The following is a 57,671-nucleotide window of genomic DNA, read 5'->3' as shown; positions in this document are numbered from 1 at the left end:
AACTTTTTCTGTTGGCATGATTTCACCTCTTTTTTAAATTTTTCATCTCCATAAATTATAGCATAATTCCAGCCATTCTTTTATAGAAAAGAATAAAAAACTAGAGTTAACCTCTAGTCAATGTTCAAACAAGCACCGATTCCGATTGCATTAGGTCCTGTATGACATGCAATTGATAACGACAGTGGAGCATAAGTAATAACATTATTTGGAAAATATTCTTTTAAATATTCAACCATATCTCTAGCGATTTGTTCATCTTTAGTATATGCGACATAGATATTACAATTCGCACCTTTTCCTTTGGGATCTAATTTTTCATTAATATCTTTTACTAGGGCTTCTGCCATAATTTTATGTGCTTTTGCCATTGTACGTGTCTTTTCAAAAGCATCAAGCTTTTCTCCTTGAATCGTTAAAATAGGTTTTAGTTTCAACAGACCGCCTAAAGCTGCCGCTAACGGTGTTAAACGTCCGCCACGTTTTAAATATTCCAAGGTTGGAACCGTAATATAAATGGTTGAATTAAATTTATTGACTTCTAATATATCTTTTATATATTGAGCGTCTTTTCCCTGATCAATCAGCTTTAATGCTTCTAATACATCATGTTTCAAAGTAATCGAAATACGCTGATTATTCACAACGAATACTTTTCCTTTATATTCCTCTGCTAATAGCATTGCTGTTTGACAAGAACCACTTAATCCACTTGACATTGGCATATGTAAGATCTCGTCATATTCTTCTAAAAGTTCGTCCCATAAAGCCGTAATGTTTCCAGCAGAGGGCTGTGAAGTAAATACTTTATTTCCACTTTCCAGCAACTCAAAAAATTCATCTGAACTTAAGTTAATATCTTCAAAATATTCTTTCCCATTGATAGTAAAAGGCATTGGAATAATAGAAATTCCCAGCTCTTTTCCTTCTTTTTGAGAAATGCTTGAATTACTGTCGGTTACGATTGCGATTTTTTTCATAGAAGATTCCTCCTAACTTAATCATCATATCAAAAATAACATGTTTACACAACGTTTTTTATTTTTATCAAAATTATTATTTTAGTGGAAACACAGTAATTTTATGATATAATATGGTGTAAATGGCAGGAGGGAATAGAATTGAATACAAAAGAAATAAAGGAACAGGCCAATTTCTTATATCAAAAAAGTTCACATTATATATCAGGAACATTTTTAGCGGTTGGTGCAATATTAGGAATTCTTGGGGGATTTTCTTACTTTATTCCATTTATGATCTTATCTGTACTGATGGAGACATTGGAATTAGGAACGATTCGTGCATCATTAAAAGCTTACGATAGAAAAGCAAAAGAAGTAACTACATTAAATTATACATTGATGGGACTTAAAGAATATCCGAGTGCATTTTCTGTGTTTGTTGGGAAAAGACTGATCATCGTGATCATTCAGATCTTAATTATTTTAGGTTCGATGGTTGCTTTTTCCGGAGATGTTGAACATGTCTTTGCATGTATCAGAGCGTTGTTAACCGGAAGTATTGATTTTATTAAAACAACGGATTCTAATAATTTAATTCAATGGCTGATTCCTGCAGGGATGCTGATTGGTTTTGCGATTGCAATGGCGGTTGGATTATTCTTGGAAATTAAATTTGCATTAACTTATTATTATGCCGTAGATAAAGACTATTCATTGTTTGAATCACTTTCAGCATCTTGGAAAGGGATGAAGGGAAGAACATGGGCGTATATTACACTTCTTCTTCGTTTCGCTATTCCTTATCTTGGGGCATTGATCGCAATTACTTTGGCTAATATAGCCTTAACAAATGGGTTTACACAATTGATTGGGATGCTGCCATCATTAAGTTTTATCTTAGCTTGTGTGATGACGATTCTGATTGCATTAGCCTCTATCACATTTGCGGTGATGATCTATAAAGTTAAATTACAATTAGCGATCACGGTCTTTTATAAGCAAGTTGTTAAAGAGAGTGAAGCTGTAGCTAAATAAGCGATTTATCGCTTATTTTTAGTCTAGGAGGGAACATGGAACAAGTTATCGACTTTTTAATCACAAAAGGATTAGAATTAGGTGAGAAGTGTTTTTCAGCCGTTTTAGTATTGGTCATTGGACTTTATCTGTCACAGTTTGTCACAAAATTTATTGTGAAGGCAATGAACCGTGCTAAGATTGAGCTGACATTGATTTCATTTGTACGTTCAGTCATCAACAGCGGTTTAAAAGTAGTGGTCATTATTAGTGCAATCGGTGCATTAGGATTTCCGACAGCCTCATTATTTGCAATCTTCGGAACAGCTGGAGCCGCTTTAGCTCTGGGATTCAAAGATAATCTAAGCAACTTTGTAAGTGGGATTATTATTTTATTTACAAAGCCGTTTATGGCAGGAGATTATATTGAGGTAAATCAGTTTGCCGGAACGGTCAAAGAAATTCAAGTGATGTTTACGGTACTTAACACAATCGACAATAAACGGATTGTTGTGCCTAATTCACAAATGACTCAAAACATCATCGTTAACAGTACGCAGGAAGAGCATCGTCGTTTAGAATTAACGTTTGATGTAGCTTATGATGCCGATATTGAAAAAGTAAAAGCAGTTATTCGTGATGTTATTTTGTCTCATCCAAAAGCACTCAAAAATCCCGAACCCCTTATCCGAGTATCCGGATATAAAGACAGTAGTGTACAAGTACTATTAAGAGCGTGGTGTGAAAATGATGATTTTGTTGATTTCCGCTTTGATATGTTGGAACAAGTAAAAGCCGCTTTTGATAAAGAAGGTATTCAAATTCCATTTAATCAGTTAGATGTTACTCTTAAAGCAAATTAATTGATTAAATTCAGATACTTTGGCATAATATGTATAGAGGTGATAAAGATGAAAATCGTAAATTCAAATGAATTCGATCAAGAAATTTCAACAGGAGCAGTGTTAGTAGATTTCTTTGCTACATGGTGCGGACCATGTAAGATGATTGCTCCGGTATTAGAGAAATTATCTGGTGAGTATACAAATGTGAAAATTATCAAAGTAGATGTTGACCAATCTCCTGATGTTGCAGGACGTTATGGCGTTCAATCTATTCCAACTTTAGTGATGTTTAAAGATGGACAACCTGTTGAAACTCAAGTTGGTTTTACCGGTGAACCGCAATTAAGAAATCTGTTATCAAAATATTAAAAGAGTGGGTTTTCCCACTTTTTTATTTAGAGGTTGAAAATAGACAAAAACGAAAATGAACGAAGATTAAATTTACTTCATATAAAAAGTGAACCTCCTTGTTTAGGTGTCCAAACTTTGGGGTTCACTTCAAAATTAAGTTACTTTTTTGTTTTTCTAGTTTTTGGTGTGATGATCTTGATAGCCTGAGGAGCGACAGATATATCAATTGGCAGTTCATTTGCCTGTTCTCCGTCGATATCCAACGTAATCGATTTAGAAGAAGACAGTTGAATATGCTTGGCTTGGCGATAAATAATAAACGGACTTTCTAAATGCTTGTTTAAAAGAATATCTTTGGATAAAGCAATTAAATCGGTAATTTCACATTTTTTAACGACCAATAAATCAAGGAGTCCATCACATAAGTCCGCTTGTGAAGCTAACAGAAACCCACCGACTAAGCGGGAATTCGTCACTAAAAACATGTAAGCTTCTTCATCCATGACTTCTCCGTCAATTTCAATATGAAGATCCATTGTACTGTTAAGCTGATTAGGAAGATCTAAAATCGCATTTAGGTAGTAAGCAAAAGGACCTAAGATCGCCTTTTTCTTTTTATCCACTTTAAACCCGATATCGGTAAACATCCCACCGGCTAAAACATTGGCGAAATAGACATGATTTGCTTTACCAACATCCATTTTGATCTGGTGAAACTTCGCAATGGTTTTCACTACATCATCATGTTTTTCCGGAATTTTCAAAGCTCGCGAAAGATCATTCACTGTTCCGGCAGCTAGAATGTATAGTGGAATATCACATTTGCCGTCGATAATTCCATTGATGACTTCGCTTTGGGTTCCATCTCCGCCAACAGAAATAATCAAATCATATTGATGAGGGGCAAGCGTTAATAAAAGCTGATAGGCATCACGATGACCTTGTGTATAGAATACTTCAAAAGATGTAATGACCTTTTTTAAGACCAATTTTCCAACCAGCTCATGCAGTGTTGCCTGAATATTTTTACGTCCGGATGTCGGATTTACGATCAGCAGACATTTCATTCGCTTCACCCCCTTTTATTTATCATACCATATATTTTGTCGAATGTTCTAAGAATATGCCATTATTTTGTTCCTTAAATAGTATGATTTTACAAAGAGAATCATGCTTAAAATACAAAAATCTTATTTTAAGATATGGTTTTTCTGAATTTCAATAATTATTACAATGATGTTGTTATTTTACATAAAAGAATTGACAAAGCAAATAAATCGTATTAATATTATTGCATAATCTATCGATAAAATACTGTGAAAAGAAATAGTAGGTATTGGCCATTTGCAAAGAGAGTCCTAGGTTGGTGAGATAGGATCAAATGAAAAATAGTGAATTCATCTTGGAGTTGAGTACTGAAAATAGTAGGTATATCCGGTTACATGCCGTTATCATGTTAGAGTATGAACTAAGTAATTTAGCGTACTTGATAAGGTAAATATTGTGAGATATTTACAAACTGAGGTGGTAACACGAAGCATAGCTCTCGTCCTCTAAGCAATTAGAGAATGAGAGCTTTTTATATTTTATCCAGGGATTATAGAAAGAAGAGGAGAGAAATATTATGATTATCGTATTAAAACCAAAAACAAAGAAAGAAGATATTGAAAGAATTGAAGGCATGGTCAAAGAAAGAGGGGGACAGCCGCAAGTTGTAGTAGGATCTGAAATGACGGTTATTGGCATCATTGGTGATACTACCAAAATTGATCCAAGAAGCTTAGAAGTGGATGAAGTCGTAGAAAGAGTCATGAAGGTTTCCGAACCTTATAAGAAAGCAAACCGTGCATTCCATCCAGATGATTCTATCATTGATGTCTCAGGTGTCAAAGTCGGAGGGGACCATTTAGCGGTTATTGCCGGTCCTTGTTCAATTGAATCCGAGGAACAAGTGATTGAAATTGCCAGAGCCGCCAAAGCCGCCGGTGCCAATATGCTTCGTGGCGGTGCTTTTAAACCTCGTACCAGCCCTTATGCGTTCCAAGGGATGGGATCCAGCGGATTGGATATCTTATATAAAGCCGGAAAAGAAGTCGGCATGCCGATTGTATCGGAATTAATGTCCGCTGATCATTTAGAGGAATTCGATGAAAAAGTAGACTTGATCCAAATCGGAGCAAGAAACATGCAGAACTTTGATTTATTGAAGCAGTTAGGAAAGACCAAAAGACCGATCTTATTAAAGAGAGGGTTATCGGCAACATTTGAAGAATGGATCATGTCCGCAGAATATATTATGGCAGCAGGGAATCCGAATGTCATTTTATGTGAACGAGGAATCCGAACCTTTGAATCCTATACAAGAAATACGTTAGACTTACAAGCGATACCGGTCGTAAAGAAATTGACTCATTTACCGATCATTATCGATCCAAGTCATGCCGGAGGAAAATGGTGGCTAGTCGAACCGATGGCAAGAGCGGCAGTGGCAGCGGGAGCCGATGGATTAATGATAGAGGTTCACAATAATCCGGAGAAAGCCCTGTGTGACGGACCACAATCATTAAAGCCGGAGAAATTTGAAGCGGTTATCAAACAAGTGCGTGATATCGCTAAAGTAATAGGAAAAGAAATTTAGGAGGATGTTTTATGGAGATGCTGGTAAATTTAAAAGAAAAGAGTTATCCCATTTATATTGAAAAGGGGTTACTTGAACATGTCGGTGAAAAAATAGGGGCAGTCTATCAGGGGAAAAAGATTGCGATTATTACAGATGATCAGGTGAATCATTATTATGGGGAAACTGTTAAATCACAGTTAGAAAAAGATTATGCTGTCACTATTGTAGAAATGCCACATGGTGAAAAAAGTAAAAGCTTTGATGTTTTACCAGCACTCTACAAACGCTTATTAGATTTTAATTTAACACGCAGTGACCTGATCGTGGCTTTAGGCGGTGGTGTTATCGGTGATCTTGCGGGATTTGTGGCGGCTACCTATATGAGAGGTATTCCTTTTGTCCAGATTCCAACCTCGCTGTTAGCGCAGGTGGACTCAAGTGTCGGCGGGAAAGTAGCAGTCGATTTACCGGATGGAAAAAATCTTGTCGGAGCCTTTCACCATCCAAAAATGGTACTGATTGATCCATTGGTTTTAAAAACGTTAGAACCACGATTTATTCATGATGGAATGGGAGAAGTCATCAAATACGGATGCATTAAAGACGCTTCTTTATTTGATCAACTCGCGTCTTATCAAGATTTTAACGATCTTTATAAAGATATTGATGAAATTATCTATCGCTGTATTGACATTAAAAGGATAGTAGTAGAAAATGATGAAAAAGACTTTGGTGATCGTCTCGTATTGAATTTCGGACATACCTTGGCACATACGATCGAACAGTATTATCACTATGAAAAATACTCCCATGGAGAAGCGGTGGCGATTGGAATGTATCAGCTGACCAAGCTTGCTCAAGAGCGTGGACTGACCCCTGCATATACGGCTGATAAAATAAAAGCGGTATTAGAACGCTATGAACTTCCGACAGCCTGTCATTTAGAAATGGATGTTCTTAAACAAACGATTAAATTAGATAAAAAGAATATTAACAGTAAATTATCATTGATCCTTTTAAAGAATTTAGGAGAAGCCTTCGTTTATCCGACGAATCTTTCATTCTTTGATGGGGTAGAAAGGGTTTAACATGAGTCAAATCAAACTTATACCAACACATTTAAATGGGACAGTTGCGATTCCCCCATCAAAAAGCATGGCACATCGAGCAATTATCTGTGCCGCTTTGGCAAAAGGGAAAAGCCGCATTGATCATATCGAGTATTCACAGGATATTTTAGCGACAATGGAGGCGATGAAGGCATTAGGAGCTCACATTGAAGCATATGAAGATTATTTATTAATTGACGGAACATCAACGGGTACTTCACGACAATGTGAGATCGATTGTAAGGAATCCGGGTCCACCTTGCGCTTTATGGTGCCGGTATCGTTGATTCATGAAAACCATGTACGTTTTATCGGTGAAGGAAATTTAGGGAAACGTCCTTTAAATGTTTTTTATGATATCTTTGATGAACAAGGTATCACTTATCAATATCAGAAAGAAACGTTAGATTTAAAGATTCGGGGACAATTAAAAGCCGGGGAATTCAAAGTGCCGGGGAATGTCAGTTCCCAGTTTATTAGTGGTTTATTATTTGCCTTGCCATTACTAGAGGGGGATTCAAAAATTATTATCACATCTTCATTAGAATCAATTGGCTATATTGATCTTACTTTGCAGATGCTGGAGACATTTGGGATTAGGGTTGTGAATCATCATTACCAAGAATTCCACATTGCCGGACGACAACGCTATCAGGCACATGATTATTATGTTGAAGCGGATTATTCTCAAGCAGCCTTTTATTTAGTAGCAGGAGCACTGGGAAATTCGGTTGCTTTAAAGGGACTCAACTTAGATTCTTTGCAGGGAGATAAAGAAGCCCTTGATATCCTTGAAAGAATGGGAGCGAAAGTGACTCAGGCAAATGACCTCATCATGGTAGAAGCAAAGTCATTAAAAGCAACGACGATTGATGGCAGTCAGTGTCCGGATGTTATTCCGGTATTAGCTTTAGCTGCCAGTCTTGCGGAAGGAACTACTAAAATTGAACATGCCGAACGCTTGCGTATTAAAGAATGTGATCGATTAGCGGCAGTAGCCAGTGAACTTTCAAAATTAGGGGCAAAGATGACTGAAACTAAAGATGGATTAATTATTGAAGGGGTTTCGCAGCTGCAAGGGGGACAGGTAAGTGCTTGGGCAGATCATCGTATTGCAATGACTTTGGCCATCGCTTCGACTTGTGCACAAACAGACATCATTATTGATAATAAGGAATGCGTGAAGAAATCTTATCCCAGCTTCTGGCAGGATTTCAAACAATTAGGGGGAATGACAAATGAGTGCTAATTGGGGAAAAAATATAGAGTTGTCTATTTTCGGTGAAAGTCATGGAAAAGCGATAGGCATTAATATTGGGAAACTGCCAGCCGGATTGAAAATAGATATGGCACTGGTAGAAAAGGAAATGCTGCGCCGAGCTCCCGGAAATAATAAATTATCGACGGCTCGTAAAGAAAAAGATCAAGTGGAAATCATGAGCGGCATTCAAGATGGCATAACAACAGGAGCGCCATTATGTGCTGTGATTTATAATTCCGATCAGCATTCAAAAGACTATTCGTTATTAGAAACACATATGCGTCCGGGACATAGCGACTTTGCGGCTTATGTAAAATATCATGGGTATAATGATGTTCGTGGGGGAGGTCATTTTTCCGGAAGAATTACTGCACCGATCGTGTTTGCCGGAGCCGTCATAAAACAGATTTTAGCTCAGCAGGGAATTTATATTGGTGCCCATATAAAAAGTATTCAGTCTGTTCAAGATCGTTCATTTGATGAAACTTTAGACAAAACCGTACTTAATCAATTAAGCACACAGCTTTATCCGGTTTTGGATAGTACTGTATTTCCTTTAATGGAAGCCATTGTGGGTCAGGCACGTTCTCAATGTGATTCTGTAGGCGGACAAATTGAATGTGGCGTCATCGGTTTGCCTGCCGGTATTGGAGAACCTTTCTTTGATTCATTAGAAAGTACGATTGCTCATTTGATGTTCTCTATTCCTGCAGTCAAAGGCTTAGCGTTCGGAGATGGGTTTGACTTATGTCGAATGTTGGGCAGTCAAGCAAATGATGCATATTACTATGAAGAGGGCAAAGTCAAAACAAAGACCAATCACAATGGCGGAATAGTAGGCGGTATCAGCAATGGAATGCCCATCACCTTTACCGTAGGGATTAAACCAACGCCATCCATTGCCCAAAAGCAAGCAACCATCAATGTAGAATCAAAGGAAAATACGGAGATTGAAATTAAAGGGAGACATGATCCGTGTATCGTATTTCGTGCGGTTGCCGTTGTAGAAGCAATGTGTGCGATTGCCATTTATGAAGCTATGGGGGGAAATCAATGAAAACATTAGAAGAATGTCGTCAGGAAATTGATGAAATCGATACCAAACTATTGAGTTTATTTGAAGCTCGTATGCAAGTATCCAAAGACGTAATTTTATATAAACTTGCACATGATATGGAAATCTTTCAGCCCGAAAGAGAAAAGTTAGTGATTGAAAAAAGCAAGCAGAAGATTCAACAGGAAAATCTCAAAGAGTATGGGGCTCAGCTTATTCAATCGATCATGGATCTGTCTAAAGATTATCAGGCGGAATTCATACCTGAGAAATTTGAGATTGAAGCACATACACCGTTATCTAAAAATGAAATGCTGAAAGTGGGATATCAAGGCGTAGAAGGAGCTTTCGGACAGGAAGCTTTAGAGATGTATTTCTCATCTAAAGTAGATGTCATGCATTATGACCAGTTTGAAGATGTATTCAAAGCCTTGGATCAGCATGAGATTCAATATGGTGTTGTTCCTATTGAAAATTCATCGACAGGAGCCATCAATGATGTCTATGATCTTATTCGCAATTATGGTTTCTATATTGTCGGAGAACAAAGCATCTCGATTGCACAGCATTTACTCGCATTGCCGGGAGCGGAATTATCCGATATTCAAGAAGTATATTCGCATCCACAAGGATTAGCACAATCCATTCAATTTTTAGATACTTGTCCGAATATTCGCCGTTTTCCATATCCCAATACGGCAATGGCGGCGAAAATGGTCATGGAGACAAATGATAAAACCAAAGCTGCAATCGCCTCTAAAAAAGCGGCTGATCTTTACGGACTAAATATTTTAAAAGAAAATATCCATACAGATAAAACCAATCATACACGTTTTATTATTATTGGTAAGCAGCTGGAATCCAATGAAGCCTATAATCGTATCAGCATCATGTGTTCATTAAAACATGAGGTAGGAGCATTAGCGACTATTTTAAATATAATTCGCAATCATCATTTGAATATGGTCAGAATTGAATCAAGACCAATTCATTCAAAACCTTGGCAATATTATTTCTATATTGATTTTGAGGGAAATATTAAAGATCCTAACGTCATTAAAGCTTTGACGAAAATGCAGTATAATACGGAATTATTAAGAGTGTTAGGCACATATCAGCAATCCTAGGGGGAAATATGAAAAATATAGTATTGATTGGCATGCCGGGGAGTGGGAAGACCACGATCTCACAGCAGTTGTCTAAAAAGCTGAATTATCCATTGATTGATATTGATGATTATTTGGTGGAGAAGTTTAAACAATCGATTGATGATATGTTTTCAATCAGTGAAGCTTATTTTAGAGAAAGAGAGACACTCTGTTGTCAAGAAGTCGCTCAGTTATCCGGACACATCCTATCGACCGGTGGTGGGGTAATTAAAAATCAAGAAAATATCACAGCACTAAAAAAGAACGGAATTATTTTCTTATTGGATCGTGACGTTGAAAATATTATTTTGGATATTGAAACCAGCACCCGCCCATTATTAAAAGAAGGAAAAGAACGTTTATACACGCTCTATCAAGAAAGAAATGCATTGTATCATCAAAGTGCTGATGTCATTATTGATAATAATCATGATATCGAGTATACTTTAAAACAGATCACAGACTATGTGGAGTCAATGTAAATTGTCTCCTTTTTTATGGAGAAAGCATATGGAAAAATTAAATTATCAAGACGTTGTATTAACATTAAATGAATTTGTCGAAGATATCGAAGGGTGGCCGCCTTACTATATTTTTGATATTTATGTAGGAGCTGCTGAAGAATCGATCGGACGTATCGTATTTCGTTGTGGCAGTGATAATGAACATGAATTTGCGGGGCACATCGGATACAGTATTGATGAGCCTTACCGAGGTCATTATTATGCTTATCAAGCCTGTCTTGCCCTAAAACAATTCATTCTTTCTTTGGGCTATGATCATGTTTTAATTACCTGTTCTCCCGATAATATCGCTTCTAAAAAAACGATAGAAAAATTAGGAGCTGAATTCGTTGAAACAAAAGCGATTCCCAATGATTTAAGAAAAGAATTTACGGTCAGCGAAACTCATAAGCGAATCTATTATTGGCAATTGCAAAAAGAGACAAAATAGTTTATAATTTTGTAAGTTTTGCGTGGGAGGAATAAAATGAACGACATTGAATTATTAAATAGTGTAGGCATCAATAAAATACTCATGGCGAAAGATGATCCGATGCGCTATTTCATGCGCTCAATCATGGCAGGGTTATATTTAGGAGGAGCGGTGATCTTATCTTATTCAGCAGGGGCATTGCTTTCAACGAACTATCCTGAATTTTCAAAAATTGCAGTTGCGGTCACGTTTGGAATCGGCCTGGTTGCCATCTGTTTCTTAGGGGCGGAGTTGTTTACCGGAAATTGTTTAACGACGATTATCCCGGTTTATGATAAAAAGATGCATTTTTTAGATATTATTCCAGCATGGTGGATCTGTTTTGTCGGAAATATTTTAGGTTTATTTGCAGTTGGATCACTTTTTATATTAAGTGGTTCTTTTAATACGATTTTTCCAACCTATTTACAATCATTAATGGACGCTAAACTGACATTTGAACCTATGCAGTTATTGATTAAAGGCATCTTATGTAACTTTCTTGTATGTATTGCCGGTTATGCCGGAATCAAGGTGAAAGATGACATGGTTCGTTTAGTCATGATCATGTTTTTTGTAGCGGCGTTTGTTTTGCCGGGATTTGAACACTGCATTGCAAACAGCGGGTTCTTTGCGATGTGTGTAACCCAGTTTGGAATCGGTAATTCTCCCTTTGCTTTGATGGGCATTCACATGCTGATTGCAACTATAGGAAATATCATAGGCGGTTCGATCGTTGCCGGTATTCCTGTCTATTTAATGTTTAAAACAAAATACTAAAAAAGACACCTATTTCTAGGTGTCATTGGAAGCGATGCTTCCATTTTTTATTTTCCGGTAATGTACTGGAGATAAATCCTGCTTTTCTGTCTTCAAACATATTTCTGCCCCCATATCCGGACCATACCATATATCCTTCAAAGCCGGCATTGTTAATACCGGTTATTTGATCAACCATTTCAGGACTGCCATAATCTCTTGGCGGATTCCCCGGTGTTCCTTTGCATACATGTCCCATGCAGGCATATCCTTGAATCCAAGTACGATAGATGGCAGGGGAGGAAATACTGTTTAACGCTTCTCCCATGATTTCACTGTAATTTTGCAACGTCATCTCCGGATTTTGCCAAGGTTGATCAGATCCCATATTGCCGGGACCAAAGTGATCCGGATAAGGCATAGGGGAAATGACATCGGCGATATTAGCTAAAGCGGGGATGAACTGACCGATATTCTGATCATCTTGGGCTACGGCCGGCCAAGCAAAGACATCTGCGGCTACGTAGGCTTCTAAAGGAGATAATTCCTCATAGGCGTACATTAAAAAACGCTGAAGTGCCTGAGTTTTATATTCATCATAAGTGTTATGTAAATTAATTTCACCGCTCATTTCTCCGTCAATCAATCCATCAGGGAAACGGACATAATCAAATTGAATTTCATTAAATCCCATTTGTGCTACTTCTTTTGCAATCGCCACATTGTACATCCAAGATTTCCGAGAATAAGCAGATGGCCAGTTTTCTCCATTATGTATAAGTAATGTCCCCTCTTTAGAAAGGATGCTTTCTTCACTGTTTTGCTGTGCAAAGATTTGATCTTTAAAAGTGACGATACGAGCTATCAAGTAAACGCCCTCTTGATGACAACGTTCGATTAATGATTGCAACTCACTTTTTGATACCACTGCATTTTCAATCGCTCGTTTAGGTTCGGTTAAATAAGGCTGACACTGCTCACTTTCAAAAGCAATCTCCCCAATATCACTTTTCACTTCAACAACTAAAGCATTAATGCCTGTTTCCTTGCATAATGCCAATAAATAATCAAATTCCTGTTTAAAAATATTCATAGAGATATGGACTGCATTAATATCTGTTCTTAATGGATTATCGCTATATTGCTTTTTAGGAAAAGGCTTATAATCTAAACTATCGATATACGCTGTTTGTGAATACCCATCGCCAAAGTAATAATCCCAATAAGTAGAATGAATGACTTGTTGTGGATAGGCTTTTGTTGCTTCTTCAAGAGAAGATTCCACATATAAGGCGTCGATATAATACTCTTGACCTTCTTTTTCAATGATATAGCCGTTAACTTCTCCGGTATTTTGATTGAAGTCGCGGTCATAATTAATCTTTTTGACAGGTAGAGCTTCTCCTTTGTTTCCCACAGCTTTTTCTAAGGAAGCACCTTTATCACTTCTAAGATTTACCATTAAACGCGGGTATACGACTTGATTCGTGACACATTCTTCAAAGGATTCTGCTAAATACCGTTTATCAATATCAAATTCTCTGTCATCTTGCTCAGTTTTAACGATCATTTTTTCCGAATCTTTTTCTGATACTTTTATTCCCTTGGCTTTTGATCCTCTAATGAGATGTATTTCTTCATTATTTACGTTCACCGTTACTGAAGGTTGATCTGAAGCAATATAATAAGTGACAATAGGTTTTTTTGCGGTTTGAATGTAAATCATGATTCCTGAGGCAACGAATATAAACGCAAGGGCGACTACGATACCGAGACGCCCTTTTCTGATTTTATAATGTTTCATTTTTTATAAACTATTTTTTTCCAACGTTTCCGCTGTGTACTCCTTCAGATGAGTTTTCAAGCGGCAGCCATTCCAATACTTTATAGATGTACGTATCCCAGAATTCCCATGTATGGGCTCCCGGACCTTCTACATAAGTGACATCTATTTGATTATCAACTAAGAATTCATGATAGTCTCGATTTTCATTAATTAAAAAGTCTTCTGTTCCACATGCCATATAAATTTTGGGAACATCTGCTTTTTCTTTCTTTAATTTAGTGATTAATGCTTTATAGTCCTTTTCACTTCCGATTAGTTGATCAAGATCACCGAATATAGATTCATAATAACAACGACGGTTGGTTGGCATAATTTCGTCATTGGTTGAATTAAGCACACGATTAAGGATCAATCCTGATGATAATGCCCCAATGTGGCTGAATGTCTCATGGAAACGTAGTCCGTTTATCAAGGCACCATATCCACCCATTGACAATCCGGCAATAAATGTATCTTCACGTTTATCTGATAAAGGGAACAAATCACGTGTAACTTGAACTAATTCCTTCCCGATAAACTGACTGAACATATCTCCTGATAATGGATTATCTACATAGAATTTATTTTCACCTGATGGCATGATGACAACTAAATTACGTTCTTGTGCCCATGCCTGAATACGTGTACCGGTTACCCAGTCCGTATAATTTCCAAAGATACCATGTAGTAAGTATAATGTTTTAAATGGTTTTTTCTCTCTGACCGGCATCCCCGGCATACTTAACTTATCGACTGGAACAATCGCATTGATTGTTACTGTACGCATTAATGATTCTGAAATAAAGTCAACTTTTATTAAAGCCATAAATTTAATTCCTCCTTGCTTATACTATTTTATCACAGATAATTTGAATATTCTATGTATTCGGTTACATAACAAATAAACTCTTTTATAAAATTTAAATTATTATATTGATTTCACATAATACATACCTTGTAATGATAATTGAAGAAATGGGAAAATAATAGATTCACTATAATGATATAATTAATTTATGTGAACCTATTAATACATCTTATGTTGTTGTTAAACGTTATGAGCTAAAGTCAAAAGAAGCAGACGCAAGCATATTTAAATACATCTTATTTTATTGTTAAACCTGTGCCCCACTTTTTAGGTGCAATCCCAATCATATTTAAATACATCTTATGTTATTGTTAAACAGCAAACTATCAGAATTCTCAAAACGAAAAACCCGAATTTAAATACATCTTATGTTATTGTTAAACTTAGGAGCAATTTCTGATGCTTTAGTTTTTATTCAATTTAAATACATCTTATGTTATTGTTAAACCTCACTTTTTCTCCTATTGGCAATTTTACAATCATATTTAAATACATCTTATGTTATTGTTAAACAGGATAAAAATACATCATCGGATAAAATACCTAACCTATTTAAATACATCTTATGTTATTGTTAAACCCTCGTAAATACCGCTTTCTGTAACTCTATTATTCCATAATTCCCCTATAAATTCAAGGATTTCCCCTTATTTTACCAGCGACACTTGTATTTTTATAGTTGAAATTAAAACTGTTGGAATATCTTGTATTTATAGGCATAATTTCACTTTCTAGGAAAATGAGCCTGGTAAAATTATGGAGAATAAACGGTTTTAATGAAAGCGCTTGTAGAAAAAGAAAGGAAGTGATATATTTTAGTTATACACTGATTAATTGTATCAAATTAGAAACGAAAGGAGGAATTACATGAAAGTATATGAAATCAAGGTCAAAGTATATCTGCTGGAAAAGTTATTTGCGGAAGATGCATTGGGAAAAATTGCCTATTATATTGATAGTACCCTTACTAAGAGTGAGGTATGGTCAGCATTTCATAGTAAGAATGAATTTAAGTTATATACATTTAATAATTTATATCCGTTATCGAGTAATAAAGTTTACGAAGCAGATCGAAATTATACTTTTATAGTTAGAACTGTTGATCCCAATCTAGCTAATTATTTTAATGAACACTTAGGGGGACAACGTACTAAAGAATTTGTGGGATTAAATGTTGATATTAGAATAGTACCTAAGAAGAAAATCTATAAATTGCATACATTAACACCGGTTATTATCAAAACTGATAACGGATATTGGCGAAATTCCATGACTTTGGAGGAATACGAAGAAAGATTAAAAGTAAATATTATAAAAAAATATAATCAATTCATGGAGAAAAAAGTTGATGAAGATTTTACTTTATATACACATTTACTATTTAAGAATAGTGTTCCTATCAAATGTCCTGTTAAAGGTGTCCATTTACTAGGAGACAAAATAGAAATAGAAGTAGGAACAAGTGATTTGGCTCAAGAATTTGCTTATTTTCTATTAGGAGTCTCTCTAGGTGAAATGGGATCTCGTGGTTACGGTTATTTGAATTATGTCTGGTATTAGGAGGCAGAAAGATGATAGATGATTATTTAGAAGGATTTAAACGTTATCTGGATAAAGTGGGAGAACAAGCAATCTTAGATAACTATATACCAGAAGAAGGAGATTATTATCTATATGAGATTGGTGACCATGAAATAAAGAAAATACGTCAACTGCAGATCAAATATGATAAAAAGCAAAAAATAACCATAGGATCTGAAGATTACTATTATGATTTGATTAAACAGTTGGATAGTCAGAGCAAGATATTTGGTGCTAATAAAAGTATGGATAGGAAGAAAAAAATCTTATCAAATAATTACTTAAGTTTCTTTGTAAAGTGGGATCGATTAAAAAAAGGGGAAGTTACAAAAGAAATTATCGAAGGCTACTACAATGTATTGACAAATCCACGACTGAAATATACTTCAAAAAACAGTTTGGCTATATATGATCAATATGAACAAGAATATGGAAAGCCAGATCAAGATAGGATAGCGTTAATTAAGAATTGGATATTTACACATTTAAATGAAGAAACAAAAGAGAGTGAAAAGACTAAATATATTAAGATATTCTTTATTTATCCAGATATAGAGCAAACATTGGCTGCTTATGAAAAAGAAGGAAACCGTTATTTTACTGTCAATCTCTATAATAAAAATGATTACAACATAGAAGCAGATAATAAAATTTTAGGTGTTTCCAATTACAATATGGGGTTAAATGACAAAAAACCATATCTAATGAATAGAAGCAGAAAAGTTGATTATCCCTTTCTTTTTGATAAAGATCGGGCTTTAAAGCAAAAGAAGTTTTTTGATCTGCTCAATGGATTTAGTAATAAAGGATTGTTCAATATTTATTTAGATTTTGATAAAGATACAATTGAAGCGTTTGATGATACAAGTTTTCCTGATTTTATAGAGAGTGGATTATATTTGCGAATTGATAAGCAAACAAAAGGAGACATCATTTTAAATCAAGAAATAATAGTCAATTATAGGAATCATTTAAAGAAAGACTTTATTTATGATAATGTTATTCAAATGATGATACTTAAAGAAAGTGCATATAATGGCTATTATAATCCATATAGAACATTAACTGAAATCGAAATGCTAATCAATAAGATATGTTTCAATGGATACCTGATTAATAACTATACGACTGACGCTAATAAAATTGATAATCGATTAGGAGATGTTAAGCAATTTCTGCTTCAATACCGCAGTCCATTATTTTCATGGTTTCATCTAGGTAAAAAAGATGGATTAAATCACTTTATCTATATTGGTTTATCACAGCTGATACAGCGTTTGTGCAATATCGGAGAAATGACGAAAGCGGCACACCTTTTAAATTTACAGTTATGCTTAATGAAATACATAGATAATAATGCAAAGGAGACAGAGAAAATAATGGATGTAATAGATATGTTAAAAGAACATTTGAATGAAGCTAATAATGATTGGAATTTCAGTAATGATGAAGAATACTATTTTGCGGTAGGACAGTTAGCTTACTATTACGTGTCACAGATCAAAGCTAAAAAGAAAATGTCAATGCGTTTTAGTGGACTGACTCAAGCTAAAAAAGATGAAATTGTGAAACAGGAAATAGAAAAATTATATAATAGTGTTAGTTATGCATTACCCATTTCGCCAAATCATCGGGCTAATAAGTTATTTGGAAGAATAATGAGATATAAACCACATCAAAAGAAAGTTGATAGATGGATTATTTTAGCAGGAACAGCTAGCCAAAATTTGATATATATGGGAAACTCAAAGGAGGAAAAAGAAGATGAAGAATAAAGTGTATGGAATTATCGGGATTAAAGCAATGATGGCAAATTGGAATGCGGATTTCAGTGGCTATCCTAAAACAACGCCGACAGGAGAAATATTTGGCAGTGACAAGGCTTTAAAATTTACTATGCGAAAATTTTGGGAGGAACAAGGAGAGGTGGTGTTGTATACGCGTTCACATACATTGGTCTCAGATAGTAAAGAGAGAATGGTATTGGTGCCACGTTCATTGTCAGAAAGATATACTCAGTTTTTCAAATCTGAAGTAACTGAAAAAACAAATTCGGTAGAAGTTTTAGGGAATCTTTTTAAAGCAATAGATGTTCGATCTTTTGGGGCAACTTTTGCTGAAACTAAAAATAATTATTCTATTACGGGAGCTGTACAGATCGGACAAGGAATGAATGTTTTTGAAGAAACGCAGACTTTTGAACAACAGATTCTTTCTCCTTTTAGAGATAAAACCAGTGATGAATTAGCACAAAATACAACAATAGGGTCGATGGTTTTGAGTGATGAAGCGCACTATTATTATCCGTTTTCAATTAATCCTAATGCATATCATAATTTTATTGAACTAAGTATTACAGAAGGTTACAAAGATCAAGATTATCAAGCCTTTAAAAAGGCGGCTCTTTCTTCGGTAAGTGCGTTTTCTTCAAATTCAAAAGCTGGCTGTGATAATGAATTTGCTTTATTTATCGAAACAGATGAAAAAACATATTTGCCAACTTTGACGAATTTCATTTCTTTTAAAAAAGGAGAAGATAAGCACACGTTACATTTAGATTTGGGAAAGATGATAGAAGCACACAAAGACCAAATAAAATCAGTAGAAATATATTATGATTCATTACATCTTGATATAGAAAGTGATATAAGCGACGCCCAATACTTTGATATTTATACGAAAGTGGCGCTTTAAGATGGAAATCTTAAAATTTACATTAAGTGGGAAAACAGCCTTTTTTAAAAAGCCGGATATAAATGAATATGCTTATTTTACTTTTGGGAATATTCATAAGGTTGCCTTACTGGGGATTTTTGGAGCTATTTTAGGCTATGATGGCTATAATCAGATGACAAAGGAACAAACCTATCCTGAATTTTATCAGCGTTTAAAAGGATTAAAGATTGCGATTGTTCCTTCTCAAACTGGCTACTTTATGAAGAAAATACATACTTTCAATAACTCAGTTGGATATGCTTCTAGGGAACAGGGTGGCAATTTAATTGTCAGACAGCAATGGCTGCATGATCCCAAATGGGAAATTTATGTCTTAATTGATCAAGAAGAAGCTGAAAAATTAAAAGAGGCAATGATTCACCACCAGTGTTGTTATATTCCTTATCTAGGCTCTAATGATCATTATGCCGATATTGATTATGTTGAGGTAATTGATAATGGGATCAAAGCTGAAAAAGTTACTCGTTTGGATTCTTTGTGCAAAAAGTCGGATGTAAATTTAAATGCAGAAAGTGAGGAAATCTCTTTTCCAACTTTTAAATACGAAGAATTCCTGCCAACTGGATTAGATGTATCGTGCAATCAATATGTTATGGAGCCTATGATTTACACTGATTTTGCAATGGCAACAACTTCAGATCTCGTTTACTGTGTAGACAACAAAAATATCAGCTTTTTCTAACTACTTCATTATGAAGTAGTTTTTAGGAGGAATGAAAGATGCTTATAGAGGAATTAATGTCAAAAATAGAGAAGGATATCTATGCTCATTGTAATGGGACGAATAAAGAGTCACTGACAGCTCATCTGTCTCTTGTACAGGAGTATTATGATCTTCTTAATAAGGAAAGAGATCTTGAGAACGTCTTTCATAGAATATTTATAGGTCTTTTTCCAGATATGGGTAAAAACCAAATCAATTTTTCAATAGACATGATCAAGATCAATTTTTCAATAGACATGATCAAGGGACTCGTTATCTTTCATGATATGGGAAAAATAAACTGTAAATTTCAAAAAGAAAAGATGAAAAATGAGAATGGAATCGGAATAAATGAATTTTATGGAAGTCAACATTCTCTGCTTTCGGCAATCCTTTATTTGGATTACTATATAAAAAGAATACGAGATGAATTCGGATTAGATCAAAGATTAGTTGCATTGTGTTTAATCAACAGCTATGTAATATCTAGACACCATACTCAATTAGACGATTTTGGAAAGTACTTGGACGAATTTGATGATCTGAATATAGGCAGAAATATAGTACTTCAGTTATCAGTGGGAAATGACTTTTATACATTAGAAAATGATGCTGGGTTTATAAAAAAAGCATTTACTAAAAGGTGGTTTTATGGTGTCTATGAACAAGTAACGCAAAATTTTAACATTAAACAAGATACGATAGTTTATACATATAGTCGATTGCTTTATTCTATTTTATTGACATGTGATCATTATGCGGCAAATCAGTTTTTTAATCACTGTACTATAGATAAAGAAATCGATTATTCCACACGATTATATCAGGGGTATCAAGCATCAAAACTGTATCAAAAGATTAATTCATGTCCGTTAGAAGAATATCAAACTATGGAAACACCAGATATTAATCATTTGCGAAGTCGATTATTTTTGGAAGTTGCTGATTGCTATAAGAAAAATCCGAATCATTCTATTTATTATTTGGAAGCTCCGACAGGAAGTGGGAAAAGTAATATTGCTTATTATTTAAGCATGCAGATGGCAGCGCAGGATAAACGTAAGATTTTCTATATTTACCCATTTAATTCTCTGATTGAACAAAACTTCCATTCGTTAAAGGAGATATTTCAAGATGACGATGAATATCTAAAGAATATAGTAGCGATGAATGCAGTCACTCCTATTGAAGAGCTGATTGATGATGATATGGATTTTAACAGACTCTTACTGGATCGTCAATTTTTGAATTATCCGTTTATATTAACCACACATGTCAGTTTGTTTAATATTTTGTTTTCTCCACGAAGGGAAAATACATATGGTTTTTATAAATTAATCAACAGTGTTATTGTCTTTGATGAAATTCAGACATATAAGAACAGCTTATGGTCCTATATCATGACGTTTATTCAAACATTTGCCGAGATATTAAACATAAAAGTTATTATGATGTCTGCAACATTGCCACCCATGGATCAGCTAACCGCTATTGATATACCAGTTTATCCGTTAGTTAAAGACCCTTCGTTCTATTTCCAACACCCCTATTTTAAAAACAGAGTGACGATTCATGATGATTTGCTTAAAATAGATAATCTGACATTAGCAGATCTTGTCGATTTTGTACTCGATCGATGTCATCAAAATAAGGTCATGGTCGAATTTATCGCTAAACAAGATGCTTATGATTTTTATGAGATCATAAAGAATAAAGTTTTGGATAACGAGTTGAAAATTAAATGTCTATTACTAACTGGGGATGATAATAAAGCGGAAAGAATACGTATTTTAAATTCCTTACAGCAAAGTTTAAATAAAAATGAAACATTACTTTTAGTTGCCACACAAGTGGTAGAAGCTGGGCTGGATATCGATATGGATATAGGTTTTAAAAATGTCTCTTTATTTGATAATGAAGAACAGTTCATGGGAAGAATCAACCGTTCTTGCTTAAAAGAGGGGAAAGCATATTTCTTTAACTATCGCAATGTAAGATCTATTTATCGTGGGGATGTCAGAAATAATGTTGAATTAACATTAAATAAAACGGATAATATACAATCTTTAATTGATAAAGATTTTACGCATTATTATGAACACGTATTTGATCTTATTAAAAAAAGAGATGCCAATACAATAAATGGGCTGCTTCCTTATTTCGATAGTAAAGTACGCCTGCTAAAAGGGGCTGATGTTGCGGACAAGATGAAGTTAATTGATGAACAGCTATTATATTGTGATGTATGTATAAATACAACTGAGCAAATAAATGGGGTCAGCGTACAAGGTGCACAAGTATGGAAGGAGTATTGTGCGTTATTAATGGCTAAGATGAATTATCCTGAAAAAATGATTCGTCTGTCTTTGGTGAAAAGTAAATTAAATTATTTTATTTATACAGTTAAGTTGAGTGATGTACCAAATTATAGTGAGGTCATTGGTGACTTATATTACATTGAAGAAGGAAATGAATACATGGTTGATGGAAAACTGGATAGAAAGAAATTAAGAGGGGGATTTCTATGAACATAACAGGAACATTAGTAAACTACTATATTCATTGTAAACGCCAATGCTATTTAATGGGAAATAAAATCAATTTAGAAGACAATAGCCAAAATGTAATGATAGGCAAAGCTTTGCATAAAGAAAAATTAGAAAATGATTTAAACAGTGAAATAAGTATTGAGAATATTCGCTTAGATAAATTAACTAAAGATTATTTAATTGAGATAAAAAAGAGTGATGCGGATGAAGACGCGTGCCGATGGCAGGTAATCTTCTATTTGAAAGTTCTTAAAGATAAGGGAATCATCAGAAAAGGGAAAATACAATTCATTGAAAAGAACAAAAATAGTCATACAGAGATTATAGAGCTAACAGAGGATATAGAAAATAAACTTGAACAGCTTTTAATGTCCATTCAACTGCTTATTAACTCTACCGATATACCTCCTGTATTGCATCAGCCGACCTGTAAAAAATGTGCTTATTATGAATATTGTTATATATAAGGAGGATAGAATTTATGGGAACGACTCGCTACATAATGAGTATGGGAGAACTATCTAGGAAAGACCACTCACTCTGTTATAGAAAGAACGATAAGAATATTTATATTCCCATCGAAAATACCAAAGAAATCTATTGCTTAAATGAAGTTTCAATCAATAGTAAGTTATTGGATTTTATTTCGGCTCACCACATTATTATTCATTTTTTTAATTATTATGGGAATTATAGCGGTACGTTTTATCCGAGAGAACAATTTAACAGTGGTAGACTGCTTATTAAACAAGTTGAAAAACATACAAATCAGAGAATAGAAATTGCTCAAAATATTGTAAATGGGATTGGTGAAAATCTATATGAAATCTTATATCATTATTATAAGCACGGTAAAAAAGAAGTAAAAGGAACTATTGATTGGATTCAAAGCGAGTTCTCCAACAAAATATTACAGACTAATGATATCTATTCAATCATGTCTTTAGAAGGCGAACTATGGCAAAGATTTTATAATATGTTTCAATATATTTTAATTGAAGAATTTATTTTTCAAAAAAGAGTAAAACGTCCCCCAGATAACCCGATTAATGCGTTAATCTCTTTTGGGAATACTTTGCTCTATACAAAAACGATATCTATGATTTATCAGACTCATTTAGATCAACGCATCAGCTTTCTACATGAACCAAGTGAAAGACGTTTTTCTTTAAGTTTAGATATCAGTGAAGTATTTAAACCGGTGATAGTATTTAAAACAATTTTTGAATTAATCAATAATAAAAAAATTAAGGTAGATAAACACTTTGAAAAGAAACTTAATTATTGTATTTTAAATGAAGAGGGGAAAAGATTGTTTATTGAAGCTTTTGAAGAACGTTTATCTAGCACTTTCGTGCATCCAAAACTTAAAAGAAAGATTACTTATCAAACAGCAATCAAGTTGGATTGCTATAAATTGATAAAATGTATATTAGAAGATCAGGCGTTTATTCCATTTTCATTAAAAAGAGGAATGTAGTATGAAAAAGCAGAAAATAAATTATAACTATGCCATTGTTTTTTATGATGTTAAAGAAAAACGAGTACAGAAAGTATTTAAGGTTTGCAAAAAATATTTATCTCATTTTCAGTATTCTGTTTTTAGAGGCGAAATTACCCCAGCTAATCTTGTGAATTTAAAAAGAGAATTAAAGAAAGTAATCGATAAGGAAGAAGATTACATCTGTATTATTAAGACAATAAGCAATAATGTTTTTGGCGAAGAAATATTAGGGAAGCGCCCGGTAGAAACTGGTGAAGATTTGATCTTGTAATTTTACCAGGCTTATTCTCCTAGAAAGTGAAATTATGCCTATAAATAGGAACTATTTTGTTTGTTTTGATTTCAGCTTCAAAACTGAAGGTGTCGCTGGTAAAATAAGGAGAATTCCTTGAATTTATAGGGGATTTATGGAATAATAGAGTTACAGAAAGCGGTATTTACGAGGGTTTAATAACAACATAAGATGTATTTAAATCTAAGAATGGGTGGGATGCTTCTAAAGTCTATGATGTTTAATAACAACATAAGATGTATTTAAATTTGATTTCATAGCGAGAAAGTGGATAGTCTGCTTCAGTTTAATAACAACATAAGATGTATTTAAATGTCATAATTGAATAAATGACATTTTCGTCAAGTCGGTTTAATAACAACATAAGATGTATTTAAATTAATGTTGCCCAGTTTGAAGTAGGTACCCACAAATGGTTTAACAACAACATTTAATGTTTTTTACATTTTAATAAGATAGAATTAAAAATAAGTGAAAACACAAGATATTGCATATAAGGAGGTTTGAAGATGCAAGAAAATTTATATAATCCGCCTTATACGATAACAGACACAACAGTCAATTTAGTATCGAGGATTACCGAGCTGATTACAAGAATTACAATTAATGATAAAATGAATAAAAACCCTAGATTGCGAAGAGATAATCGCATCAAGACAATTCAAGCCTCATTAGCAATAGAAAATAATTCTTTATCTTTGGAACAAGTAACAGATATTATTAATGGTAAACATATCTTAGGAACGCCTTCCGAAATATGTGAAGTAAAAAATGCTTTTGAAGCCTATGAAACATTATTACAATACAATCCATTATCGCAAAAGGATCTATTAAAAGCACATTATATTTTGATGAAAGAACTAACAGATAAGCCGGGTATTTACAGGACTGGTGGAGTCGGAGTATTTTCAGGTAAAAAGGTTGTTCATGTAGCTCCAGCCGCAGACTTAGTGCCTCAACTTATGAGCAACCTATTCAACTGGCTAAGAGAATCCGATGCACATCCACTTATTAAAAGCTGTGTTTTTCATTATGAATTTGAATTTATCCATCCCTTTATAGACGGAAATGGGAGAATGGGCAGAATGTGGCATACTTTATTGCTGTATCAGTGGAATACTGTGTTTGGCTGGTTACCAATTGAAACACTGATTCGTGAACGTCAGCAGGAGTATTACAAGATTCTTGGAGAATGTGATCATCTTGGAGATTCGGGAAAATTTGTAGAATTTTTATTAACTGTTATTTATGATGCCCTGATAGAAATCACTGAGACCGAACAAGTCAACGAACAAGATACCGAACAAGTCAAAAAATTACTTAAATGCTTGGGAAGTCAAACTTATTCAACTAAGGAATTAATGGAACTATTAGGGTTAAAGCATCGACCAACATTCCGTAATAATTATCTTTTACCAGCGATAGAAAAGGGCTTAGTTGAAATGACTATACCGGAAAGTCCAAATAGTCGCTTGCAGAAATATAGACGAACTAAGCGATGAAATACTTAGAAGTAACACAGGATGTATTGAAATATCGAAGAATAAATGTAAAGCTATTAATCTAGCATTCAATAACAATATATAATGTATTTAAATGTGGGCTTCCTTTTTTTGAATAATTATTTAATAGAATATTAATTATTAGTGATCGTATTCTTTTGACTCTTTCTATTAGTATTAGCTGATTTATTGCGGGAGATATATAATGAAAAAATAAGATGTTTACTATTTCCTATGATATTTAGTATGAAGGTGTTAATACAAAAAATGACAAACATTAACACAAACAAAAATAATTCCTATGGTGAGCTTGAACGAGTTGGGTGTATCTAAGCAAATAGATTATGAAGAAAATCATTGCTACTGTTATCGTTATTTTAGTTCTATGTGGTATATGTATGTCAGAAATACTGAGGAAATAGATTTTTAAATAGCTTACCAAATTTTCCTACCCCGCAAATGCTTAAAGGGATTACTGGTTATAATAACGAAATAGACTATAAGGAAGAATATGTTAAAGAACGGGAAATTACAACTAAATTTGTAGTTGAATACTCCCCAAAAGACGCATATCAATTATTATCAATTCAAAATATCTTTGGTTTATCTAAATTTAATATTACCAGTATTGATTAGAAAGATCGCGTAATTAATACCATTGGCGAATCATATGAAATAATTGATAAATGGATTATTAAGACTACTAATCATGAGGTTAATGTATACTTTATGTAGGAGCGGATCAATTAACCGGTACGATAATGATGCAAACCTACACTGATAAATTATATATTTATGGTATAACTAATTTTGATGCAACAACGCTTAATGAGAATTGGAAAGAAAATATCTCATCTATAATTGAAAAGTTTTTTAACTCTATGGTCTATTTATAGTCAGTTATATAGATTTAATTGTTGAAATATTTATCAACAATAATTATGTACTTTTTAAATAGAGCATGAATAGTGTTTAAAATACATAAGAAATATATATCATGTTTAATTTTAGATGAGATATTACCTTATTTAAGCTTATAATTTTACCAGGCTCATTTTCTTGAAAAGTGAAATTATGCCTATAAATACAGGATATTCCAGCAGTTTTAATTTCAACTATAAAATTACAGGTGTCGCTGGTAAAATAAGGGGAAATCCTTGAATTTATAGGGGATTTATGGAATAATGGAGTTACAGAAAGCGGTATTTACGAGGGTTTAATAACAACATAAGATGTATTTAAATCCTAAATCCCGGCGCTGTTTATCTGCCGAGGGCAGGTTTAATAACAACATAAGATGTATTTAAATAATGATGGTAATATATAATAATTGGCAACATCGTGTTTAATAACAACATAAGATGTATTTAAATACAACAAGGGAGCATTTTTCGGATCAAACAGTAATGTTTAATAACAACATAAGATGTATTTAAATTTTGAAGCATTCCCCATTACTACCTTATTTGTTAAGGTTTAATAACAACATAAGATGTATTTAAATTGATGTCTAACATAACAAATAATTGTGCGTGATCAGTTTAATAACAACATAAGATGTATTTAAATATTGATTTTGTCTGCACGGACACCTCAAGGCTTTGTTTAATAACAACATAAGATGTATTTAAATTAATTAAGGATAGGATCATCAATAAAATTGAATAAGTTTAATAACAACATAAGATGTATTTAAATTCTTTTAAAAAATGTTCTTTGATCAATTGTTTGAGTTTAATAACAACATCCCATGTATTTAAATAATATTATTGTCAGTGTGTATTTTTCTCAAATTGGTATATCGTTTAACTGTAACGTTCGATGTATTAAAAAATCTTAATACATGTTCACAAATGAAAAACTGCTTCATACAATATAGGGTTAGTGTATTTAATAAATGATCGTTATCGCTTATCGAGAATTAAAAAATCATGATTCTAAAAGCATAATTCTTGTCTCTTTTTTATGGCTATTCAGGGGTTATGTTTTTTATATTATCAAAAAATGTCAAAAGGGAATTGTTAGGTAGCCTAAGTATTGAAACCGCTTTGTGAAAAAAAGCCCATAAATTCCAGCTAAATCGGCATGTTAGAAGAGTTAGTTTATCGGTATAAAAATTGCGTTCAATTATTAAAAAATCCTTGAAAAAAAAACTATTAGGTGTATACTAACAGAGTACTTTTAGAGAATTAGATGTAATTCAATTGTTAAAGTATAGTTGGGAGGTAATAAATTGGACAAATTTATTCAAGACATTGTTGAAATCGATCGTGACTGTGCAAAGAGCGTTGAAGATGCTAAGCAAAAGAGAAATGATGTTCAAACCAACATGAATGCGAAAAAGAAAGAAATCTATGATACATTCATGAAGGAACAACAAGCGATCATTGCTGAACATAAAGCAAAATTGCAGGCTGAAATCGAAGCAACAAAAACTCGAAATGAAGAAGAGTTTAAAGCATCTCTTGCTTCACTTTTGAATCTTTACGAGACAAAGAAGGACACTTGGGTTGAAACTATCGTAAGTCGTTGTAAAGAAGTTTAGGATAGAGGTGAAAAAATGGGATCTTTATCATCAAATGCGGTCTCTGCGAAAGCGAGATCAATGTATGCTAAAAAGCTTACGCAAAATGATTATGATGAACTCTTAAAAAGAAGAAATATTTCCGATATGGTGGCTTATTTAAAAAGTGACACCGAATATGCAAATGTGTTATCGGATATTAAGGAAAATACAGTTCATCGTGGACAATTGGAAGCGTTATTGAATAAAGAGTACTATGAAAGAACTAGTCGTTTAATTCGTTATGCTTCTAAATCAGAAATGGAATTCTATAAGATCGGTGTGGTTTCAGGCGAAATCGAACTGTTGCTTAATAAAATTAGAATTTTAAATTCTGAAATCTATACAGGCTTTGATTTAGATATCCCGGAATATTTGGCTAGCCAAGCAAGCTTTAATATTTATGGATTGATCAATGCAAGTACGTATGATGATATTTTGGAACTCGTTAAAAAGACTAAGTACTATGATGTATTGGCTTCATTAAGACCTAAAGATGATGAACCAATGGATTACAACATTTTGGAAATTGAGTTGAAACGTGTCTACTTTAGCACATACGTTAGTGTAGTAAAGAAGCTTTATCGGGGGAAAAAGCAGAAGGATCTATTGACAGTTCTTTATACGATGATTGAACTTCAGAATATTACTAAAATCTATCGTTTAAAGAAATATTTCCATGCTACACCACAACATATTAAATCAACATTATTTATGGAATATTCACGTATGCCACGATCATTCTTGGAAGAATTGATTGCGACACCAGATGCTGCTACTTTCCTGAGAAAACTAGCCGAGTCAAGCTACAGGCTATTTGTTGACGATCAGGATTTTGTTTATATCGAATATTACACAGAGAAAATCAAATATAATCTTGCAAAACGTTATATGCGCTTTTCGACAGATGCCTCATTGGTTTATATGACGTACAGTATTATCTTAAATATTGAAGTCGATAACTTAAAACATATCATTGAGGGTATTCGTTATGAAGAACCGGCATCTAGCATTGAGAAAATGCTAATTTATTAGCAGAGGGGGATGTATTATGGCTATAGAAAAAATGAACTTGTTGAATGTTACCTTTCCTCATGAAAAGACATTTGACATGTTGGTGAAAATAAAAAATATGACTGCTTTTCATCCTCAGAAAGCAACTAGTTTAATCAAAGATGTCAAACATGTTGAAGTGATGCCTAAAGATGATTCTTATGATAAGATTTTAACTAGAGTCAATGAACTAAGCGTACGCTTAGGATTAGAGCTAGAGAAACTGTCTTATCATAATGAAAGAATCAATGTTGAAAAAGAAAATCAATATCTTGATGATATTGAGGCAGCACTTAGTAAAATTGAAAAGGTCAAGAAAGAATTAGAAGCTGAAAAAGATGAAAATGATGCGACTCAAGTAATATTGGAAAATATTGAGGGTCATGAATTAAATCTAGATCACTTATTCAACAGCCATTATTTAAAAGTAAGAGTAGGTCGTATTCCGACAAGGGATGTGGCTAAATTAGAATACTATGACGGATATCCGTTTATACTACGTGTATATAAAGAAACGTCACAGTATACTTGGTGCGCTTATATTGCTGTAAACAAAGATGTATTAGAAATCGATAATATCTTTTCTTCAATCGGATTCGAAAGAATTAGAGTACCGGCATTTGTGCATGGTACGGCTAAAGAAGCGCTTGAAGAAGTGAAACAAGAAAGCAAAGCAATGGATGGTTACATTGCAAAAATGGATCAGAGAATCAGCGTGCTGAAAGAACAGCATCGCTTGCAGTTAAATGAGCTTTATACAAAAGCGATCTGTCTGCAAGATTTATATTCGATTCATGAATGTATTATCGATTACAGTAATTCTGCGGCTGTCATTGGATTTGTAGAGACAGATAAACTAGATTCGATTAGAAATGAATTTGAACAAATTGATGGTGTACAGGCCTTGACTTTACCAAGCAATATTTATCAAAGTCAAAAAGTTTACCCACCAATCATTCGTAAAAACAATAAGATAATCAAACCATTTGAAAAACTGGCAAAAGTAAAACAATATGAGGATGTTGATTCAGCACCTTTTATCGCCTTACTTTGGATGTTGTCATTTGGTATCTGTTTAGGGGATATTGCTTTAGGAGCAGTATTAAGTGTAGCTGGATTCTTATTTGCCAAGAAGTCAGATACATGGAAAATCATTAACCGTATCGGTATTTCCACTTTAATATTTGGTTTGCTTTATGGTAGTGCTGCCTATTCAAATGTCTATCCGGCGATTATTTCCCTGCCAATCACTTTGCCAATGCGTTTTGCCTATCTGGCTGGCTCATTAGTGCTGGGGTATTGGCTGGTAGGATGCCTGTGTGCGATCATTAAGAATGTTCATTTGAAAAAAATGAGCGATGTGATCCTAGGGTTCTGTGGCGTAACCGGTCTGATTATTTTACTTATCGTCGCTGTTGCAGCGTTTGAAGAAGTACAATTTGGTCAAAACATTCTGAACTTACCATTGGAACTAGTTGTTGCGGTAGCAGTTGTACTGACTATTTTCAAAAATAAAATTAAAACTATTTTTGGGAAACAAAATACAGCTTAATGTAACAATGAAGGGAGAAAGAATATGGCAATTGCAAAGATGATGCTTTTGGATATCGAGTTCAATCAAGAACAATACGATGAAGTTTTATTGAAATTAATTGAACAAGATAACCTCCATCCGGAGCCGGCATCTAAATTTGTAGATTCGGTACATGGACTATCGGTATTGAACCGTGAAAATCCATATGCTGATTTATTATCACGTATGACTCAAGCCAGTGAACAATACGGATTTAAACTGGATGAGGTCAAAGTAGAAAATAATGTAATGAATGTAATTAAAGCTGATTCATTCTTTTGCGATATTGCAGAGCAAGCCGATGCATTTAATCGCGTAAAGAAAGAGTTGGATATCGTTGTTGAAGAAAATAATGATGCCATGGTGCAGTTAAACCATGTAGCAGGAATGGAAGTCGATTTTGATGACTTGTTTTCTTGTAAATATTTGCAGGTACGTTTTGGTCGTTTGCCGATCAGCAATGTCGATAAACTGCAATATTATGAAGGGCAGCCGTTTATCTTAAAAAGATTCCATGATGATTTCCAGTATACTTGGTGTATGTATATTACGACACCATCGAAAGCACCGGAAATCGACAATATTTTCTCATCACTATATTTTGAAAGAGTGCATATTCCGGAATTCGTTCATGGGACTCCTGAATTAGCTGTTTCAGAAATTCAAGAAGAAACAAATGCAGCACAAAAGATGTCAGATGATTTGGCTGGGCGTATCGTCAAGCTGTTTGCTGATAATAAAGCTGAATTAGATCGTATTTATACGATTGCTCTTCATTTGAATAAAACATATGAAGCACAAAAATACGTTATCGTATTAGGTGGGAAATCTGCAATTATGGGATTTGCTGCTAAAAAGGATGCGGAAAAGATCAAAAAAGATTTTGAAAGTATTGATGGCGTAGAAGTCAATGTTCGTCCTGGTACAGGAGATTCACGTTTGACACCGCCAAGTAAATTATCTAACGGATGGTTCTCAAGACCATTTAAAATGTTTGTTGAAATGTATGGAGTCCCTGCCTATACTGATATCGATCCTACACCGTTTGTAGCATTGACTTACACATTATTGTTTGGAATCATGTTTGGTGACGTTGGGCAAGGGTTACTGCTTTCTTTAGTTGGATTTATTGCCTATAAAAAGTTCCATATGGAATTAGGGGCAGTGGGAATTCGTTTAGGATTCTCAAGTACAATCTTTGGATTTGTATTTGGATCTGTCTTTGGTTATGAAGAACTGATTTCACCATTGGTACATCCGATGGCAGAAGAAACCACCATGACGTTATTGATTGGTGCGATTAGTATTGGGATTTGTTTAACTATCATTTCAATGTTGATTAATATCTATACAAACTTAAAGAAGAAGAACTATGGAGAAACGCTGTTCTCACAAAATGGGATTGCCGGGTTATTATTCTATGGATCTATCTTAGTGTTAGCTTTGTTAACTGTTTTAGGAATGAATGTGCTTAATCCAATTACGATCATTATCTTTATCGTAATTCCACTGTTTGGCATCTTCTTAAAAGAACCTTTAACAAGAAAATGTTTTGAAAATGAACCATTGTTCCCAGATGGATTTGGGGCATTCTTTACAGAAGGGTTCTTCGAACTATTTGAAGTTGTGTTAACATTTGTTGCCAATACCATGTCTTACTTGCGTGTTGGTGGATTCATCTTATCCCATGCCGGAATGATGCTGGTTGTTTATACTCTGGCAAACATGGTCGGTGGTATTGGATATTGGATCGTATTAGTCATTGGGAATATCTTTGTTATGTGTTTGGAAGGACTTATCGTTGGGATTCAAGTATTGCGTTTGGAATTCTATGAAATGTTCAGCCGTTACTATGAAGGAAATGGTATTCCGTTTACAACTATAAAGGATAAATAATTATTGGAGGATTTATAAAATGACAGTATTAGAATTTATTTTACCAGCTTTAATCATTGCTTTAATTTCATTACCATTAGTAAAAATGTTTACTGGAAAAGTGAACGCTAAATCAGCTAAATGGCGTTTAACTACTCATATCTGTGGTTTCTTAGCTGTTGTGTGTGGAGTATTCTTATTCCAAGCAAATGGTGTATTCGCTGCTGAAGGTGCTGCTAGCATTGCCGGAACAATCGCTCAAGGGTTAGGATTTGTTGGGGCTGCTGCTGCCACTGGTTTCTCAGCTTTAGGTGCAGGGATTGCCGTAGCTGCTGCTGCTCCTGCTGCTATCGGAGCTTTCTCTGAAAACGAAAAGAACTTTGGTAAATCATTGATCTTCGTTGCCTTAGGTGAAGGGGTTGCCATCTACGGATTATTAATTTCTATCTTAATTATCAACAAATTATAAAAATGAAAGGTGTCTGATTATATGAAATTTTTCTTAATCAGCGATAATACAGACACATTAATGGGATTAAGATTAGTAGGGATTGAAGGGATCGTACTTCATGAACGTCACGAATTTTTAGTGAAGCTTGAAGAGAAAATGAAAGATCCTTCAATCGCTGTAATTTTAGTAACTACAAAGCTCATCGAGCTGTGTCCAGATATTATATCTGAAGTCAAATTAAAACAACCAAAACCTTTAATTGTTGAAATACCGGATCGTCATGGCGAATCTAAGATCGGTGAGACGATTGACAGATATGTATCTGAAGCAATTGGGGTTAAACTATAGGAGATATGTGTTATGCAGAATATCGAACAAGTATTTCTCTATATGAAAGATGAAATTACATCAGTAGCAAGCAAGGAACGTCAGGCTATTCTTGAAGAAGTGAAAAAACTTGAAGAACAAGCGGATCAACAAATGAAAGAAGAAGCTAAACGAGATGCTGACTTACAAATGAGTCAGGAATTAGCGGAGATTTCTTCTACTGCTTCTGCCGAGATTTCTGAAAGTCATAGCGAAAGAACAAAAAAACTGATTGAAAAAAGAGATGAATATGTAAGTAATGTATTCGCTCAGGCAAAAGATAAATTAGTTGAATTTACTAAGAGTGCTGACTACAGCGATTTCTTAATTGAAAAAGTGAAAAAAGCAGCAGCTTACGGATTAGAAAATTCAGTCATGTATGTTAGAGAAGAAGATTTAGCTTTGAAAGATAAATTAGTAGCTGCTTATGGAAAAGATATTACCGTAGAAAAAAGTGAAGATATCACAATCGGCGGTTTTATCATTGAAAATAAAGCAGATAAATTAGTGATCAATGAATCACTGGACAGTGCTTTGGAAGGCCAAAAAGATTGGTTCTATAAAAACTCTGGTTTAATTATTAAGTAGGATGCAGGCGTTGTCCTGCTGGAGGTGACAATGTGAGTAATAGTGTAATTTATTCAATCAATGGTCCCGTCGTTAAAGTAAAACAAGCAACTGAATTCTCAATGTTGGAAATGGTATATGTAGGGGAAGCACGTTTAATGGGAGAAGTTATTTCTGTTAATAAAGATTTCACTACGATCCAAGTATATGAAACAACTACAGGATTAAAGCCGGGAGAACCAGTATACAGTACTGGAAATCCGATTTCGGTTACTTTAGGGCCAGGGATTTTAAGAAATATTTTTGATGGTATCGAAAGACCATTACAAGAAATGGCAAAAGAATCTGGTGCTTTCATTGCAACAGGAAGTAACGTTGCACCACTGGATGAAGAAAAACAATGGGATGTAACAATGATTGCCAAAGTCGGTGATGAAGTAGCCGGTGGTTTCATTTATGCAACTTGTCCGGAAACGGATTTGATTGAACATCGTTGTATGGTAAGTCCGTTCATCAGCGGTAAAGTCATTGAAGTAAAACCTAGCGGTTTATATCGTGTCAATGATGTTGTGATGAAAGTAGAAGATAAAGAAGGCAACATTCATGAATGCAGCCTTTGCCAAAAATGGCCAATCAAAAAATCAAGACCGGTTGCTAAACGTTTACCGATCTCTCGTCCATTAGTAACCGGACAGCGTGTTATTGATACCTTGTTCCCGATTGCTAAAGGGGGAGCTGCAGCGATTCCTGGCGGATTCGGTACAGGTAAAACGATGACTCAGCATCAGTTAGCAAAATGGTGTGATGCAGATGTAATCGTTTATGTGGGCTGCGGAGAACGTGGAAACGAAATGACACAGGTTTTGGAAGAGTTTAGTGAGTTAATTGACCCTAAATCAAACCGTCCATTAACAGACAGAACAGTATTGATTGCCAATACTTCAAACATGCCGGTAGCGGCTCGTGAAGCTAGTATTTATACAGGGGTAACTTTAGCTGAATATTATCGTGACATGGGATATCACGTAGCCATCATGGCAGACTCAACTTCTCGTTGGGCTGAAGCATTACGTGAGATTTCAGGTCGTTTGGAAGAAATGCCTGCTGAAGAAGGATTCCCTGCATACTTGCCATCAAGACTGTCACAGTTCTATGAACGTGCTGGTTATATGGAAACATTAAACAATAAAGAAGGTTCAGTCACCATTATCGGAGCTGTATCTCCTCAGGGGGCAGATTTCTCTGAACCGGTGACTCAGAATACAAAACGTTTCGTTCGTTGTTTCTGGGCATTAGATAAAGCATTAGCTTATGCAAGACATTACTTTGCTATCAATTGGAATCAGAGCTATAGTGAATATGTTCCTGATTTGGAAAGATGGTTTAATAAAAATGTCGGTCCTAAATTTGTGCGTGATCGTCAGGACTTAGCTTCTATTTTAGCGGAAGAAAGTAAATTGATGGAAATCGTAAAATTAATGGGTTCAGATGTATTGCCGGATGATCAGAAATTGATTATCGAAGTAGCTAAAGTCGTTCGTGTTGGTTACTTACAGCAAAATGCTTTCCATCCTGATGACACTTATGTGCCATTAGAAAAACAGTTAAAGATGATGGAAGTCATTCTTTACTTGAATAAACGTGGAAAAGAGTTTGTTTCTTCTGGTAAACCGATTCGTTTATTAGTAGAAACAGGAATCTTTGAAAAAGTAGTAAAAATGAAATATGATGTGCCTAATAGTAATATTGCTTTATTAGATGATTATATGAACGATATCGATGAAGCGATTGCTAGTATTGCGTAGAAAGGAGTATTACTATGAGTCTTCAATATATAGGTCTTAGTGAAATTAATGGATCATTAGTCGTACTGGATCACGTACAGGGTGCATCTTATGATGAAATGGTTGAATTACAATTAGATAATGGAACAACACGTTTAGGACGTATCGTTCAAATCGAAGGGGAACGTGTCGTTGTCCAAGTATTTGAAGGAACTAACGATCTTTCATTATCAAATACAAAAACAAAATTAGTCGGTCATCCAATGGAATTGGCTTTATCTAAAGAAATTTTGGGAAGAGTATTTAGTGGAGCGGGTAAACCAATCGATGGACTAGGGGATATTTATGCGGTTAAAACTGCCGATATTAATGGTCAGCCATTAAATCCGGTAGGACGTGTTTATCCAAGAAACTATATCAATACAGGGATTTCTTCAATCGACTGTTTGATGACCTTGATTCGTGGGCAGAAATTACCGATCTTTTCCGGGTCTGGGATGCCTCACAATCAATTAGCGGTACAAATCGTTAAACAAGCAAAGGTTGCGGATGATAATGGTAAAGGATTTGCCGTTGTCTTTGCGGCAATGGGGGTTACAAATGACGTTGCGGATTATTTCCGTCGTTCATTTGAAGAAGCCGGTGTTATGGAAAGAGTGGTTATGTTCTTGAACTTATCAAACGATCCTATCATCGAACGTATCTTAACGCCTCGTTGTGCTTTGACAGCTGCTGAATACTTAGCATTTGAACATGATATGCATGTGCTGGTTATTTATACGGATGTTACTTCATACTGTGAAGCTTTACGTGAGTTCTCTTCTAGTAAAGGAGAGATTCCGGGACGTAAGGGATATCCGGGATACCTGTATTCTGACTTGGCATCATTATATGAAAGAGCTGGAATTATCAAAGGGGCAGAGGGATCTGTAACTCAAATTCCGATCTTGACAATGCCTAACAACGATATCACGCACCCAGTGCCTGACTTAACTGGATATATTACAGAAGGGCAGATTACTTTGGATTCGGAATTGAATGCAATGGGAATTTATCCGCCAATTGGTGTCTTGCCATCACTTAGCCGTTTGATGAAAGATGGTATCGGTGAAGGCTATACAAGAGTTGATCACTCAGATGTTTCAAATCAGTTGTTTGCTTGCTACAACCATGTACAGGAAGTGCGTTCTTTAACATCTGTTATCGGGGAAGATGAGTTATCTCCTACTGATAAAAAATATATGGAATTTGGTAAATTATTTGAACAACATTTTATTAACCAAGGATTCGATGTCAATCGTAGTATCGTAGAAACTTTGGATTTAGGATGGAATCTTCTTTCTATCTTACCTAAAGGGGAATTAGACCGTATCGATAACGCTGTTGTGGATCAGCATTATGATCATGAAAAAGCAGTGAAAGATTTCGGACTAAGCGAAGATACGATTATTAAAGAATTACACAACGCAAACGCGTCAGGTAATTAATTATGGCGGCGCAAGTTTTCCCTACAAAAGGGAATCTGATTGCAACTAAGAAATCCTTAGAACTAGCGAACCTTGGTTATGATTTGCTTGATAAAAAAAGAAATGTCCTGATTCGCGAAATGATGAATCTGTTGGACGATGTGAAAAAGATTCGTGATGAGATTACCGATTCTTATCAAAGAGCTTACTATGCTTTGCAGGAAGCCAATATCTCATTAGGGGTTATTACAGATATCGTTGAGGCAGTACCAATCGATACCGGTCTTAGTGTAAGCTATCGAAGTGTCATGGGAGTCGAACTGCCAACAGTAAAATATGATAAACAACCGATTCGTTTAGGATATGGTTTTGAAAGAGCCAATTCCAAAGTGGACTATGCTTATCGATGCTTCTATCATGTGAAGGAATTGACTGTTACTTTGGCAGAGGTGGAAAATAGTGTATATCGTCTTGCGAATGCAATTCGTAAAACACAAAAAAGAGCGAATGCCTTGAAAAATATTTCTATCCCTGAATTTACCAATACAGTTAAATTCATTACAGAAGCGTTAGAAGAAAAAGATCGTGAAGAATTTACGAGACAAAAGGTAATTAAAAATCAAAAAGACAGTTTAGCGCAAAGCAGCTAAGCTGTTTTTTTATACTCATTTATTTTGTTCAATATTTATTAATTATCCCTGATAATTAAAATTGTTATATCTATATATTTAGTAGATTATAGAAGGAACATGTTCAAATTCATAAAACAATATCTACTTTTGAACGACAAATATTGACAATTTAGGGTTATTGTGCAATCATAGGTGGGTATGAAGAGAAAAGAAGGTAAGTATTGTGACAAAACAATTAAAGGATATTTTGAAAATAATAATAGGAAACATGTTGCTGACTGCCGCTTATGCGTTCGTTACCGTTCCTAATAAAATAGTAAACGGCGGGGTAACAAGTTGTTCCTTGATTATATCAAATTTTGTACCCGTAGATATTTCGATTATTGCAAATATTTTCACAATCGTTTTACTAGCGTTATGCTTTTTTAAATTAGGAAAAGAAAACTTTTTAAAATCGATTATCAGTAGTATCTGTTATATGGGATTTTTAAGTTTTTTTAGATCGTTGGGAATAGAGCTTATCATGAATCCGCTCATTTGCGTTGTGTTGGCTTCCATCTTAGTTGGGGTGGGATATTATTTGTGTATTAGTGCGAATGCATCAACAGTAGGATTTGATGTTATTGCATTAATTGTCAATAAGAAATATCCAACGATTCAGGTTGGAACGACTATTCGTGTCTTGAGTATTGCTGTATTAACGATGGGATTATTTACATATGGCTATATGGCGGTTATTTTTGGGATTTTGTTTAGTATCTTAGAAACTCAAGTAATGAATGTTTTGATTAAACTGGAAATAAAAAGCAGACAAGGAGAAAAAATCAATGAACTTAAAACAAGATCAATTTAACGTATTGGTATTAATTGAAAAATATCAAGGTGAAAACTATTCTTTACAACAATATGCTGACATCTTACATATGAGCGTGGTGGATTTAAACAATATTATTGAAGAATTATTAAATTTAGAATTAATTGAACAAACTTCGGATTATATCGTTACTTTAAAAGGGTATCGTTGGTTAGAACCTTATAAAGTAAAAAAAGCAATCTTTATGGCAGCAGGATTTGGTTCAAGAATGGTGCCAGTGACTTTAAATACTCCAAAACCATTAATTAAAGTGAACGGTAAAAGAATCATTGAAACATTATTAGATGCAGTCATTGCAGCCGGAATTACGGATATTACGATTGTCAGAGGGTATTTGGGAGAACAGTTCGATTTATTGCTTAAGAAATATCCAATGATTAAATTTATTGATAATTTTACTTATAGTGAAGCTAATAATATTGGAAGTGCCTTGATGATTAAGGATCTCTTGGATCATGCTTATGTATTGGAATCAGATTTAGTATTATATAACCCAGAAATTATTCGTAAGTATGAATATCAAAGTAACTATTTAGGTAAGAAAGTAGATTATACTGATGATTGGTGCTTTGAAGTAGTAGATGGACATATTAAGGAAGTAATGGTTGGTGGGAATGATTGTTATCATATGTATGGCATTTCTTATTGGGATCAGCCTTCTGCAAAAAATATGTCGGAAGATATTGCATCAGTTTACAACATGGAACCCGATGGAAAACAGAAGTATTGGGATGAAGTTTCTCTGCGTTTTTGCAAAGACCATTATGATATCTTAGTAAGACCTGTTTTTGAGGGAGATATTGTTGAGATTGATACGTATCAGGAATTAAAAGAAATTGATTCTATTTATGATTGCTAGTCAAGATTTATCTTGACTTTTTATTTTCTGATTCACTATAATAGTGTGAGATGGAGGGTATAAAATGTTATCAAGCAATGAATTTGAAGTATTAACTTATATAGAGAGAAACAGAGAACAGAAGATCCCTCAACGCCTTTTAGCGAAACTATTGGAATTATCTGTCGGAACAATAAATAAAACAATAACAAACTTATTTGACAAAGAATTGATTGCGGAGGTAGGAACCAGCCGTTATTCTCTAACTGCAAAAGGGTACGAAACGTTAGAACCTTATCGTGTAAAACGAGCTGTATTCTTTGCCGCAGGATTTGGTTCAAGATTAGTTCCGATTACTCTCAACACCCCTAAGCCCTTAATTCGTGTAAAAGAAAAGAGAATTATTGAGACGTTATTAGATGCCGTAGTGAATGCCGGAATAGAAGAAATTTATATTGTACGTGGTTATTTAAAGGAACAGTTTGAAGTGCTGTTGGAAAAATATCCAATGATTCGCTTTATTGAAAATCCGCTTTATAATGAATCAAATAATATTTCCAGTGCGTATTATGCTAAAGAATTGTTTGAAAATGCCTATATTTTAGAGTCTGATTTACTTTTATCAAACCCTGAGCTGATTCGAAAATATGAATATCATACAAATTATTTAGGGATAAAAAAAGAAAGAACCGATGACTGGTGCTTTCTAACAAATAATAAAGTGATTAAAAAAGTTCAGGTAGGAGGGATTGACTGTTATCAGATGGTAGGAATTTCCTATTGGGATCAAAAAGACGGCAGACAGATGGCGGAAGATATTGATACAGTATTTAAGAGTCCAGGTGGAAAAGAAAAGTATTGGGATGTTGTAGCTTTAGACATTTGTTTAAAAGCACATACTGTTTTTATACGCCCTTGTCAGCAAGAAGATATTATTGAAATTGATACATTCAATGAATTAAAAGAGATTGATCCAATCTATAATAGCTAAAACATATCATAAAAGGAATCCTAAGTAATGGATTCCTTTTATAATATCAATCTTACCGATAGAGTAGACGAACAGTTAAAATAAAGCATTTTTATAACCTTAATTCATAATTGCCGATAATATCTAAGTCATTATTGACAATGATAAAAGCGTGAGGGTCCTCTAGCGTTAACAGTTGTTTAAGTTGCTGGATTTCATATTTAGATAATACTGTCACAATGACATAAGTATCCGTCTGTGTATATCCGCCAGTCCCTTTCCAGTAAGTCGTTCCGCGTCGAAGATTTTCAAGAATCTTTTTATATAAATTTTCCTGTTTCGTAAAAATCATAACACTGGAATTAATGTTCTGTAAATGAATTTTATCTACCACAATCGAATAGACGGCAGAATAAATAATCGAATAGATAGCGACTTGCAGATCAAATAAAACAGCACAAGTACTATAAACAACAGCATTAATGATGAGTGTCATTTTTCCAACACTGAAGTCTTTAAATCTCTGAGTAAAATATAATCCTAATACATCAGCGCCACCACCTGAACCCCCTGCACGCAAGGTGAGTCCAACACCGGCCCCAGCCATTAATCCGCCAATTAAACAGGCAGTGATTTGTTCATCGATGATAGGGACTTGAGGGATAATTAAAATTGAAAATAGTACAGTTTGAGTTATTACACTAAAAAGAGTTTTAAAAAATAAATCTTTCCCAAACTTAGAATACGCTAAGAACAGCAGGGGAAGATTAATAAGAAAATTAATGATACCGGCAATATCAAACCCTGCTGGCAAATATATATAATCCTGTAGTAATGAACGGATGATCTGTGAAATTCCGACAGTTCCGCCGTTATAAAGCCCAACCGGAACGATAAACCAGTTTAAGCCAGCACAAAACAGCAAGGAACCAATAAACATCCACATATATTCTTTATTCTTTTTTGATTTCAATAGTTTCATATAATCCTGCTTTCTATAATAGTCGAATAAGGCACTTTAAAAGGAACCTCAGCCAACAACTATAGGGTTCCCTTATTTTGTATTAAGCAATATTATTTTCTTTTTTCCATGCCTGTAATTCTTCGTCACTAATATCTTTTTTTGTTTGATTATAGTATTTATTTATATCTTTCTTTTCCGGTGGCAGATAGCTGAATAAATCAATCATACCGTTATAAATACCATACGCTTCAAATACATAGACAGCACCAATCAATTTTACAATCAGTTTTTTTGTTTTATAAATAGTAGCGGCATCGCCCTCTTTTCCTTCTGTATAATAAAAACAACGAGGACCTTTTGATTTAATAAAATGATATTCTTCAACTGTATTCAATGCGTTGACAATTTTATGCGTAACAGGTGAAACAATAACGACAACCATATCTCTAATCTCCTTTATACTTATATTGTAAGGGCTTTAACTCAGCCGCTAAAGATGACTCGCCTTAAGCAAGTAAATGTATTGATCTGTTTAGTTATTTTACTTATCTATTGTATCATATTTAGACAGAAATTGAAGAGTAAATATAACTAAAATTATATTAAAAAGTTTTAGCACTCATCTTGACAAACTGCTAAAACGCGCTATAATAATCTTAGCACTAAAAAGTAATGAGTGCCAGAAGGAGGAATTAATATGTTGAAACCACTACATGATAATGTCATCCTAGAAAAAGAAAAGGTAGAAAATAAAACTGCAAGTGGCATTATATTAAGTGACAAACCAAAGGAACAACCATCTGTTGCGAAAGTAGTCGCAGTAGGTGAAGGAGAAGTTGTGGAAGGAAAGGTAGTTCCAATGCATGTCAGTGTTGGAGATAAAGTTATCTTTAAACGCTATGGTGGAACGGAAGTCACAATCGATGATCAGGATTATCTGATTGTCTCACAAAAGGATATTCTAGCAATTGTTGAATAGGAGGAAAAACAATGAGTAAAGAAATACGTTATTCAAAAGATGCAAGAACTTCCATGCTGAAGGGAGTCAACTTATTAGCCGATGCCGTAAAAGTGACATTAGGACCAAAAGGACGTAATGTTGTATTAGATAAAGGATATGGTTCTCCATTAATTACAAACGATGGAGTAAGTATCGCAAAAGAAATTGAATTAGAAGATACATTTGAAAATATGGGAGCTAAACTTGTTTATGAAGTTGCTAATAATACAAATGATGCAGCCGGAGACGGAACAACAACAGCTACAATTTTAGCTCAGTCAATGATTCAAAAAGGATTAAAAGCAGTAGAAAAAGGAAGTAATCCTGTTTTAATGCGTGAAGGAATTGAACTTGCCAGCAATGCTGTCGCTAAAAAATTATTAGATAAATCACGTAAAATTGAAACAGGAAACGATATTGCTTCAGTAGCAACAATCTCATCAGGAAGCAAAGAAATCGGAGATATCATTGCCGAAGCGATGGATAAAGTAGGAAAAGACGGAGTTATCAATGTTGATGAATCCAAAGGTTTTGACACATCATTGGAAATCAGTGAAGGAATGCAGTATGATAAAGGATTTATTTCACCATACATGGTCAGCAACCGTGAAAAGATGGAAATTGAAATGGAAAATTCATATCTGTTAGTAACCGATCAAAAAATTAATACGATTCAGGAAATCCTGCCTATTTTAGAAAAAGTCATGCAGGCAAATAAACCATTGTTGATTATTGCTGATGATATTGAAAATGAAGTAGTCTCAACCATCGTTGTTAATAAATTAAGAGGAACATTTAATGTTGTAGCTACCAAAGCTCCGGGATTCGGTGATAATCAAAAAGATATTCTAAATGATATCGCTACTTTATCAGGTGCTAAATTCTTCGCTAAAGATTTAAACATGGATATTAAAGATATTCAGTTAGAAGATTTAGGAACAGTAAAGAAAATTATCGTAGATAAAGATCATACAACACTGATTGGGGGAGCAGGTGCCGAAGATGAAATGAAAGCACGCATTGATGAAATCCGCTCTCAAATAGAAAACAGCAGCAGTGACTATGATAAAAAACGTTATCAGGAACGTTTAGGAAAATTAACAAATGGTATTGCTTTGATTAAAGTTGGAGCAACAACAGAAACTGAATTAAAAGAAAAGAAATTACGAATTGAAGATGCGTTAAACGCTACAAAGGCAGCAGTCAGTGAAGGAATCGTTATTGGTGGTGGTGCTGCCCTGATTGAAATTTATAAAGAAATCAGAGATGAATTAAAATCAGATATATTAGATGTTCAAAAAGGAATCAATGTGGTATTAGATTCATTAAGTATTCCATTGTATCAAATTGCTGAAAATGCCGGATATGATGGTGATGACATTGTCCGTGAACAGTTAGCAAAAGAAGAAAATATTGGATTTGACGCTAAAACCGGTCAATGGGTAGATATGTTTGATAGTGGTATTGTCGATCCGACAAAAGTAACTAGAAGTGCAATCTTGAATGCCGGGTCTATTTCGGGATTATTTATTACGACCGAAGCAGCAGTGGGAACAATCAAAGAAGCTGAAGCACCGGCAATGCCACAAATGCCAATGTATTAATAATTAGGAGCTTAGGCTCCTTTTTTATTTTCAATTAAGCAGAAAACATATATAATGATAGTTAAGGACAAAATAAAAGACGAGAGGGGGAGAAAGGTGGAAAATAAATCAAACTTACAATCTCTTTTGTCTGATGAGGAAAAAGAGTGTTGGCAGGAAAATATCTTTAATACAATGGAAACATTTGAAAATTTTCAAGCGAAAACTGAGAATCAAGTCATCAAAGCGAATTTGCAAATCATGATAGAAGATTTAGATGCATTATTTGATTATTACAGCAAGGGCAATGATTCCAAATCATTTGCACGTATCCATAGTTCGATCTTAGCAGTTTTAGATTTATTGAATTTGGAAAAGAAATATAATTCAGCAGGCAATCAAGGGGTACCGATAAATATCGAACAACCGATTCAAGAATTAAGACAGGCGCTGGATCTGGAAGTGCGAAAACTTTATGTTAAAAGTGTTGTTTCTGCTTTTGGCAAAGTCATTCAGTCAAAAGATAATTCTCCTTGTCAACAAGAAAAAGACCTTGAGCATATTAAAAAGACTTTAGCTTTATTAAAACAAAATAAAACAATAAGCTTAAAAAGTGATGCTGCTTCATTAAAACCAGTTAAGAAAGTACGCTTCATGCGTCAGTTTTCTTTTGAAGCAGTGGTTGGAAGCGTTATCTGTTGGTTTGCTTTCATCGTATTATGGCCTGATAAATATACAAATAACCTGTTAATTGATGCAGTTGTAGGGTTGGGTCTTTATATAGTATTTCTTTTCTTTATGCGTCGTTATGGACACTTTGAAAAAACGGCAGAAGAACCGATAGGGATTCAGCCGGGTATTGACAGAGAGCTTAACGAAGATCAAAAAGCAATGGGGAATAAAGCCAAAAAGCAGATCGTATTATTAAAAGATTATAATGAAAAGATTCCTGATGAGAAAGTGAGCCAAGATATTAATGACATTATATATTTAATAGAAGCTATCATGGTGTATCTTGAAAAATATCCAAATCAGGCAAGTTCGATGAATAAATTTTTAGATTACTATTTGCCAACGGTTATGAAACTTTTGGAAGTATATCAGTTATATGATGATATGCCAAATATAAGCACCGAAATGGAAACTACGCTTGAAAGAATAGAAGAATCATTGAAGAGCATGAAACAGGCGCTAGGAAAGAAGATAGAGCAGTTTTATCAGGAAGAATCTATGGCTGCAGGGGCAAACATTGCCATGTTGAGTACATTGCTTCATCAAGAGGGACTGCTTAAAGATTCACTTGGGGAATTAAAAGGGGGGAACAGCTGATGAGTGAAAATGACAGCGGAATGGTATACAGTGTGTATATTCCTTCTCCCACGCCGGCAGTAATCTTGCTTATTTTTTGGAGTATCTTTTATTTCACAGCCCCTAAAGAGCTTGTGTATAATATTCCGGCAGATCTCTTTATTTGTGCAGTCATTTATGGGGTAGCCTATCTTATTACTGGTGGGAAAAAGGTACGGGTGAGAGCTATCGATAATCGACAGGAGAAGTTTTTTAAAGAAAATCAAAAAGAAGCACTTGCACAAATGCAACAGGAAATGAATCAGTATATCACGGCTTTAAAAGCGTACAAAGAGGAAATCGAGTCAGATCGCTTAAACGATGTACTGGGAAAACTGGTTGTCATCATAAAAATCATGCTTCAGTATACAACCGACAACCCGGATCAGCTAAAATCTTTGCAAAAGTGGATTGATGCCTATATTCCGCTTTTTATTGATCTATTGAAGGTGTATCTAAAATATGAAAAAGACCCAACCATTACTCAAGAGATGAAAGATGCATTAGGTGAGATTGAAAAAAGCAGTCATTTTGTACAAATGGCATTAGAAGAAAAATTACAGGATTTGTATACTGAAAAAATCACAGATGTAACAGCGGATATTTCTGCCTTAGACATGATGCTGAAGCAGGAGTAATGATCAAGGTTATCGAAAAGATAATGAAATATAGGGGGAAAGAAAATGAAATACACAATACGACCAATTCAATCGGGAGATGAAGTAGGAATAAATCGTTTGCGCAGAATGCCGGGAGTATTTGAAAATATCTTAGGCATACCGTCAGAACGATTGGAAAAAAATCGTTTGGGCATTGAAAATTTAGGGGGAAATGACCATCGTTTTGTGGCGGTCACCGATGAGGGAGAGATTATTGGCGATATCGGTTTAACTGTCGAAAGCAACCCGCGCCGCCGTCATTGCGGAACGATTGGTATTATGGTGGATCATCGTTATCAGAATCAACATATCGGCAGCAGCTTAATGGAAGCGGCATTGGATATTGCGGATAATTGGCTAATGTTAGTAAGAGTTGAATTAAATGTTTTTGTCGATAATGAAAAAGCAATCAATCTATATAAAAAATATGGTTTTGAAATCGAAGGAACACAACATAAAGCATCCATTCGAAATGGGAAATACGTAGATGAATATATGATGGGAAGGATCAAAAAGTCCTAATTGAAAATAAACGAAAACCATGTATAATGTTAATTAAAGGATGTGCAAAAAATGGGGCAAATGACAATTAAAAATAAAATTTGTTCGCCGTATCCGTTTTATGGAGTAGGTGTTTTTTGCTTAATATATGCCTTTGTATTTGATCTGTACCGCCTATCCGATTATTTTATTTTAGCGGGACTTGGGATTGCCGTCTATTTAGGTTTAAAAAGCTTTGTTTTTCACGATGTAACGATTGAAAAGGACAAGGAGATCGTTGATGTTGAAAATACGTTGACTTTAGAGAAAATGGAAAAAGAAGCAGCGATACAAATAAAGATTATGAATGATTTGAACCAAGTAATTGCTGATGAAAAGATGAGTCGGGATCTTGATGAAATTGTCAGTACGATTCAGCAAATATTCAAATACTTGCGTGAACATCCAAAGGATACAACAAGTATAAGAAAACTATTGGCTTATTATATTCCATCTTTAATCGAGCTGCTTCAAACCTATGCTCGCTATGAAACGTTGGGAGAGCAAAAAGGAAAGGTAAAAGATACTGCTAGGGAAATTGAAGGGGCAGTCGAAATGATGAAACAAGCGATTCATCGTAAGTATGAAGCGTTATATCAAAATCAGATGATTGATGCCAATGCAGAAATTGAAGTGTTAAAAACAATGCTGCATCAAGATGGTTTATTGTTAGATGAAATGAAAGAGGAGAGAGATTAAATGGAAGAAAAAGAAGTGAAAATGCCAACTTTGACATTAGATCCACTAGGAGAAAGTGCGGCTGTGGAAGAACCAAAGATCAAACCAGTCGAAGAAGCATTGCCGGAATCTGATTTGGAAGAATCAAAATTAACACCGGAAGAAAAACAATTGGTGGAAGATTTTTCGGAAAAAATTGATATTACTAATTCTCAATTAGTTTTACAGTATGGAGCTGCAGCTCAAAATAAGATTTCTGGATTTTCAGAATCTACTTTAGATAAAGTCCGCACCAAAGACCTCGGAGAAATAGGGGATATGGTGTCATCTTTAGTCGGAGAATTAAAAGAAATGGATATGGGAACGGAAGAAAACAAAGGGTTCTTCGGAATGTTCAAAAAAGCAAGAAGCAAGACAGAAGAAATCAAGGCAAGATATTCAAAAGTTGGATCAAATGTGGATAAGATTACTCGTAATTTAGAGAACCATCAGGTAACTTTATTAAAAGATATCGCTATGTTAGATCAAATGTATGAATTAAATATGACAAACTATAAAGAATTGACACTTTATATTTTAGCGGGTAAGAAAAAACTGGAAAAAGCAAAAGCAGAAGAATTGCCTAAATTAGTAGAAAAAGCACAGCAGACCCAAACTCCGGAAGATTCACAGGCTGCAAATGACTATGCCAGCTTGATCAACCGTTTTGAAAAGAAGATTCATGACTTGGAACTGACACGAATTGTAGCCATTCAAATGGCACCGCAGATTCGTTTAGTTCAAAATAATGATACGTTGATGGCAGAAAAGATTCAGTCTGTCATTGTCAATACTATCCCATTATGGAAATCACAAATGGTATTAGCTTTAGGTATTCAGCACTCACGTGAAGCAATGGAAGCACAAAGAAGTGTTACTGAAATGACGAATGACTTATTGAAGAAAAATGCAGATACATTGAAAATGGGAACGATTGAAACAGCGAAAGAATCTGAACGTGGAATTATTGATTTAGAAACATTGAAGCATACTAATCAATCTTTGATTGAAACATTGGATGAAGTGGTTAAAATTCAAGATGAAGGTAAACAGAAACGTATCGAAGCTGAAAAAGAATTACAGCGTATTGAGGGAGAATTAAAACAAAAATTATTAGATATTCGTGCATAGTAAGCAGGTGAATACGAATGAACTTTAAAGATAATAAAACAGCCGCCATGATCATGGGATTAATGATCGCGGCGGCTGTCTTTTTAGGAGGCAGCAAAGCAGTTATTCAAAAAAGCAATCAGGTGGAATCCATCTATGTGCAGCAGCTTCAGCCTGAATTGGAACGCCAGTCGCAGTATGCGGCAAGCCTTATTGTTTTAGCTAAAAATGAGAGTAAAGATAAAGACTTAATCGATTCATTGGAAGCAGATTTGAATTTCTTTAATGAAGCCACCTCTAAGCACGAGAAATACTTATCCTTTGTTAAGCTGCAATCTTCGTTTGATGCACTAAAGATAAGTATGGTAGGACAAATGCTGACAACAGAAAATGAGCGTTTACTTAATCAAATCTATCAAAATTTCTATTCTGCTTATGATCTGATTTCTCGATCAAAAGAGAATTATAATCAGGCAGTAAAGAAGTGGAATGAAGAATTGACTCATTTTCCGGTTTCCTTTATTAAAGAATTTGTTGGGAAAGGGAATGCAGAATTATTTGCATGATGGATAAGAAAATGAAAAAGTATGTGACTATCCTAATCAGTATCTTCATTTTTATCGTTATGATAAATCCAATTCAAGCGATTGTAGAAGACAACGGTCAATATTGCAATGATAGTGCAGGTATCTTGTCAACTTCCACGATTTCGACGATAAATTCAAGAGGAGCCAGTATAGAAAGACAATATGGAGCACAGGTCGTTGTTGTGACAGTTAAAACAACCGAAGGGCTATCAACCCAAGATTATGCGATTCAGTTATTCAACGGTTGGGGACTTGGTGATCCTGATAAGAATAATGGCGTGTTGATTCTTATTGTAACGGAGCAAAAAGACTATTGGATTATGCAAGGAGACGGTATTAAATCCATTGTTTCAGATTCTTTTCTTTCTAACGTCGTATATAATTATCAGTTTAATGATATGGTGGATTATGGCAATGATTATAATACACGAATAAATGATGTGCATAAAAGTATTTGCTCCCATCTGCAATATTATTACCAGTCTATTTCTAACAAAACAAATGAGTTGACTTATCCGGTAAAAATAGCGTTGAGTGCAATATGGGGCAGTATCGTCATTTTGTTAGCATATCGCATTTTAAAGAATAAAAAAACAATGAAAGAATTAGAAGGAGTCGAAATCCTTCCCGCACCAAAATTGGTCTCAACGGAACCTAAAAAGAAAGAAAAAGCACCAAAAGTAAAAAAGAGTGAACCCAAAAGGACTCCGAGTCCCCCACAGACAACATCATCTTATACACCTTTTTATACTTTTTATGAAGAAGAATCACGTTCGACACCAAAAACAGTGGTTCGTTCACCAAGACCTACTACACGTACACATACCAGTTCAAGAGTTTCCGGACCGGTATCCAAACCGGCGTCTAAACCAAGTTCCCCATCTTCTCCAGTGAGCCGATCAAGAGGGAGTGGTGGTGGTCGTTCAAGTGGCGGCGGAGTAGGAAGGCATTAATCAGACATGGGGAAAGCCCTCATGTTTTATTTTATAGTTTACCATCTATTCATCTAAACACAAGAGTGTATCATATATCACACAGCGAGATTATAGGAGGAAAAGCAATGAACGAAGTTAAAGTTAAATCTATTTACAGACATTTCAAAGGCGATTTATATTTAGTTGAGGATATAGCCATTCATAGTGAAACCAATGAAAAATACGTGGTATATAGAGCGTTATATGGGGATACAGGCTTATATATACGACCTTATGCGATGTTTATCTCGGAAGTAGACCATGGGAAATATCCGAATATCAAACAAAAATATAGATTCGAATTACAAACTATTAAAAGTGTTAAGGAAAAATAAGTCATTGAAAAATTATGATTTGCTTTCAATTGAGTGGTTATCTTTTTATAAGATTCTTCAACCCATTTCAAATAAAGACATTATCCTTTTATAAGTTTATTACATTCATTTATCATAATGGCAAAATTGAGGGAAATAACAAACTATGGTTATCAAAGGATTGTGACTATAAGAGAATATATGAAAATGGAGAAGTTATGATGAAACTAATGAATAATGATAAAGTGGTGTGGAGACTATTAGTTGCCTTTTTTCCCTTCGAGTTGATGTGATAGAGAGTCTTGTTTTATCTTGTTGACTTTATTAAGTTTTCCAAAAAGACAGTTAGGCAATAAATAAAATAATATAATTATATGGATAAAATAGATTTCTTATGATTGAGAGGTGTGTTTGAGATGAAAAAGGTTCTCGTTTTATTTATAATGTTAACTTTGCTTATGGGATGCAGTCAATCTGAATTTCATGAATATAAAGATAACTATATTAAAGAACAACATATCACAAATGTGGAAGAAGTATTCCATTATGAGAATAAACCTTATATCGAGGGAATAATATTTAAAGGAAAAATCAATCAGGAAGAACTTTACTATTATGAGGGAATACAAGGGAATGCAGAAGGATTTATTGAAAATGGTATGTATAGTGGACAGCCATTATTTATTGAAGAAAAGGCAACATATTATATCCATAACGGTGAAGACTACAGATATGATAAAAGCTTTTTTGTAGGTATAATTTATCAGAAATTATCAGAAGTATATTTTAAAGGGGAGAGCATCAAGTTTGATATTATAGAGACTACCCTTAATGATGAAGATATAACGTTGACCTTTTGGCTAATGCCATTTGACAATGGTGAAGAAGTCAGCATTTCTGATTTTGGAATTAAAGAGTAATAAGATGATGCATTTCTAAATTATTATTTGTTTCGTCTAAAAGTATGTCATGACTGAATACATTTTGAAAGATATATATCATATTGGACACCTTACAGGTGTCGTTTTTTATACAAAAAACAGTGAATCCTATAGATGCACTGCTTAGTGGGTTAACAAAATAGATTAGACAGACAAGAGGTTATCGCTTTACTTTATGTTTACGATTTTTCCAAACCTGACCCAAAATATCTTTAAGAACCAGCATAGCATCCAGGTCATTAAACTGATACTCACGCTGCATTTCATCCAACATTTGACTTAAACCATGAGCATAGTAGGGAATATTTACTTTGCTTTGATAAGAGAGCAAAATAGGATATTTTTTCCCCCATGCACTTGTCCAGTCAACTTTTTCTTCTGTTGCTTCACTGGTCTTTTCAATAATCTCTTGAATTTCTTTGATATCAATGTCAAAATCGATCAGCTCATCTAAAGATATATTGTAAAGAACAGCCATTTTTTTCGATTGGCGAATATCGGGAGTCGTTTCATTCGTTTCCCATTTTGAAACGGTTTGTCTGCTCACCCCTAACTTTTCTGCCACAACTTCTTGTGAAAGTCCGCATTTCTTTCTTGCATGAAATAAACTGTTTCCTAAATTCATAACCATGTCCTCCTTATCTTTTACAGCTTCATTATATCGTTAGGGAAGAGAAAACTCTACCCATTATAATGGTCAAATATGCCCCTTTTTTTAACATCAAATAAAGGATATTGTATCTCAATGCGTTTTTTGGTAAGATATAACATGTATGATTAAAGGAGAGAAAGTATGGCAAACAATAAGAAAAACGATGCAATAACCGCAATGGAAGTTGATTTTGCACAATGGTATACTGATGTCTGCCGCAAAGCTGAGTTAATGGACTATTCAAGTATCAAAGGTTTTATCATCTATCGTCCTTACGGCTATGCATTATGGGAAAGAATTCAAAGCTATTTAGATCAGCGTTTTAAACAAACCGGACATGAAAATGTTTATATGCCAATGTTGATCCCACAATCACTGTTGCAAAAAGAAGCAGATCATGTAGAAGGTTTTGCCCCGGAATGTGCAGTAGTAACAAAAGGTGGTTTGGATGAATTAGAAGAACCACTTATTGTACGTCCCACTTCTGAGACATTATTCTGCGAACATTATGCGAAAATAGTAAATTCCTATCGTGATTTACCAAAAAAATATAATCAATGGTGCTCAGTTGTCAGATGGGAAAAAACAACACGTCCATTTTTGCGTGGATCTGAATTCTTATGGCAGGAAGGACATACCATTCATGCCAGTAGAGAAGAAGCACGTGACGAAACGTTGGCTATTTTAAATATTTATGATGAATTAGCACGAGATCTTTTGGCAATTCCAATGGTGACCGGGCGTAAAACCGAAAAAGAAAAGTTTGCCGGAGCAGAGGAAACCTATACGATTGAAGCATTGATGCATGATGGAAAAGCATTACAGTCAGGAACGTCGCACTATTTTGGACAAGGATTTGCAAAAGCCTTTAACATTAAGTTTTTAGATAAAGATGGCAAACAAAAATATATTTATCAAACATCTTGGGGCGTATCAACACGTTTGTTAGGTGCTATTATCATGGTGCATGGGGATAATAATGGGTTAGTATTACCGCCGCGTATTGCTCCTACACAGGTTGTTATCGTTCCTATCCAACAACAAAAACCGGGAGTACTGGAGAAAGCAGATGAAATAGCTGCGCAATTAAAAGCAGCCGGGATACGTGTCAAGGTAGATGACAGCGATAAATCACCGGGATGGAAATTTTCAGAGGCAGAAATGCGCGGAATTCCTCTGCGTATTGAATTAGGACCTAAAGATATTGAAGCCAATCAATGTGTCATAGCAAAACGTAATGATGGGACAAAACAGACACAATCATTATCAGAAGATTTAGCCCAAATCATTCACGCTTTAATGGATCAGATCCATGATGAAATGTATGATCGTGCTTTAAAACATCGTGACACTCATACTCATACCGTTTCTACTTATTCAGAGTTCAAAGAAGTCTTAGAAACTAAAGGCGGATACATCAAAGCGATGTGGTGTGGTGATGAGGAATGTGAAAAGAAAATCAAGGATGAAACAGGAGCTTCTACACGTTGTATTGTTGAAGGGGAAGCCCATTCCGATAAATGTATCTACTGTGGCAAGGAAGCAAAGAAAATCGTTTACTTTGCTAAAGCTTACTAGAATCTATTCCAATAATAAAGTGAAATAATATAATCCTACTAAAATGGACAAATGTGGTCGTTAGATTCCTTTATCCATAAGAGTAGGATTTTATTATGTGAAAAACACTGTATCCTATAAAGCTAAGGTAAAAGATATTTGTCTATAAAACATGAATTTCAGATTGGATAGACTGTTAAAGATAGCTAAATTTCATAATTAGAAGTATAATATATACAGACTAGATGAAAAAACATTATTAAAGATGAAAATCTTCATATTCTTATATATAATACGAAAAAACTTTATTGGATGGGTTTAAAAATAGTGCAGTTTGGGAGGATGCAGTAATGAAAGAGATAGACTTAAACAAAATGGAAATGATGATGACAATATCTCATATTCCCACTAGCAAACACCTTGTAAATGAGACACTTCCTTTGCTGGAAGCAAATGCTGCCTTTTATTCATTGTTTGGGTTTGATGAACAAAATGACCTTATAACTGAAATTTTCGGGAAAAACAGCTTGAATTTTAAGGAGTTAAGAAAGAAGCTTGGTGGTTATTATGATGGAAAAGAAATACAGGCTGACCATCCTTTTATAAATAAAGAAGGAAAAAGCTTTTGGGTAAGACTGACAGTTATCTTATTAAAGGAAAAAGATGAAACAGAAATTGCCTATTTGACATATACACAGATAGATGATCTTTATCAAACTAAAAATAAATTGGAACAACTGAATGCAGAACGGACTGACAATTTTGAATGGATGATGGCAGAATATGGAGGAAATGTTTATATCAGTGATATGGATACATATGATTTGCTTTATGTGAATAAACATTCGTGTGATACTTTGCAGGTTAGTCAAAACCAATTGATTGGCAGAAAATGCTATGAAGCGATTCAGGGAAGAGCAAGTCCGTGTCCGTTCTGCACAAATTCTCGTTTAACTAAAGAAAAATCCTATGATTGGGAATTCTATAATCCAAATTTGAATCGTACATTCATAATTAAAGATAGAATGTTGGATTGGCATGGGCATAAAGCTAGAATAGAATTATCTTATGATATGTATAGTACAGAGTTTAAACTCGCTAAAAAAGATCAGGAAAGAGAAGCCATTTTAAAAACTATTCCTGCGGGAATGGCGAGGGTAGATGCTAGAGATTTTAAAACCGTCTTATGGCATAATGGAATCTTTTTAGATATGATCGGATATACCAATGAACAGTTCGAAGAAGAACTGCATAATGAATGTGCCTATTTACACCCAGAGGATCTAAAACGTGCATTATCACTCATTGACAGGATGAAAAAGACGGGGGATAATGTTTTGTTTGAAGCACGGGCGTATACACGTTCAAAAGAGGAACGTCTATGGACAGTCACCTTATGTTATATTAGTGGAGAAGACAGTTGGGATGGTATTCCTTCTTATTACAGTATTGGTCTTGATATTACAAATGAACGCAGACAGATTGAAAAACTGCAGCGTAAAGCTGAGAAGGATGCTTTAACAGGTATTTACAACCGTGATGCTACAGAAACACAGATTAAGGAATTTTTATGTGAACAACCCCAAACAATGAGTGCTCTATTCATGATTGATACAGATAATTTTAAGCATATCAATGATACACATGGTCATATGACAGGGGATATTGTATTAAGTGAGATGGCAGCCGGAATGAAAAGAATCATTAGTGAATCCGATTTAGTAGGCAGAATCGGCGGAGATGAGTTTACAATTTTTATGAAAGATATTCCTTCAATTGATGCTGCTAAAAATAAGGCTCAGGAATTGTTGGAAATGTTTCATCATCTTTTTGAACATGATAAAAAGACAATGAAGGTAAGCTGCAGTATTGGAATTTCTATTTGCCCTAAAGATGGAAATACTTTTGAGGAGATGTATTATTGTGCGGATAAAGCCTTATATCAGGCAAAAACCAATGGAAAGAACAGTTATGTCATTTATGATCCGAGTTTTGAAAAAGAATTGGCGCCGGTAGCTTCCTCCCTTGGGGCAATGATTGATTCAGAAAAGCATTATTCCGAGAGCTCAGATAACTTGGCACGTTATGTTTTCCGTATTCTTTATCAGATGGAAAATATCGATGAAGCTATAATGATGGTGTTGGAAATTGTCAGCAGACAATTTGATGTGGATCGCATTTATATTTATGAAAATATAAAGAAAGAAGAACAGATCAAAAAAACTTATGAGTGGAGTAGGGAGAAAATGTCTTTATCAATCGAGAACCCTGACTATATTCACTATGAACAGATAAAAAAATATAAAAACTTATTTGATCAAGATAATTGTTTTTATTGTCAAGATCTTCATAAGCTGCCGATTGAGCAATCTGAATTTTTTATTAAACAGGGAGTAAAGGCAACGCTTCAGTGTGCCTTTAAAGATGGAGAAAGGATCACCGGATTAGTAAGATTTGATGAGTGTACAGGACGGCGTATATGGAATAAAGAAGAAATCAGTACATTGTCTTTAATCTCAAATATATTGGATGTTGTTTTAAGAGCAAAGCGAAATAAATAAGGGATTAGATGTATGTAAGCAAGGTTAAACGATGATTTTATCATCGTTTTTTATAAGCGTTTATAGTATAATGAAAAATGAGGTGAAACATATGCAATATATGAGTAGAGAAGAGCGATTACTGCCTATTACATCGGTAAGGAATACACGTGATTTAGGCGGATACGAAACACAGAGTGGGGCTTATACAAAATCACATAAATATGTTCGTTGTGCGGGAATGGACAATTTAACGGAAGTGGACCGTCAATATTTAATTGATTATGGAATGCGTGCAGTCATTGATCTAAGAAGTGGGGCAGAACGTCAAAAGGAACCTAATGTCTTAATGGATGATGATGTCATTAAATATTACAGCATTGATTTATTTGGTGGCGGCGATGCGGTTTTAGTTCCCCAGAACATGGATTTTAAAGATATGGGAGATTTGTACTGTGTCTTATTGGATCAAGCTCAGCCAGCCATTAAAGAGGTATTTAAAACATTTGTGCAATATCCTTATGACGGCGTTATTTTTCATTGTTCAGCGGGGAAAGATCGTACCGGGGTCATTGCTGCATTGCTTCTTGATCTGGCAGGATGCCATGAGTACGATATCGTGAAAGATTACTCAGAATCTTATGAAAATAATATGGAGATTAATGAGAAATTGGAAAAGATGCTTGAACCCGGACAAGTGCGTTATTTATATTCAGAACCACTCTATATGATGAAAATGTTGAATCATTTGCGCGATCATTATGGAAGCAGTCAGGAATATCTAGTGAAAATTGGATTAACGAATGAAGAAATCGACGAATTAAAAGAAAATTTTACATTTTAATGAGTAATTCCTCCTAATGTATAGAATATTTACGTTAGGAGGATTATTTTTATGACAGATTTAGATAAAATGAGTTTAAAAGAGAAAGATAAATTATTAAGGGGAATTATCAGAGAATATCAAAAAGCACAACTGCAGTTAAGATTGATCAATGAAAAGGAATTTTACCCACAATTACAATATAATGTCATTAAGGATCGTCATGCCCCTTATAACCATTTAGAAACATCTATGATTAATTATATAGAAAAGAAAGAGAACTTGGAAACGGTTGTTACTTTTATTGATGGGATCTTAGCTTCATTGCCTAAAGAAATTTATCAGCTGATTGAAAAAGATTATTTAAACCCCAACAAAAGGGAATGGTGGAATGAATATTATTCACGTTCGACTTATTATCGTTTGCGTAAGAAAGCATTAGATGATGTTTTATTTTATTTGATAAAATGATATAATAAGTCTAAGAGGTGAAAATAATGGATTATTTAGCAAAAATTACAGAAGTTTTGGAACCAAAATTAAAAGGAAAAACATTAACGGAAGAATCTAATTTTAAAGATCTTGGAATTGATTCATTAGATTTAGTGGACTTAGTATTCCAAATGGAAGAAGCATTAGACGTGCAATTTGAAGATGAAGAGCTACTAACCATCAAAACAGTCGGAGATTTGA

57 protein-coding genes, 2 CRISPR repeat arrays and 1 other annotated feature (2 of these 60 cut by a window edge) are annotated in these 57,671 nt (G+C 34.4%); of the genes, 49 read left to right on the top strand and 8 right to left on the bottom strand.

Annotated features, from left to right (window positions below; translation table 11 throughout):
* Together rnjA and BN1225_RS06625 are read right to left on the bottom strand one after the other, a co-directional pair.
* Window positions 1-18: the beginning of a ribonuclease J1 gene (gene rnjA, locus BN1225_RS06630; protein WP_041138992.1), read on the bottom strand. The gene continues 1,740 nt to the left of window position 1, outside the view; only the first 18 of its 1,758 coding nucleotides appear in the window; it begins with the start codon at window positions 16-18; its stop codon lies off the left edge, out of view.
* 95 nt (window positions 19-113) lie between these two features.
* Window positions 114-980, bottom strand: a complete 867-nt coding sequence (locus BN1225_RS06625) for a DegV family protein (protein WP_041138991.1) — start codon at window positions 978-980, stop codon at window positions 114-116.
* Between the two features lie 141 nt (window positions 981-1,121).
* Between BN1225_RS06625 and BN1225_RS06620 the strand changes: the two genes are divergently transcribed.
* Genes BN1225_RS06620 through trxA form a run of 3 tightly spaced genes read left to right on the top strand, consistent with a single transcriptional unit; the run spans window position 1,122 to window position 3,190 of the window.
* A complete protein-coding gene (locus BN1225_RS06620; RefSeq protein WP_041138990.1) occupies window positions 1,122-1,997 on the top strand; it encodes a DUF975 family protein in 876 nt (291 codons plus the stop codon).
* Window positions 1,998-2,032: 35 nt separating this feature from the next.
* Window positions 2,033-2,839, top strand: a complete 807-nt coding sequence (locus BN1225_RS06615) for a mechanosensitive ion channel family protein (protein WP_041138989.1) — start codon at window positions 2,033-2,035, stop codon at window positions 2,837-2,839.
* 48 nt (window positions 2,840-2,887) lie between these two features.
* The gene (gene trxA / locus BN1225_RS06610; protein WP_041138988.1) at window positions 2,888-3,190 is read left to right on the top strand and encodes a thioredoxin; all 303 of its coding nucleotides are present in this window, start codon (window positions 2,888-2,890) and stop codon (window positions 3,188-3,190) included.
* Between the two features lie 140 nt (window positions 3,191-3,330).
* On the opposite strand, the gene BN1225_RS06605 is transcribed toward trxA, so the two are convergent.
* Window positions 3,331-4,239 (bottom strand): diacylglycerol/lipid kinase family protein, encoded by a 909-nt coding sequence (locus BN1225_RS06605; RefSeq protein ID WP_041138987.1) that lies wholly within the window; start codon window positions 4,237-4,239, stop codon window positions 3,331-3,333.
* Window positions 4,240-4,479: 240 nt separating this feature from the next.
* Window positions 4,480-4,729 (top strand) — a binding site (T-box leader).
* 67 nt (window positions 4,730-4,796) lie between these two features.
* Here BN1225_RS06605 and aroF point away from each other — a divergent pair.
* From aroF to BN1225_RS06565, 8 genes are read left to right on the top strand one after another with little or no spacing between them, the layout of a single operon-like run.
* Window positions 4,797-5,810 (top strand): 3-deoxy-7-phosphoheptulonate synthase, encoded by a 1,014-nt coding sequence (gene aroF / locus BN1225_RS06600; RefSeq protein WP_041138986.1) that lies wholly within the window; start codon window positions 4,797-4,799, stop codon window positions 5,808-5,810.
* 11 nt (window positions 5,811-5,821) lie between these two features.
* Complete coding sequence (aroB, locus tag BN1225_RS06595) at window positions 5,822-6,880, top strand: 3-dehydroquinate synthase (protein ID WP_041138985.1); 1,059 nt, start codon at window positions 5,822-5,824, stop codon at window positions 6,878-6,880.
* 1 nt (window position 6,881) lies between these two features.
* Entirely contained in the window at window positions 6,882-8,150 is a 1,269-nt protein-coding gene (gene aroA, locus BN1225_RS06590; RefSeq protein ID WP_041138984.1) for a 3-phosphoshikimate 1-carboxyvinyltransferase, read from the top strand.
* On the top strand, window positions 8,140-9,219 hold the full coding sequence (aroC, locus tag BN1225_RS06585) for a chorismate synthase (protein WP_041138983.1): 1,080 nt from the start codon (window positions 8,140-8,142) through the stop codon (window positions 9,217-9,219). Before aroA ends, aroC begins: the two co-directional genes overlap by 11 nt.
* Entirely contained in the window at window positions 9,216-10,343 is a 1,128-nt protein-coding gene (gene pheA, locus BN1225_RS06580; protein ID WP_041138982.1) for a prephenate dehydratase, read from the top strand. Before aroC ends, pheA begins: the two co-directional genes overlap by 4 nt.
* Window positions 10,344-10,351: 8 nt before the next feature.
* Window positions 10,352-10,846, top strand: coding sequence for a shikimate kinase (locus BN1225_RS06575; protein ID WP_041138981.1), 495 nt, complete (start codon window positions 10,352-10,354; stop codon window positions 10,844-10,846).
* Window positions 10,847-10,874: 28 nt separating this feature from the next.
* Window positions 10,875-11,318 carry a GNAT family N-acetyltransferase gene (locus tag BN1225_RS06570; protein WP_041138980.1) on the top strand — a complete coding sequence of 148 codons (444 nt, stop codon included), beginning with the start codon at window positions 10,875-10,877 and terminating at the stop codon, window positions 11,316-11,318.
* 36 nt (window positions 11,319-11,354) lie between these two features.
* Complete coding sequence (locus BN1225_RS06565) at window positions 11,355-12,119, top strand: formate/nitrite transporter family protein (protein ID WP_041138979.1); 765 nt, start codon at window positions 11,355-11,357, stop codon at window positions 12,117-12,119.
* A gap of 22 nt (window positions 12,120-12,141) precedes the next feature.
* On the opposite strand, the gene BN1225_RS06560 is transcribed toward BN1225_RS06565, so the two are convergent.
* The gene (locus BN1225_RS06560; protein ID WP_041138978.1) at window positions 12,142-13,902 is read right to left on the bottom strand and encodes a putative glycoside hydrolase; all 1,761 of its coding nucleotides are present in this window, start codon (window positions 13,900-13,902) and stop codon (window positions 12,142-12,144) included.
* A gap of 10 nt (window positions 13,903-13,912) precedes the next feature.
* The gene (locus tag BN1225_RS06555) at window positions 13,913-14,749 is read right to left on the bottom strand and encodes an alpha/beta hydrolase (protein WP_041138977.1); all 837 of its coding nucleotides are present in this window, start codon (window positions 14,747-14,749) and stop codon (window positions 13,913-13,915) included.
* Window positions 14,750-14,947: 198 nt separating this feature from the next.
* Window positions 14,948-15,371: a CRISPR direct-repeat array (repeat unit 30 nt; unit sequence ATTTAAATACATCTTATGTTATTGTTAAAC).
* Between the two features lie 287 nt (window positions 15,372-15,658).
* On the opposite strand from BN1225_RS06555, the gene cas6 reads away from it, so the two are divergent.
* The 22 genes from cas6 to BN1225_RS06445 all read left to right on the top strand — a co-directional run bounded on the left by cas6 (window position 15,659) and on the right by BN1225_RS06445 (window position 40,691).
* Complete coding sequence (gene cas6, locus BN1225_RS06550; protein ID WP_041138976.1) at window positions 15,659-16,351, top strand: CRISPR-associated endoribonuclease Cas6; 693 nt, start codon at window positions 15,659-15,661, stop codon at window positions 16,349-16,351.
* Window positions 16,352-16,362: 11 nt separating this feature from the next.
* Window positions 16,363-18,147, top strand: a complete 1,785-nt coding sequence (locus BN1225_RS06545; protein WP_041138975.1) for a hypothetical protein — start codon at window positions 16,363-16,365, stop codon at window positions 18,145-18,147.
* Window positions 18,137-19,066, top strand: a complete 930-nt coding sequence (locus BN1225_RS06540; RefSeq protein WP_041138974.1) for a type I CRISPR-associated protein Cas7 — start codon at window positions 18,137-18,139, stop codon at window positions 19,064-19,066. The genes BN1225_RS06545 and BN1225_RS06540 overlap by 11 nt, the downstream gene beginning before the upstream one ends.
* Before the next feature lies 1 nt (window position 19,067).
* A complete protein-coding gene (cas5b, locus tag BN1225_RS06535) occupies window positions 19,068-19,790 on the top strand; it encodes a type I-B CRISPR-associated protein Cas5b (protein ID WP_041138973.1) in 723 nt (240 codons plus the stop codon).
* Window positions 19,791-19,828: 38 nt separating this feature from the next.
* A complete protein-coding gene (locus tag BN1225_RS06530) occupies window positions 19,829-22,339 on the top strand; it encodes a CRISPR-associated helicase/endonuclease Cas3 (protein ID WP_041138972.1) in 2,511 nt (836 codons plus the stop codon).
* Window positions 22,336-22,827, top strand: coding sequence for a CRISPR-associated protein Cas4 (cas4, locus tag BN1225_RS06525; RefSeq protein WP_041138971.1), 492 nt, complete (start codon window positions 22,336-22,338; stop codon window positions 22,825-22,827). Before BN1225_RS06530 ends, cas4 begins: the two co-directional genes overlap by 4 nt.
* A gap of 14 nt (window positions 22,828-22,841) precedes the next feature.
* Window positions 22,842-23,840: a type I-B CRISPR-associated endonuclease Cas1b gene (gene cas1b, locus BN1225_RS06520; protein ID WP_041138970.1), complete on the top strand. Its 999-nt coding sequence runs from the start codon at window positions 22,842-22,844 to the stop codon at window positions 23,838-23,840.
* A 1-nt stretch (window position 23,841) separates the two neighbouring features.
* Entirely contained in the window at window positions 23,842-24,135 is a 294-nt protein-coding gene (gene cas2, locus BN1225_RS06515) for a CRISPR-associated endonuclease Cas2 (protein WP_041138969.1), read from the top strand.
* A gap of 530 nt (window positions 24,136-24,665) precedes the next feature.
* A complete protein-coding gene (locus tag BN1225_RS06510) occupies window positions 24,666-25,658 on the top strand; it encodes a Fic family protein (protein WP_041138968.1) in 993 nt (330 codons plus the stop codon).
* A 1,214-nt stretch (window positions 25,659-26,872) separates the two neighbouring features.
* Window positions 26,873-27,420: a CRISPR direct-repeat array (repeat unit 30 nt; unit sequence GTTTAATAACAACATAAGATGTATTTAAAT).
* 471 nt (window positions 27,421-27,891) lie between these two features.
* Window positions 27,892-28,203, top strand: a complete 312-nt coding sequence (locus BN1225_RS06505; RefSeq protein ID WP_041138967.1) for a hypothetical protein — start codon at window positions 27,892-27,894, stop codon at window positions 28,201-28,203.
* 15 nt (window positions 28,204-28,218) lie between these two features.
* Window positions 28,219-29,256, top strand: a complete 1,038-nt coding sequence (locus BN1225_RS06500; protein WP_041138966.1) for a V0D/AC39 family V-type ATPase subunit — start codon at window positions 28,219-28,221, stop codon at window positions 29,254-29,256.
* 16 nt (window positions 29,257-29,272) lie between these two features.
* Entirely contained in the window at window positions 29,273-30,826 is a 1,554-nt protein-coding gene (locus BN1225_RS06495) for a V-type ATP synthase subunit I (RefSeq protein WP_041138965.1), read from the top strand.
* A gap of 24 nt (window positions 30,827-30,850) precedes the next feature.
* Complete coding sequence (locus BN1225_RS06490) at window positions 30,851-32,743, top strand: V-type ATP synthase subunit I (RefSeq protein WP_041138964.1); 1,893 nt, start codon at window positions 30,851-30,853, stop codon at window positions 32,741-32,743.
* Between the two features lie 19 nt (window positions 32,744-32,762).
* A complete protein-coding gene (locus tag BN1225_RS06485) occupies window positions 32,763-33,191 on the top strand; it encodes an ATP synthase subunit C (protein ID WP_041138963.1) in 429 nt (142 codons plus the stop codon).
* 21 nt (window positions 33,192-33,212) lie between these two features.
* Window positions 33,213-33,521 carry a V-type ATP synthase subunit F gene (locus BN1225_RS06480; protein ID WP_041138962.1) on the top strand — a complete coding sequence of 103 codons (309 nt, stop codon included), beginning with the start codon at window positions 33,213-33,215 and terminating at the stop codon, window positions 33,519-33,521.
* A 12-nt stretch (window positions 33,522-33,533) separates the two neighbouring features.
* Window positions 33,534-34,127, top strand: a complete 594-nt coding sequence (locus BN1225_RS06475; RefSeq protein ID WP_041138961.1) for a V-type ATP synthase subunit E — start codon at window positions 33,534-33,536, stop codon at window positions 34,125-34,127.
* 32 nt (window positions 34,128-34,159) lie between these two features.
* On the top strand, window positions 34,160-35,911 hold the full coding sequence (locus BN1225_RS06470; RefSeq protein WP_041138960.1) for a V-type ATP synthase subunit A: 1,752 nt from the start codon (window positions 34,160-34,162) through the stop codon (window positions 35,909-35,911).
* 14 nt (window positions 35,912-35,925) lie between these two features.
* Window positions 35,926-37,377, top strand: a complete 1,452-nt coding sequence (locus tag BN1225_RS06465) for a V-type ATP synthase subunit B (RefSeq protein WP_041138959.1) — start codon at window positions 35,926-35,928, stop codon at window positions 37,375-37,377.
* Window positions 37,378-37,379: 2 nt separating this feature from the next.
* Entirely contained in the window at window positions 37,380-38,006 is a 627-nt protein-coding gene (locus BN1225_RS06460) for a V-type ATP synthase subunit D (protein WP_041138958.1), read from the top strand.
* Window positions 38,007-38,211: 205 nt separating this feature from the next.
* Window positions 38,212-38,841 carry a YitT family protein gene (locus tag BN1225_RS06455; protein ID WP_242857698.1) on the top strand — a complete coding sequence of 210 codons (630 nt, stop codon included), beginning with the start codon at window positions 38,212-38,214 and terminating at the stop codon, window positions 38,839-38,841.
* A complete protein-coding gene (locus tag BN1225_RS06450) occupies window positions 38,816-39,721 on the top strand; it encodes a sugar phosphate nucleotidyltransferase (RefSeq protein WP_041138957.1) in 906 nt (301 codons plus the stop codon). Before BN1225_RS06455 ends, BN1225_RS06450 begins: the two co-directional genes overlap by 26 nt.
* Before the next feature lie 64 nt (window positions 39,722-39,785).
* Window positions 39,786-40,691 (top strand): CTP--phosphocholine cytidylyltransferase, encoded by a 906-nt coding sequence (locus BN1225_RS06445; RefSeq protein ID WP_041138956.1) that lies wholly within the window; start codon window positions 39,786-39,788, stop codon window positions 40,689-40,691.
* Window positions 40,692-40,782: 91 nt separating this feature from the next.
* On the opposite strand, the gene BN1225_RS06440 is transcribed toward BN1225_RS06445, so the two are convergent.
* Complete coding sequence (locus BN1225_RS06440) at window positions 40,783-41,652, bottom strand: YitT family protein (protein ID WP_041138955.1); 870 nt, start codon at window positions 41,650-41,652, stop codon at window positions 40,783-40,785.
* A gap of 82 nt (window positions 41,653-41,734) precedes the next feature.
* Complete coding sequence (locus tag BN1225_RS06435; RefSeq protein ID WP_041138954.1) at window positions 41,735-42,076, bottom strand: hypothetical protein; 342 nt, start codon at window positions 42,074-42,076, stop codon at window positions 41,735-41,737.
* A gap of 255 nt (window positions 42,077-42,331) precedes the next feature.
* Between BN1225_RS06435 and BN1225_RS06430 the strand changes: the two genes are divergently transcribed.
* From BN1225_RS06430 to BN1225_RS06375, 11 genes are all read left to right on the top strand, one after another.
* The gene (locus BN1225_RS06430; RefSeq protein WP_041138953.1) at window positions 42,332-42,613 is read left to right on the top strand and encodes a co-chaperone GroES; all 282 of its coding nucleotides are present in this window, start codon (window positions 42,332-42,334) and stop codon (window positions 42,611-42,613) included.
* An 11-nt stretch (window positions 42,614-42,624) separates the two neighbouring features.
* On the top strand, window positions 42,625-44,238 hold the full coding sequence (gene groL, locus BN1225_RS06425; protein WP_041138952.1) for a chaperonin GroEL: 1,614 nt from the start codon (window positions 42,625-42,627) through the stop codon (window positions 44,236-44,238).
* Between the two features lie 96 nt (window positions 44,239-44,334).
* Window positions 44,335-45,546: a 5-bromo-4-chloroindolyl phosphate hydrolysis family protein gene (locus BN1225_RS06420; protein WP_041138951.1), complete on the top strand. Its 1,212-nt coding sequence runs from the start codon at window positions 44,335-44,337 to the stop codon at window positions 45,544-45,546.
* Window positions 45,546-46,202, top strand: a complete 657-nt coding sequence (locus BN1225_RS06415; RefSeq protein WP_041138950.1) for a 5-bromo-4-chloroindolyl phosphate hydrolysis family protein — start codon at window positions 45,546-45,548, stop codon at window positions 46,200-46,202. Before BN1225_RS06420 ends, BN1225_RS06415 begins: the two co-directional genes overlap by 1 nt.
* Before the next feature lie 45 nt (window positions 46,203-46,247).
* Window positions 46,248-46,745, top strand: coding sequence for a GNAT family N-acetyltransferase (locus tag BN1225_RS06410; protein WP_041138949.1), 498 nt, complete (start codon window positions 46,248-46,250; stop codon window positions 46,743-46,745).
* A gap of 51 nt (window positions 46,746-46,796) precedes the next feature.
* Entirely contained in the window at window positions 46,797-47,462 is a 666-nt protein-coding gene (locus BN1225_RS06405; RefSeq protein ID WP_041138948.1) for a 5-bromo-4-chloroindolyl phosphate hydrolysis family protein, read from the top strand.
* Window positions 47,463-48,611 (top strand): toxic anion resistance protein, encoded by a 1,149-nt coding sequence (locus tag BN1225_RS06400; protein WP_041138947.1) that lies wholly within the window; start codon window positions 47,463-47,465, stop codon window positions 48,609-48,611.
* Window positions 48,612-48,628: 17 nt separating this feature from the next.
* Window positions 48,629-49,156 carry a hypothetical protein gene (locus tag BN1225_RS06395; RefSeq protein ID WP_041138946.1) on the top strand — a complete coding sequence of 176 codons (528 nt, stop codon included), beginning with the start codon at window positions 48,629-48,631 and terminating at the stop codon, window positions 49,154-49,156.
* Window positions 49,157-49,215: 59 nt separating this feature from the next.
* Window positions 49,216-50,130 (top strand): TPM domain-containing protein, encoded by a 915-nt coding sequence (locus tag BN1225_RS06390; RefSeq protein ID WP_187117540.1) that lies wholly within the window; start codon window positions 49,216-49,218, stop codon window positions 50,128-50,130.
* Between the two features lie 107 nt (window positions 50,131-50,237).
* Window positions 50,238-50,486 carry a DUF1653 domain-containing protein gene (locus BN1225_RS06385; protein WP_041138944.1) on the top strand — a complete coding sequence of 83 codons (249 nt, stop codon included), beginning with the start codon at window positions 50,238-50,240 and terminating at the stop codon, window positions 50,484-50,486.
* 422 nt (window positions 50,487-50,908) lie between these two features.
* Window positions 50,909-51,385 carry a hypothetical protein gene (locus BN1225_RS06375; RefSeq protein ID WP_147585189.1) on the top strand — a complete coding sequence of 159 codons (477 nt, stop codon included), beginning with the start codon at window positions 50,909-50,911 and terminating at the stop codon, window positions 51,383-51,385.
* A gap of 181 nt (window positions 51,386-51,566) precedes the next feature.
* Here the strand turns inward: BN1225_RS06375 and BN1225_RS06370 are convergent, their stop codons facing one another.
* Window positions 51,567-52,031, bottom strand: a complete 465-nt coding sequence (locus BN1225_RS06370; protein WP_041138941.1) for a helix-turn-helix transcriptional regulator — start codon at window positions 52,029-52,031, stop codon at window positions 51,567-51,569.
* 168 nt (window positions 52,032-52,199) lie between these two features.
* On the opposite strand from BN1225_RS06370, the gene proS reads away from it, so the two are divergent.
* From proS to BN1225_RS06345, 5 genes are all read left to right on the top strand, one after another.
* A complete protein-coding gene (gene proS / locus BN1225_RS06365; protein WP_041138940.1) occupies window positions 52,200-53,636 on the top strand; it encodes a proline--tRNA ligase in 1,437 nt (478 codons plus the stop codon).
* Between the two features lie 329 nt (window positions 53,637-53,965).
* Window positions 53,966-56,176 (top strand): sensor domain-containing diguanylate cyclase, encoded by a 2,211-nt coding sequence (locus BN1225_RS06360; protein WP_041138939.1) that lies wholly within the window; start codon window positions 53,966-53,968, stop codon window positions 56,174-56,176.
* A gap of 91 nt (window positions 56,177-56,267) precedes the next feature.
* The gene (locus tag BN1225_RS06355) at window positions 56,268-56,999 is read left to right on the top strand and encodes a tyrosine-protein phosphatase (RefSeq protein ID WP_041138938.1); all 732 of its coding nucleotides are present in this window, start codon (window positions 56,268-56,270) and stop codon (window positions 56,997-56,999) included.
* Window positions 57,000-57,050: 51 nt separating this feature from the next.
* Window positions 57,051-57,449, top strand: a complete 399-nt coding sequence (locus BN1225_RS06350) for an MG284/MPN403 family protein (RefSeq protein ID WP_041138937.1) — start codon at window positions 57,051-57,053, stop codon at window positions 57,447-57,449.
* A 26-nt stretch (window positions 57,450-57,475) separates the two neighbouring features.
* Window positions 57,476-57,671, top strand: the 5' portion of a protein-coding gene (locus BN1225_RS06345) for an acyl carrier protein (protein ID WP_041138936.1). The gene runs 29 nt beyond the window's last position; 196 of the gene's 225 nt are visible here — the first part of the coding sequence; its start codon is at window positions 57,476-57,478; its stop codon lies beyond the right edge, outside the window.

The sequence above is a fragment of the Beduini massiliensis genome, from assembly GCF_000829905.1.
GTDB classification, from domain to species: domain Bacteria; phylum Bacillota_I; class Bacilli_A; order Erysipelotrichales; family Coprobacillaceae; genus Beduini; species Beduini massiliensis.
Note: the sequence above shows the minus strand (reverse complement) of the source record. Positions and strands in the feature narration are given on the sequence as shown.

What these genes read in the sequence shown, in the direction of transcription:
- BN1225_RS06375 (WP_147585189.1), top strand. Translation starts at nt 50,909, where the DNA reads ATGTTAACTTTGCTTATGGGATGCAGTCAATCTGAATTTCATGAATAT.
- BN1225_RS06510 (WP_041138968.1), top strand. Translation starts at nt 24,666, where the DNA reads ATGCAAGAAAATTTATATAATCCGCCTTATACGATAACAGACACAACA.
- cas4 (WP_041138971.1), top strand. Translation starts at nt 22,336, where the DNA reads ATGAACATAACAGGAACATTAGTAAACTACTATATTCATTGTAAACGC.
- aroB (WP_041138985.1), top strand. Translation starts at nt 5,822, where the DNA reads ATGGAGATGCTGGTAAATTTAAAAGAAAAGAGTTATCCCATTTATATT.
- cas5b (WP_041138973.1), top strand. Translation starts at nt 19,068, where the DNA reads ATGGAAATCTTAAAATTTACATTAAGTGGGAAAACAGCCTTTTTTAAA.
- BN1225_RS06500 (WP_041138966.1), top strand. Translation starts at nt 28,219, where the DNA reads ATGGGATCTTTATCATCAAATGCGGTCTCTGCGAAAGCGAGATCAATG.
- BN1225_RS06485 (WP_041138963.1), top strand. Translation starts at nt 32,763, where the DNA reads ATGACAGTATTAGAATTTATTTTACCAGCTTTAATCATTGCTTTAATT.
- BN1225_RS06465 (WP_041138959.1), top strand. Translation starts at nt 35,926, where the DNA reads ATGAGTCTTCAATATATAGGTCTTAGTGAAATTAATGGATCATTAGTC.
- BN1225_RS06540 (WP_041138974.1), top strand. Translation starts at nt 18,137, where the DNA reads ATGAAGAATAAAGTGTATGGAATTATCGGGATTAAAGCAATGATGGCA.
- BN1225_RS06390 (WP_187117540.1), top strand. Translation starts at nt 49,216, where the DNA reads ATGATAAATCCAATTCAAGCGATTGTAGAAGACAACGGTCAATATTGC.
- BN1225_RS06430 (WP_041138953.1), top strand. Translation starts at nt 42,332, where the DNA reads ATGTTGAAACCACTACATGATAATGTCATCCTAGAAAAAGAAAAGGTA.
- aroA (WP_041138984.1), top strand. Translation starts at nt 6,882, where the DNA reads ATGAGTCAAATCAAACTTATACCAACACATTTAAATGGGACAGTTGCG.
- aroC (WP_041138983.1), top strand. Translation starts at nt 8,140, where the DNA reads ATGAGTGCTAATTGGGGAAAAAATATAGAGTTGTCTATTTTCGGTGAA.
- BN1225_RS06555 (WP_041138977.1), bottom strand. Translation starts at nt 14,749, where the DNA reads ATGGCTTTAATAAAAGTTGACTTTATTTCAGAATCATTAATGCGTACA.
- BN1225_RS06350 (WP_041138937.1), top strand. Translation starts at nt 57,051, where the DNA reads ATGACAGATTTAGATAAAATGAGTTTAAAAGAGAAAGATAAATTATTA.
- cas1b (WP_041138970.1), top strand. Translation starts at nt 22,842, where the DNA reads ATGGGAACGACTCGCTACATAATGAGTATGGGAGAACTATCTAGGAAA.
- BN1225_RS06480 (WP_041138962.1), top strand. Translation starts at nt 33,213, where the DNA reads ATGAAATTTTTCTTAATCAGCGATAATACAGACACATTAATGGGATTA.
- BN1225_RS06495 (WP_041138965.1), top strand. Translation starts at nt 29,273, where the DNA reads ATGGCTATAGAAAAAATGAACTTGTTGAATGTTACCTTTCCTCATGAA.
- proS (WP_041138940.1), top strand. Translation starts at nt 52,200, where the DNA reads ATGGCAAACAATAAGAAAAACGATGCAATAACCGCAATGGAAGTTGAT.
- groL (WP_041138952.1), top strand. Translation starts at nt 42,625, where the DNA reads ATGAGTAAAGAAATACGTTATTCAAAAGATGCAAGAACTTCCATGCTG.
- BN1225_RS06460 (WP_041138958.1), top strand. Translation starts at nt 37,380, where the DNA reads ATGGCGGCGCAAGTTTTCCCTACAAAAGGGAATCTGATTGCAACTAAG.
- BN1225_RS06625 (WP_041138991.1), bottom strand. Translation starts at nt 980, where the DNA reads ATGAAAAAAATCGCAATCGTAACCGACAGTAATTCAAGCATTTCTCAA.
- cas6 (WP_041138976.1), top strand. Translation starts at nt 15,659, where the DNA reads ATGAAAGTATATGAAATCAAGGTCAAAGTATATCTGCTGGAAAAGTTA.
- BN1225_RS06435 (WP_041138954.1), bottom strand. Translation starts at nt 42,076, where the DNA reads ATGGTTGTCGTTATTGTTTCACCTGTTACGCATAAAATTGTCAACGCA.
- BN1225_RS06560 (WP_041138978.1), bottom strand. Translation starts at nt 13,902, where the DNA reads ATGAAACATTATAAAATCAGAAAAGGGCGTCTCGGTATCGTAGTCGCC.
- BN1225_RS06545 (WP_041138975.1), top strand. Translation starts at nt 16,363, where the DNA reads ATGATAGATGATTATTTAGAAGGATTTAAACGTTATCTGGATAAAGTG.
- BN1225_RS06410 (WP_041138949.1), top strand. Translation starts at nt 46,248, where the DNA reads ATGAAATACACAATACGACCAATTCAATCGGGAGATGAAGTAGGAATA.
- BN1225_RS06565 (WP_041138979.1), top strand. Translation starts at nt 11,355, where the DNA reads ATGAACGACATTGAATTATTAAATAGTGTAGGCATCAATAAAATACTC.
- BN1225_RS06450 (WP_041138957.1), top strand. Translation starts at nt 38,816, where the DNA reads ATGAACTTAAAACAAGATCAATTTAACGTATTGGTATTAATTGAAAAA.
- BN1225_RS06415 (WP_041138950.1), top strand. Translation starts at nt 45,546, where the DNA reads ATGAGTGAAAATGACAGCGGAATGGTATACAGTGTGTATATTCCTTCT.
- BN1225_RS06360 (WP_041138939.1), top strand. Translation starts at nt 53,966, where the DNA reads ATGAAAGAGATAGACTTAAACAAAATGGAAATGATGATGACAATATCT.
- BN1225_RS06370 (WP_041138941.1), bottom strand. Translation starts at nt 52,031, where the DNA reads ATGAATTTAGGAAACAGTTTATTTCATGCAAGAAAGAAATGCGGACTT.
- BN1225_RS06440 (WP_041138955.1), bottom strand. Translation starts at nt 41,652, where the DNA reads ATGAAACTATTGAAATCAAAAAAGAATAAAGAATATATGTGGATGTTT.
- trxA (WP_041138988.1), top strand. Translation starts at nt 2,888, where the DNA reads ATGAAAATCGTAAATTCAAATGAATTCGATCAAGAAATTTCAACAGGA.
- BN1225_RS06475 (WP_041138961.1), top strand. Translation starts at nt 33,534, where the DNA reads ATGCAGAATATCGAACAAGTATTTCTCTATATGAAAGATGAAATTACA.
- BN1225_RS06575 (WP_041138981.1), top strand. Translation starts at nt 10,352, where the DNA reads ATGAAAAATATAGTATTGATTGGCATGCCGGGGAGTGGGAAGACCACG.
- BN1225_RS06400 (WP_041138947.1), top strand. Translation starts at nt 47,463, where the DNA reads ATGGAAGAAAAAGAAGTGAAAATGCCAACTTTGACATTAGATCCACTA.
- BN1225_RS06570 (WP_041138980.1), top strand. Translation starts at nt 10,875, where the DNA reads ATGGAAAAATTAAATTATCAAGACGTTGTATTAACATTAAATGAATTT.
- BN1225_RS06615 (WP_041138989.1), top strand. Translation starts at nt 2,033, where the DNA reads ATGGAACAAGTTATCGACTTTTTAATCACAAAAGGATTAGAATTAGGT.
- BN1225_RS06490 (WP_041138964.1), top strand. Translation starts at nt 30,851, where the DNA reads ATGGCAATTGCAAAGATGATGCTTTTGGATATCGAGTTCAATCAAGAA.
- BN1225_RS06605 (WP_041138987.1), bottom strand. Translation starts at nt 4,239, where the DNA reads ATGAAATGTCTGCTGATCGTAAATCCGACATCCGGACGTAAAAATATT.
- BN1225_RS06405 (WP_041138948.1), top strand. Translation starts at nt 46,797, where the DNA reads ATGGGGCAAATGACAATTAAAAATAAAATTTGTTCGCCGTATCCGTTT.
- BN1225_RS06445 (WP_041138956.1), top strand. Translation starts at nt 39,786, where the DNA reads ATGTTATCAAGCAATGAATTTGAAGTATTAACTTATATAGAGAGAAAC.
- BN1225_RS06395 (WP_041138946.1), top strand. Translation starts at nt 48,629, where the DNA reads ATGAACTTTAAAGATAATAAAACAGCCGCCATGATCATGGGATTAATG.
- BN1225_RS06530 (WP_041138972.1), top strand. Translation starts at nt 19,829, where the DNA reads ATGCTTATAGAGGAATTAATGTCAAAAATAGAGAAGGATATCTATGCT.
- aroF (WP_041138986.1), top strand. Translation starts at nt 4,797, where the DNA reads ATGATTATCGTATTAAAACCAAAAACAAAGAAAGAAGATATTGAAAGA.
- pheA (WP_041138982.1), top strand. Translation starts at nt 9,216, where the DNA reads ATGAAAACATTAGAAGAATGTCGTCAGGAAATTGATGAAATCGATACC.
- BN1225_RS06385 (WP_041138944.1), top strand. Translation starts at nt 50,238, where the DNA reads ATGAACGAAGTTAAAGTTAAATCTATTTACAGACATTTCAAAGGCGAT.
- cas2 (WP_041138969.1), top strand. Translation starts at nt 23,842, where the DNA reads ATGAAAAAGCAGAAAATAAATTATAACTATGCCATTGTTTTTTATGAT.
- BN1225_RS06355 (WP_041138938.1), top strand. Translation starts at nt 56,268, where the DNA reads ATGCAATATATGAGTAGAGAAGAGCGATTACTGCCTATTACATCGGTA.